General features: G+C 53.7%; 58 protein-coding genes (1 of these 58 running past the window's edge). 12 read left to right on the top strand and 46 right to left on the bottom strand.

Translation table 11 applies throughout. The features are described from left to right. On the top strand, nt 1–2,227 hold the 3' portion of the coding sequence (locus tag KIH86_RS06115) for an FAD-dependent oxidoreductase (protein ID WP_223081827.1). The gene continues 293 nt to the left of window position 1, outside the view; the window shows 2,227 of its 2,520 coding nt (coding positions 294–2,520); the start codon falls outside the window, past its left edge; it ends in the stop codon at nt 2,225–2,227. Between the two features lie 115 nt (nt 2,228–2,342). Here the strand turns inward: KIH86_RS06115 and KIH86_RS06110 are convergent, their stop codons facing one another. The 3 genes from KIH86_RS06110 to KIH86_RS06100 form a co-directional block, all read right to left on the bottom strand. Next, a complete protein-coding gene (locus KIH86_RS06110) occupies nt 2,343–3,329 on the bottom strand; it encodes an iron-hydroxamate ABC transporter substrate-binding protein (RefSeq protein ID WP_223081826.1) in 987 nt (328 codons plus the stop codon). 288 nt (nt 3,330–3,617) lie between these two features. After that, complete coding sequence (locus KIH86_RS06105; protein ID WP_223081825.1) at nt 3,618–5,081, bottom strand: sensor histidine kinase; 1,464 nt, start codon at nt 5,079–5,081, stop codon at nt 3,618–3,620. Beyond that, a complete protein-coding gene (locus tag KIH86_RS06100) occupies nt 5,059–5,745 on the bottom strand; it encodes a response regulator transcription factor (RefSeq protein WP_223081824.1) in 687 nt (228 codons plus the stop codon). The genes KIH86_RS06105 and KIH86_RS06100 overlap by 23 nt, the downstream gene beginning before the upstream one ends. A gap of 155 nt (nt 5,746–5,900) precedes the next feature. Between KIH86_RS06100 and KIH86_RS06095 the strand changes: the two genes are divergently transcribed. From KIH86_RS06095 to KIH86_RS06085, 3 genes are read left to right on the top strand one after another with little or no spacing between them, the layout of a single operon-like run. After that, on the top strand, nt 5,901–6,254 hold the full coding sequence (locus KIH86_RS06095) for a hypothetical protein (protein ID WP_223081823.1): 354 nt from the start codon (nt 5,901–5,903) through the stop codon (nt 6,252–6,254). A gap of 21 nt (nt 6,255–6,275) precedes the next feature. Next, a complete protein-coding gene (locus KIH86_RS06090; protein ID WP_223081822.1) occupies nt 6,276–7,247 on the top strand; it encodes an FAD:protein FMN transferase in 972 nt (323 codons plus the stop codon). Next, entirely contained in the window at nt 7,228–7,857 is a 630-nt protein-coding gene (locus KIH86_RS06085) for a ferric reductase-like transmembrane domain-containing protein (protein WP_223081821.1), read from the top strand. The genes KIH86_RS06090 and KIH86_RS06085 overlap by 20 nt, the downstream gene beginning before the upstream one ends. 75 nt (nt 7,858–7,932) lie before the next feature. On the opposite strand, the gene KIH86_RS06080 is transcribed toward KIH86_RS06085, so the two are convergent. The 16 genes from KIH86_RS06080 to KIH86_RS06005 form a co-directional block, all read right to left on the bottom strand. Continuing rightward, the gene (locus KIH86_RS06080; protein ID WP_223081820.1) at nt 7,933–8,406 is read right to left on the bottom strand and encodes a GNAT family N-acetyltransferase; all 474 of its coding nucleotides are present in this window, start codon (nt 8,404–8,406) and stop codon (nt 7,933–7,935) included. Between the two features lie 21 nt (nt 8,407–8,427). Beyond that, nucleotides 8,428–8,745: a GNAT family N-acetyltransferase gene (locus KIH86_RS30065; RefSeq protein WP_223081819.1), complete on the bottom strand. Its 318-nt coding sequence runs from the start codon at nt 8,743–8,745 to the stop codon at nt 8,428–8,430. Between the two features lie 48 nt (nt 8,746–8,793). After that, on the bottom strand, nt 8,794–9,228 hold the full coding sequence (locus KIH86_RS06070; protein WP_223081818.1) for a hypothetical protein: 435 nt from the start codon (nt 9,226–9,228) through the stop codon (nt 8,794–8,796). A gap of 152 nt (nt 9,229–9,380) precedes the next feature. Beyond that, nucleotides 9,381–9,938 (bottom strand): hypothetical protein, encoded by a 558-nt coding sequence (locus tag KIH86_RS06065; RefSeq protein WP_223081817.1) that lies wholly within the window; start codon nt 9,936–9,938, stop codon nt 9,381–9,383. Nucleotides 9,939–9,964: 26 nt separating this feature from the next. Further along, a complete protein-coding gene (locus KIH86_RS06060) occupies nt 9,965–10,516 on the bottom strand; it encodes a histidine phosphatase family protein (RefSeq protein WP_223081950.1) in 552 nt (183 codons plus the stop codon). A 185-nt stretch (nt 10,517–10,701) separates the two neighbouring features. Beyond that, nucleotides 10,702–11,484, bottom strand: coding sequence for an acetolactate decarboxylase (locus KIH86_RS06055; RefSeq protein ID WP_223081816.1), 783 nt, complete (start codon nt 11,482–11,484; stop codon nt 10,702–10,704). A gap of 42 nt (nt 11,485–11,526) precedes the next feature. Then, nucleotides 11,527–12,288 carry an acetolactate decarboxylase gene (locus KIH86_RS06050; protein ID WP_223081815.1) on the bottom strand — a complete coding sequence of 254 codons (762 nt, stop codon included), beginning with the start codon at nt 12,286–12,288 and terminating at the stop codon, nt 11,527–11,529. Next, nucleotides 12,281–13,504, bottom strand: coding sequence for a multidrug effflux MFS transporter (locus KIH86_RS06045; protein WP_223081814.1), 1,224 nt, complete (start codon nt 13,502–13,504; stop codon nt 12,281–12,283). Before KIH86_RS06045 ends, KIH86_RS06050 begins: the two co-directional genes overlap by 8 nt. 20 nt (nt 13,505–13,524) lie before the next feature. Further along, nucleotides 13,525–14,136, bottom strand: coding sequence for a 2-oxoacid:acceptor oxidoreductase family protein (locus KIH86_RS06040; protein WP_223081813.1), 612 nt, complete (start codon nt 14,134–14,136; stop codon nt 13,525–13,527). After that, nucleotides 14,120–15,913: an indolepyruvate ferredoxin oxidoreductase subunit alpha gene (locus KIH86_RS06035; protein WP_223081812.1), complete on the bottom strand. Its 1,794-nt coding sequence runs from the start codon at nt 15,911–15,913 to the stop codon at nt 14,120–14,122. The genes KIH86_RS06040 and KIH86_RS06035 overlap by 17 nt, the downstream gene beginning before the upstream one ends. After that, nucleotides 15,910–16,950 (bottom strand): 3-oxoacyl-ACP synthase, encoded by a 1,041-nt coding sequence (locus tag KIH86_RS06030; RefSeq protein ID WP_223081811.1) that lies wholly within the window; start codon nt 16,948–16,950, stop codon nt 15,910–15,912. The genes KIH86_RS06035 and KIH86_RS06030 overlap by 4 nt, the downstream gene beginning before the upstream one ends. Nucleotides 16,951–16,976: 26 nt before the next feature. After that, on the bottom strand, nt 16,977–17,717 hold the full coding sequence (gene phbB, locus KIH86_RS06025; protein WP_223081810.1) for an acetoacetyl-CoA reductase: 741 nt from the start codon (nt 17,715–17,717) through the stop codon (nt 16,977–16,979). 26 nt (nt 17,718–17,743) lie between these two features. Continuing rightward, nucleotides 17,744–18,919: an acetyl-CoA C-acetyltransferase gene (locus KIH86_RS06020; protein WP_223081809.1), complete on the bottom strand. Its 1,176-nt coding sequence runs from the start codon at nt 18,917–18,919 to the stop codon at nt 17,744–17,746. 105 nt (nt 18,920–19,024) lie between these two features. Beyond that, nucleotides 19,025–19,720, bottom strand: a complete 696-nt coding sequence (locus KIH86_RS06015; RefSeq protein WP_223081808.1) for a helix-turn-helix transcriptional regulator — start codon at nt 19,718–19,720, stop codon at nt 19,025–19,027. A gap of 215 nt (nt 19,721–19,935) precedes the next feature. Next, nucleotides 19,936–20,526, bottom strand: a complete 591-nt coding sequence (locus KIH86_RS06010; RefSeq protein ID WP_223081807.1) for a GNAT family N-acetyltransferase — start codon at nt 20,524–20,526, stop codon at nt 19,936–19,938. Between the two features lie 24 nt (nt 20,527–20,550). After that, nucleotides 20,551–21,696 (bottom strand): YARHG domain-containing protein, encoded by a 1,146-nt coding sequence (locus tag KIH86_RS06005; protein WP_223110347.1) that lies wholly within the window; start codon nt 21,694–21,696, stop codon nt 20,551–20,553. A gap of 336 nt (nt 21,697–22,032) precedes the next feature. On the opposite strand from KIH86_RS06005, the gene KIH86_RS06000 reads away from it, so the two are divergent. Genes KIH86_RS06000 through KIH86_RS05990 form a run of 3 tightly spaced genes read left to right on the top strand, consistent with a single transcriptional unit; the run spans nt 22,033 to nt 24,608 of the window. Next, nucleotides 22,033–23,022, top strand: a complete 990-nt coding sequence (locus KIH86_RS06000) for an ABC transporter ATP-binding protein (RefSeq protein WP_235775285.1) — start codon at nt 22,033–22,035, stop codon at nt 23,020–23,022. Then, the gene (locus KIH86_RS05995; RefSeq protein ID WP_223081805.1) at nt 23,019–23,822 is read left to right on the top strand and encodes an ABC transporter permease; all 804 of its coding nucleotides are present in this window, start codon (nt 23,019–23,021) and stop codon (nt 23,820–23,822) included. The genes KIH86_RS06000 and KIH86_RS05995 overlap by 4 nt, the downstream gene beginning before the upstream one ends. Before the next feature lie 3 nt (nt 23,823–23,825). Further along, on the top strand, nt 23,826–24,608 hold the full coding sequence (locus KIH86_RS05990) for an ABC transporter permease (protein ID WP_223081802.1): 783 nt from the start codon (nt 23,826–23,828) through the stop codon (nt 24,606–24,608). Between the two features lie 4 nt (nt 24,609–24,612). On the opposite strand, the gene KIH86_RS05985 is transcribed toward KIH86_RS05990, so the two are convergent. The 11 genes from KIH86_RS05985 to KIH86_RS05935 all read right to left on the bottom strand — a co-directional run bounded on the left by KIH86_RS05985 (nt 24,613) and on the right by KIH86_RS05935 (nt 32,405). Beyond that, complete coding sequence (locus KIH86_RS05985) at nt 24,613–24,843, bottom strand: DUF6199 family natural product biosynthesis protein (RefSeq protein WP_223081800.1); 231 nt, start codon at nt 24,841–24,843, stop codon at nt 24,613–24,615. 306 nt (nt 24,844–25,149) lie between these two features. Further along, on the bottom strand, nt 25,150–25,539 hold the full coding sequence (locus tag KIH86_RS05980) for a hypothetical protein (RefSeq protein WP_223110346.1): 390 nt from the start codon (nt 25,537–25,539) through the stop codon (nt 25,150–25,152). Nucleotides 25,540–25,809: 270 nt separating this feature from the next. After that, on the bottom strand, nt 25,810–26,493 hold the full coding sequence (locus KIH86_RS05975) for an HAD family hydrolase (RefSeq protein WP_223081795.1): 684 nt from the start codon (nt 26,491–26,493) through the stop codon (nt 25,810–25,812). Nucleotides 26,494–26,523: 30 nt separating this feature from the next. Beyond that, complete coding sequence (locus KIH86_RS05970; protein ID WP_223081793.1) at nt 26,524–26,928, bottom strand: NUDIX hydrolase; 405 nt, start codon at nt 26,926–26,928, stop codon at nt 26,524–26,526. Beyond that, nucleotides 26,925–27,377, bottom strand: a complete 453-nt coding sequence (locus KIH86_RS05965) for a DMT family transporter (RefSeq protein ID WP_223081791.1) — start codon at nt 27,375–27,377, stop codon at nt 26,925–26,927. The genes KIH86_RS05970 and KIH86_RS05965 overlap by 4 nt, the downstream gene beginning before the upstream one ends. Nucleotides 27,378–27,388: 11 nt before the next feature. Then, the gene (locus KIH86_RS05960) at nt 27,389–28,087 is read right to left on the bottom strand and encodes a Crp/Fnr family transcriptional regulator (RefSeq protein WP_223081789.1); all 699 of its coding nucleotides are present in this window, start codon (nt 28,085–28,087) and stop codon (nt 27,389–27,391) included. A 61-nt stretch (nt 28,088–28,148) separates the two neighbouring features. After that, nucleotides 28,149–28,574, bottom strand: a complete 426-nt coding sequence (locus KIH86_RS05955) for a DMT family transporter (protein WP_223081787.1) — start codon at nt 28,572–28,574, stop codon at nt 28,149–28,151. Nucleotides 28,575–28,728: 154 nt separating this feature from the next. Continuing rightward, complete coding sequence (locus tag KIH86_RS05950; RefSeq protein WP_235775284.1) at nt 28,729–29,130, bottom strand: NusG domain II-containing protein; 402 nt, start codon at nt 29,128–29,130, stop codon at nt 28,729–28,731. A 72-nt stretch (nt 29,131–29,202) separates the two neighbouring features. Then, the gene (ahbB, locus tag KIH86_RS05945) at nt 29,203–30,186 is read right to left on the bottom strand and encodes a siroheme decarboxylase subunit beta (protein WP_223081783.1); all 984 of its coding nucleotides are present in this window, start codon (nt 30,184–30,186) and stop codon (nt 29,203–29,205) included. A gap of 15 nt (nt 30,187–30,201) precedes the next feature. Next, on the bottom strand, nt 30,202–31,203 hold the full coding sequence (locus KIH86_RS05940) for a radical SAM/SPASM domain-containing protein (RefSeq protein WP_223081782.1): 1,002 nt from the start codon (nt 31,201–31,203) through the stop codon (nt 30,202–30,204). Nucleotides 31,204–31,232: 29 nt separating this feature from the next. Further along, nucleotides 31,233–32,405, bottom strand: coding sequence for a radical SAM/SPASM domain-containing protein (locus KIH86_RS05935; RefSeq protein ID WP_223081780.1), 1,173 nt, complete (start codon nt 32,403–32,405; stop codon nt 31,233–31,235). 182 nt (nt 32,406–32,587) lie between these two features. Here KIH86_RS05935 and KIH86_RS05930 point away from each other — a divergent pair, with 182 nt between their 5' ends. Next, nucleotides 32,588–33,568, top strand: coding sequence for an aldo/keto reductase (locus KIH86_RS05930; RefSeq protein WP_223081778.1), 981 nt, complete (start codon nt 32,588–32,590; stop codon nt 33,566–33,568). Between the two features lie 13 nt (nt 33,569–33,581). Here KIH86_RS05930 and KIH86_RS05925 read toward each other — a convergent pair whose 3' ends face one another. Continuing rightward, nucleotides 33,582–34,466, bottom strand: a complete 885-nt coding sequence (locus tag KIH86_RS05925) for a LysR family transcriptional regulator (protein ID WP_223081776.1) — start codon at nt 34,464–34,466, stop codon at nt 33,582–33,584. 156 nt (nt 34,467–34,622) lie between these two features. On the opposite strand from KIH86_RS05925, the gene KIH86_RS05920 reads away from it, so the two are divergent. Continuing rightward, nucleotides 34,623–35,360: an SDR family NAD(P)-dependent oxidoreductase gene (locus KIH86_RS05920; RefSeq protein WP_223081773.1), complete on the top strand. Its 738-nt coding sequence runs from the start codon at nt 34,623–34,625 to the stop codon at nt 35,358–35,360. On the opposite strand, the gene KIH86_RS05915 is transcribed toward KIH86_RS05920, so the two are convergent. The 7 genes from KIH86_RS05915 to hutH form a co-directional block, all read right to left on the bottom strand. Then, nucleotides 35,282–35,536: a P-loop NTPase family protein gene (locus KIH86_RS05915; protein ID WP_223081770.1), complete on the bottom strand. Its 255-nt coding sequence runs from the start codon at nt 35,534–35,536 to the stop codon at nt 35,282–35,284. The genes KIH86_RS05920 and KIH86_RS05915 overlap by 79 nt on opposite strands. A gap of 269 nt (nt 35,537–35,805) precedes the next feature. After that, nucleotides 35,806–37,614, bottom strand: a complete 1,809-nt coding sequence (locus KIH86_RS05910) for an LTA synthase family protein (RefSeq protein WP_223081767.1) — start codon at nt 37,612–37,614, stop codon at nt 35,806–35,808. A gap of 154 nt (nt 37,615–37,768) precedes the next feature. Next, complete coding sequence (locus KIH86_RS05905) at nt 37,769–39,118, bottom strand: amidohydrolase family protein (RefSeq protein ID WP_407672242.1); 1,350 nt, start codon at nt 39,116–39,118, stop codon at nt 37,769–37,771. Beyond that, entirely contained in the window at nt 39,096–40,373 is a 1,278-nt protein-coding gene (locus KIH86_RS05900; RefSeq protein WP_223081762.1) for a Zn-dependent hydrolase, read from the bottom strand. The genes KIH86_RS05905 and KIH86_RS05900 overlap by 23 nt, the downstream gene beginning before the upstream one ends. Then, a complete protein-coding gene (gene hutI, locus KIH86_RS05895; protein WP_223081760.1) occupies nt 40,366–41,655 on the bottom strand; it encodes an imidazolonepropionase in 1,290 nt (429 codons plus the stop codon). The genes KIH86_RS05900 and hutI overlap by 8 nt, the downstream gene beginning before the upstream one ends. Nucleotides 41,656–41,677: 22 nt before the next feature. After that, a complete protein-coding gene (hutU, locus tag KIH86_RS05890; protein WP_223081758.1) occupies nt 41,678–43,339 on the bottom strand; it encodes a urocanate hydratase in 1,662 nt (553 codons plus the stop codon). 4 nt (nt 43,340–43,343) lie between these two features. After that, nucleotides 43,344–44,879, bottom strand: a complete 1,536-nt coding sequence (hutH, locus tag KIH86_RS05885) for a histidine ammonia-lyase (protein ID WP_223081755.1) — start codon at nt 44,877–44,879, stop codon at nt 43,344–43,346. A 246-nt stretch (nt 44,880–45,125) separates the two neighbouring features. Here hutH and KIH86_RS05880 point away from each other — a divergent pair, with 246 nt between their 5' ends. Next, a complete protein-coding gene (locus tag KIH86_RS05880; protein WP_235775283.1) occupies nt 45,126–45,845 on the top strand; it encodes a cupin domain-containing protein in 720 nt (239 codons plus the stop codon). A gap of 130 nt (nt 45,846–45,975) precedes the next feature. Here KIH86_RS05880 and hisC read toward each other — a convergent pair whose 3' ends face one another. Then, nucleotides 45,976–47,034 (bottom strand): histidinol-phosphate transaminase, encoded by a 1,059-nt coding sequence (gene hisC / locus KIH86_RS05875; RefSeq protein WP_223081751.1) that lies wholly within the window; start codon nt 47,032–47,034, stop codon nt 45,976–45,978. A gap of 1 nt (nt 47,035) precedes the next feature. Then, nucleotides 47,036–47,668 (bottom strand): HAD family hydrolase, encoded by a 633-nt coding sequence (locus tag KIH86_RS05870; RefSeq protein WP_223081748.1) that lies wholly within the window; start codon nt 47,666–47,668, stop codon nt 47,036–47,038. Nucleotides 47,669–47,819: 151 nt separating this feature from the next. Between KIH86_RS05870 and KIH86_RS05865 the strand changes: the two genes are divergently transcribed. Then, the gene (locus KIH86_RS05865) at nt 47,820–48,377 is read left to right on the top strand and encodes a GNAT family N-acetyltransferase (protein ID WP_223081745.1); all 558 of its coding nucleotides are present in this window, start codon (nt 47,820–47,822) and stop codon (nt 48,375–48,377) included. Between the two features lie 321 nt (nt 48,378–48,698). Here KIH86_RS05865 and KIH86_RS05860 read toward each other — a convergent pair whose 3' ends face one another. The 4 genes from KIH86_RS05860 to KIH86_RS05845 all read right to left on the bottom strand — a co-directional run bounded on the left by KIH86_RS05860 (nt 48,699) and on the right by KIH86_RS05845 (nt 53,525). After that, a complete protein-coding gene (locus KIH86_RS05860; protein ID WP_223081741.1) occupies nt 48,699–49,304 on the bottom strand; it encodes a GNAT family N-acetyltransferase in 606 nt (201 codons plus the stop codon). A 53-nt stretch (nt 49,305–49,357) separates the two neighbouring features. After that, entirely contained in the window at nt 49,358–49,777 is a 420-nt protein-coding gene (locus KIH86_RS05855) for a GNAT family N-acetyltransferase (RefSeq protein ID WP_223081738.1), read from the bottom strand. A 155-nt stretch (nt 49,778–49,932) separates the two neighbouring features. Then, a complete protein-coding gene (cysI, locus tag KIH86_RS05850; RefSeq protein ID WP_223081734.1) occupies nt 49,933–51,654 on the bottom strand; it encodes an assimilatory sulfite reductase (NADPH) hemoprotein subunit in 1,722 nt (573 codons plus the stop codon). Between the two features lie 35 nt (nt 51,655–51,689). Further along, nucleotides 51,690–53,525, bottom strand: a complete 1,836-nt coding sequence (locus tag KIH86_RS05845; RefSeq protein ID WP_223081732.1) for an assimilatory sulfite reductase (NADPH) flavoprotein subunit — start codon at nt 53,523–53,525, stop codon at nt 51,690–51,692. Nucleotides 53,526–53,688: 163 nt separating this feature from the next. Here KIH86_RS05845 and KIH86_RS05840 point away from each other — a divergent pair, with 163 nt between their 5' ends. After that, a complete protein-coding gene (locus KIH86_RS05840; RefSeq protein ID WP_223081730.1) occupies nt 53,689–55,194 on the top strand; it encodes a hypothetical protein in 1,506 nt (501 codons plus the stop codon). A gap of 224 nt (nt 55,195–55,418) precedes the next feature. Here KIH86_RS05840 and KIH86_RS05835 read toward each other — a convergent pair whose 3' ends face one another. Together KIH86_RS05835 and KIH86_RS05830 are read right to left on the bottom strand one after the other, a co-directional pair. Further along, nucleotides 55,419–56,822: a HAMP domain-containing sensor histidine kinase gene (locus KIH86_RS05835; protein WP_223081727.1), complete on the bottom strand. Its 1,404-nt coding sequence runs from the start codon at nt 56,820–56,822 to the stop codon at nt 55,419–55,421. After that, on the bottom strand, nt 56,819–57,490 hold the full coding sequence (locus KIH86_RS05830) for a response regulator transcription factor (RefSeq protein WP_223081725.1): 672 nt from the start codon (nt 57,488–57,490) through the stop codon (nt 56,819–56,821). Before KIH86_RS05830 ends, KIH86_RS05835 begins: the two co-directional genes overlap by 4 nt. Nucleotides 57,491–57,671: the final 181 nt, after the last annotated feature.

The following is a 57,671-nucleotide window of genomic DNA, read 5'->3' as shown; positions in this document are numbered from 1 at the left end:
GCGCGGCACTTATGAAGAAAGCTATGACGCGCTGATCCTGTCACCCGGCGCCAAGCCGATCCGTCCCGCTCTTCCGGGCATCGAAAGTTCCCGCATCTACACACTGCGGAACATTCCCGATACCGACCGGATCAAGTCCATCGTCTCCGAAGAAGGGACACGCTCGGCCGTTGTGATCGGGGGCGGCTTTATCGGAGTTGAGATGGCGGAGAATCTGAGAGAAGCAGGGCTTGAGGTCACGCTGATTGAAGCGGGCGACCAGCTGCTGGCCCCTTTTGACCCGGAAATGTCTTCCGTACTCTCGCGTGAGCTTGAGGATCATGGCGTCCAGCTGATTTTCTCCGACCGGGTACAGGGCTTCAAGGAAGATGAATCGCAGATCGAAGTATCGCTGTCCAGCGGCAAGACACTCCGCAGCGAGATGGTGCTGCTGGCCATCGGCGTCACACCGGATACCGCATTTCTCAAGGACAGCGGACTGGAACTCGGACCGAGGGGACATATTGTCGTCGATACGCATATGATGACCAATCTCGAGAACGTCTACGCCGTCGGCGACGCTGTAGAAGTGGTTGACTTCGTGAACGGACAAAAGACGGCTGTGCCGCTTGCGGGACCGGCCAATAAGCAGGGGCGGATTGCGGCAGACAATGTCGCTGGACTATGCACCGAATATAAAGGCACTCAAGGGACTTCTATCCTGAAGGTATTCGATTTGACGGGTGCGGCTACAGGTAACAACGAGAAAACATTGAAGCGTCTGGGACTCTCCTATCAAACCGTGTACATTCATCCCGGCTCCCATGCTTCGTATTATCCCGGGGCCATGCCGCTGTCGATGAAGCTGATCTTTGACGCCAAGGGCAAGGTGCTCGGCGCGCAGGCTGTCGGCAACGACGGTGTGGACAAGCGAATTGACGACATCGCCGCGGTGATCCGCTTCGGTGGAACGGTTCAGGATCTTGCCGAACTGGAGCTCGCTTACGCTCCTCCTTATTCTTCGGCCAAGGACCCCGTTAATATGGCAGGCTACACAGCGGAGAATGTCGTGCTCGGACTGACCGAGGTTGTGGTCCCTGCTGACCTGAAGGACCTTGATCCGAAATCCGTACAGCTGGTTGATGTCCGTACGGAAATGGAGCATGCGAACGGTCATATCGAAGGCTCTATTAACATCCCGGTGGACGAACTGCGGAACCGGTTGAATGAACTGGACCCAAGCAAGGAAATCTGGGTTTACTGTCAGGTTGGCTTAAGAGGCTATACCGCTTCCCGTATCCTGAAACAGAAAGGCTATCGTGTCAAAAATCTTACGGGCGGCTATAAGACGTATCAGATGTTCCGTTACACCCCAAAGCCGACTTCTCCTACCGATCCGAATGGCGGGAAGTCTGGAACGGGAGATAAGGAAGTCAAACCGGATACGGGCAGCAATGTCATTAAGGCCGACTTCGGCTCTAAACCGGTGCCCGTTGGTACGGAGCTTGAAGCCGATGCCGAGCTGGACGCCTGCGGTCTCTGCTGTCCCGGTCCGCTTATTCAAGTGAAGATGAACATCGACAAGCTGGAGACGGGACAGATCCTGAAGGCGACCGCCACCGATCCGGGCTTCTATGAGGACATTCAGGCATGGGCCCGCATGTCGCGTCACCCGCTTGAACGGCTGACGAAGCTGCCCGGCGGCGCCATCGAAGCCTATCTGCGCAAAGACGGCACCGTTCAAGAGAGCGCATCTGCTCCGCAGCAGGACGCTGCGCGCAATGGAAGCACGATGGTCGTCTTCAGCGGCGATCTGGACAAAGCCATCGCTTCATTCATTATTGCGAATGGAGCCGCGTCAAGCGGCAAGAAGGTCACCATGTTCTTTACCTTCTGGGGTCTCAACATCATTCGCAAATCCAGCAAGGTCCCGGTCCGCAAGGATTTCATCGGCCGGATGTTCGGCGCCATGATGCCGCGCGGCAGCCGGAAGCTGAAGCTGTCGCAGATGAATATGCTAGGAGCCGGTCCTAAGATGATCCGATCCCTGATGAAGAGCAAGAATGTCTCTTCTCTCGAAGAGCTGATCCAGAGCGCACTCGACCAGGGCGTCGAAATTGTCGCCTGCCAAATGTCGATGGATCTGATGGGGATCAAACGGGAAGAGCTGATCGACAATATCGGATTCGGCGGCGTCGGTTATTATCTGGGCCAGGCAGACCAGGCCGGACATAATCTGTTCATCTAATTATAAGCAGCAGCAAAAAAAGCCGGCCAGTCAAGGAGTCATTCCTTGACTGGCCGGCTTGCCTGTTGTGCGCCCGTTTCCTAGCCCTGTTAGCTCTGTTACATCAGTATCTGCATTACTTAGCCAGGAATCCGTCTGTAAAGACCTTCAGCAAATACTCGAGCGTAGTCGGATCGCTGTAGCTGGATTTCTCCGACTCAATCTCGATCACATGCCCGTTCTTCACAGCCGGAATGTTCTTCCAGGTGTCACTCGAGAAGAAGGCATTCTCACTGTTCGACGCCGGCTTGCTTAGCACGATATAATCGCCTGCATATTGCGGTACCGTCTCATTTGACAGCGTGTAATAGCCCGGACCGAGAGCGTCTTTCTTCACCGCTTCCGGCATTTTCAGACCCATAGCCTGGTACAGCACTTCCGTGCCGCGTGCCCAGTTGTTCCCGAATACATAAATGCTCTTGGCATCATACTCAAACACGGACACCGTGGCATTCTCACCGATCTTCGCCTTAATCTCTTTGCCTGCGGCTTCAGCGCGCGTCTTGAAGTCATCAACCCAGGCCTGCGCTTCAGTCTGTTTGTTCAGCAGCTTGCCGATCTCAATCTGCTGGTTCAGATAATCCAGCTTGCCCCATGTATACACGACCGTCGGCGCAATTTGCGCCAGCTTGTCCAGGTTCTTCATGTAGTCGCCGGCGATGATCAGGTCAGGCTTCAGCTCGATAATATCCTCGAGGCTATCTTCCGACACTACCTTAACGCCGCTGAGCTTATCCGTGAACAGCGGATTTTTGCCAGTCCATTCATCGACTCCAACCAAAGTGCCGCCAAGCGAAATCACATTGGGCGCATTGGTGAGAGCGACGATTCGCTGCGGGTTCGCCGGAACTACAATCGGTCCCGTCTGGGATTCGTATGTAATTGTTCCGCCATCAGCCGGAGCGGACGCCGCCGGAGCGCTGCTGCTTGCAGCCGCCGATGCCTTGGCAGCCTCGCTTGGCGCTGCTGTTCCGGCTGCGGTGTTATTGTTCGCCGCCTGGTTTCCGCACGCCGTAAGTATTATCAATGTCAGCAGCAGCACAGGTGTCAGCCATTTTCTCATGATGATTTTCCCCCTTCTAGTCCGGAACTATATTTATGTGATAATGATTCTCACTCTCACTAAAATATAACTATAGGGGCATCTCCACTGCTTGTCAATACGAAATCGGCGGCCTTGCTCATTGAAGCTGCAGGTTTACTGGCCGGATGTCCCGGCTTTTGGCTGATCCAAAAATGAAGCCGGAGCCAAGGCAATGCCTTGAACTGCCGGCCGGTTTTTGTACCCTACGGGTACTTTCTGAGCAGATCATTCCGCAAACAAGCGATACATCACAAGGTTTAGTAGCACTTAGCCGTTCGGAAGCTCCGCCCTGAAGATGCTGCCCTCTCCGGGTGATCCGGTCACTTCTATGGTTCCTCCGTGGGCTTCGACGATCCACTTGGCGATCGAAAGTCCGAGCCCATGACCGCCGAGCTCCCGGGCTCTTGATTTCTCCTCCCGATAGAACCGTTCAAAGACCCGCTCCCGATCCTCCGGCTTGATGCCGATCCCGTTATCCCGCACTTCGATGACAAGCTTCTGAACCTTGGCCTCCATCGCGAAGACCGAGAGTTCAACCAAGCCTCCATCCGGCGTATACTTAATGGCATTGTCCAGCAGGATGACAAGCAGCTGGGACAACCGCTCTGAATCGCCGCGGAATGGAATCGGCCCCTTCCGTTCATTACGGAGCGTTATGGCTTTGGAGAGCGCCATTGGCTTGAAGGAGTCCGCAATCCGTTCAGCGACCGCCCCAAGATCAAAGTTCTCCATCCGGAGCGCCGCCGCACCCGAATCCGACCGGGCGAGCGTCAGCAGACTATCCGACAGCCGGATCATGCGCTTGGCTTCGTCTCTCATATTGTCCAGCACCCTTCGGACAAAAGGCTCCCCTTCGCCCACCCCCTCCATTTCGAGCGCATCGACCGAGGACATCAGCACGCTTAAAGGGGTTCGAAGCTCGTGGGAAGCATCTGCGACAAATTCCCTCTGTCTTGCAAAAGAACGCTTAACCGGAATCATGGCCTTGGAAGACATCTTATGGCTCAGAAACACAGCAAATCCCGCAAAGAGAACCGATACGGCTGCAAGGACTGCCAGAAGCCATTGGAACAAGCGATGCTGTGCCGTAATATCCTTGGCTCCATAGATCACGCCCAGCACATGCCCTCCATCCACAATCGCCCGTCCGGCTACAAGGAGCTTGCTTTTGCCTGTCACCCCTGGGACTTCTGCGGTTAAATCGCCTTCGCTGCCCTGTTCTGAAACAGCCGTTGTCTCATTGTCATTCAGCCAAAGAGACCAATATCCGGTTATTTCGCCCTCGGGTGTATAGGTATCTGCCCAACCGTCACTTAGGGTGTTTGCAAGCTGACTCACCAGAGTCACACTGTCGGGATTCAATGGAAGCAAATTTCCCGATGTGTCCGCGACAAATCCAGCGATCTCATTGACGCCGGCGCGAGATCCTCCTCCCTGCTTGCTACCGTCGCCGAGATAGCTTTTCCTCCCCTGGCCATGTTCCCAGTTCTCATGCAGAGCGTATAGTTGTTGTTCGAGCCAGCTGTTCAATTGCTGCTTCTGCTGATTCATAAGAAGGTAATGCAGCAGCAAGTACACCGTTACAATGAACAGCAGCAGGAACCCGACCAGAACGGCACTATAGCGTATCGTCAATCTGCGCTGCGTAAGCCGGATGACATCATTGTCCTGCGGTTTGCCTTCCGAAAATCTCCATTTTGGAAGCCGCTTAGTGAACCATCTCTTTCTCAATTTTATAGCCAACCCCCCGAACGCTCTGAATCCAGTCCTCATTCGTAATTTCGCCGAGCTTTTTGCGCAGCAGCTTTATTGTAGCATCTATCGTCTTGGGGCCGACATCGCTATCCAGCCCCCAAATCCGGTCCAGAATGACCTCCCTCGTCAAGACAATACCCAGGTTCTGAACCAGTAAATCGAGAAGCTGGAATTCCCGAGGGGTAAGCTGGACGGACTCGCTGCCGCGCTTCACCACCTGAGCGGTCCGGTTGAGCACCAAATCTCCCAGCTTCATTTCCTGCTCCAGAATCGGAGCGAAGTTGCGGCGGGTGAGCGCCCGGATTCGGGCAAGCAGCTCGTCAATTTCAAACGGCTTCACAAGATAATCATCGGCTCCGGCATCAAGTCCTTCGATTTTGTCCTGAAGGCTGTCCTTTGCTGTGAGCATCAGAACCGCCCCGCTGTATCCTTCCAGCCGCAGCCTCCGGCATACACCCACGCCGTCACCTTCCGGCATCATCCAATCCAGTATCAGCACGTCGTATTGGGAATCGGCCGCATAGTGGTAAGCATCTTCGCCGGTTGTCACCCAATCAATATCGCACTCGGCTTTCTTCTTCAGCATATGAGCAATCAGCTCACCCAGCCGCCGGTCATCTTCAGCCAGCAGGATCTTCATTAACGTTCTCACCTTCTTTATAAGAAAATTCTGAATTCAGGATATCACGCCATGATGAAATTCATATGAAAAAGCATCCAGCGCAATATTTCACTATTTTTTCACCAATAGCGATTAATCTTTGAAGTATCACTAAAGACGAGGGTGTGATCACGATGAAAAAACAGCAATGGATAAAATGGCTGACCGGCGTGTCTGGAGCTCTTCTGTTTACCGGCTTCGTTGGATATGTTGGCAACCGCGACCAGGCCGATGCAGGCAGCGCAACCGCCTATACCCAAAGTCAGCAGGACAGCAGCATCTTCGACAATAGTCAGAATCAGCCGCAGTGGGATTTCGATTCGGAATCCGGAACGGACAGCGGTTCTAGCCCGGATCAAGGCTTCGGCCCAGGCCGGGACCGTTCGTATTCCTCCGGCGATTCCGGATCTTCATCCGGATCGGGCTTCTCGGATAATTCATCTTCTGATAGCCAGAACAGCGGCAGAATGCGCACACGCGCTTCGTAAGCCGAAAGGAGGACTTGAGGAATGAGACATTTTAAAGCGATGAACACGGACTTTTACCTATACGAGCTGCCGCCTGAAACCGAGATTAGAGCGGAGAAGTGGTTCCGTTCCGTCGAGTCCCAGCTCAGCAGGTTCCGTCCGGCCAGCGAGCTCTCCCGTCTCAATCAGGCTTCTGGCAGAGCCTTTGCCGCTTCTCCGCTGCTCTTTGAGGCGGTCTCGGAGGCTGTGAGGCATTATTGCGAGACGGACGGCATTTTTAACCCGTTCATGGGCAGAGTGCTGGAAAATGCCGGCTATCGGGAGAGCTTCGAACTCTTGCACAAGCCAGATCCCGGCGATTCGGCTGCTGCCACAACGGCAACCCATATTCAAGCATTGGAACCGCTCCCCCCCATTTCTCCAGATGATTATCTGGAGCTGGATTTAGAGCTGCGCAATATCTCGCTTCAGCCCGGTTACTCGCTGGATTTGGGCGGCTTCGCCAAAGGCTGGAGCGCCGAGAAAATGGCGCAGAAGCTGTGCAGCCAAGGGATACGACAGGGAGCCATCGATGCCGGTGGCGACATTATCGTCTGGGGAGAGGCTCAGCGCTTGATCGATATAGCCGATCCCTATCAGCTGGAGGCGAATATCGCAACACTCTCGATCAGTACGAGAGCGGGTATCGCGACAAGCAGCCGGGTCAAGCGGAGATGGTCGGGACCTGACGGGGAAGAGATGCATCATCTTTTGGACCCCCGTACACGAAAGCCCTGCAGCTCGGATTTGATCCAGGTGACGGCGATTTGCCCTACACTTGGGCAGGCGGAGGTGCTGGCGAAGACCTTTCTGATTCTTGGCGGGACGCAAGGAGACGCATGGGTGAAGGAGAAGCATCCTGACTGCGCGGTAATCGCTGTACGAGAGGACGGCTCGATAATGCTGAGCGGCATGGCGGAATTTTACCTGGCGGACAAGAAAGGAGATGAACGATATGTACAATTGGTTCAGTAATATCGCGGACACGTTAAGCGTCTGGACGACCGTACGGGCGGCCGGGTTAACCTCATATATGCTGCTCTTCGCGGCGATATTCGCCGGATTGCTTCAGGGAGAGACCTGGGCCAAAGGCGCCCGCAAAGTTCAGCTCAATCTGATTCATCAATGGGCCGGCTGGTTCGGCATGCTCTTCGGCCTTGTTCATGGGCTGGTTCTTCTCTTTGACAAATATATCGGATACTCGTTCTTTGAAATCGTCATTCCGTTTGCATCCAAGCATGAGCCATTCTGGACGGGGCTCGGAACCATTGCCTTCTATCTCATGTTCGCCCTGATTCTCAGCTCCGATATGATGAAGTCAATTGGAAAAAGAACATGGCGCATCATTCACTTTATGGCGCTGCCAACCTTCATTCTGGCGTTGTTACATGCTGCCATGATAGGTACTGACAGCGGCACAGCGGCCATGAAGCTGATGTATTCGGCGACCGGAGTGCTGGTGGTTGTGATGCTCATTCGGCGGATTTATCTGGCCACACGAAAACCGGCAGGCCGTCGCCCGGCTCATCCTGAAGTTATCGTTCCCATCTCCCGACCCGACAAGAAGATCAGCTCTTTCCGATAAAATAATCCGCTGGCGTTCGGCTAATTCCACCCAACAACGGCACCTGGTTTACCAAGACCCCGAGGTGCCGCTGTTTTATTCCTTTTTATCCGAACCGTTCTTCAATAAATAGGCCCTTGGATAAAATCCATATTTCGCATAAAATCTCAATACTTGCTCATTCCCATATAGCACGGATATGCCAATATCGCGGATTCCATTGTCCTGAAACCAATCAAGCGTTTCTCGCATTAAGGTATCACCAATACCCTCACCCCGATAAGCATCCAGGAGGTAAATCGAATCGATCTCTCCCTGTCTGGCCTCATTAATCGAACTAATACAATATCCGACTGCCATCTTCGTATCTGTATCATGGGCAATAATGATCTTTAACTGTCCTTGTTTCGATTTGTCGAGCAGGTCTCGCGACCGTGCTTCGAATGTATTTCTTGATAGCTGCTCCGAAAAGTGGTCCGACAATGAAGCATGATGATCCCTAAGCCGCTCCCATAAGGGTTGGATTAATGCGAGTGAGGTTAGGTCTGTCACCACATACTCAATCTTCAAAAGAAATCACCTTCGATCAAGTTAGATTTCAAATGCTGTACATTGGTATCGATAAATCTGCTGAAATCCTAAACGCGTTGCCAGCTTTCGCGATCCTTCATTATCGAGCGAGCAATCCCAATAGGGGATAAATCCATGATTCCGTATCTCTTCCACTAACAAGGTCGCTAAATACGTTCCCACTCCCCTGTTCTGATAACGATCGACCGTTTCAATCCCGATTGCATGAGTATCTGCTGTCACAAAACTGGAGTAACAGACTCCAATGATTTCCGATCCATCAACTGCTGCGAAGCCAAAGCCTTTGTTCCGAAAAGCCTCTGATGAAGACCAGAACAAATGAATGTGATCTTGAATGAAATCTTTATTATTGAAATCCCCGTTCTCTCAATCCGGTTGTTTGAGATTGATGGTATTGAACACCCTTTTAGTGATTTCACCAGGTTTATTAAATGATTTGAAGACCAACTGTTCAAACGGGTACAGCTTTCTTGAAGGGAACAGAGCTTCATAATCCCAGTCATTGTGATGACCCGACACCTCAAAATGGTGTAAGGACTGCTCCCTCATCTTCAATTCAATATCCGTCGAAATAAATTTGTCCAGCGAACTGATAAATGTATGATTGCTGTGATCCCCAATGAGATAAAATCCTTGCATGCCCTTACTCCATACCAATGCACTTCTGGGTTCAGGCGCTTGATCAATATAAATCCAACCGGGATTAGTATGCTCGATGATTGAGATAATCTCCGGATATGGATGTCCGCCTTCAAGTAAGGGTTTGACTTTATAATAGTCTTCTGGCGCTAACTCTAGCATGTAAACCTCCCAAGAACATCGTCAAAACTCTCTACGGGAAAGAAAGCGCTCCCGATCTATTACCATTTCAATATTGTTCCACAATAATCCTTCATTTGACCCAATGTTAGCGGGCAGCTATTATGTGAATCCGGACTCCTAGCGATTATGATTCAGTAAATTACATACTTTTTCAGAAAATAGGACAAAGCGCCTGCAAGTACTGCAAATAGGGAGTATACCGTCACCAGTGTTTTCAATAGGGTAGCAACATTTGTTATGACAGCAAGTACTTCCAACCTTCTTGGATATGAAACTAACATTGCTAATACCCCTATGTTCTCCACATATTCAAACACAATGATCAATAACGGCAGGAGACATATCGTCTGCGTAAACGTATTAAGGGGGAACATGTGCCGAAGGATCAGGGTAACAGTCAAGCTGAAAAACAAACTGTAAATAAGCGGAAAGATGAAATCAACGACTTCCAGTGCGATATGGATTTTTCTCCCTTGGGGTCCGTAGGCTTCGATCATTGTGTAGACTTTGTCCGCGGAATAATTAAAGGTCGAATCTATGACTCCGATTCCGCCGGATAACTGTTTGAGTTGGGGGACACCCAGGATAAAATTCAGCAAGATGTAGAGAGAAATAAATGCTAAACACAACAATATAGCCAGCCTGGGCGTTGCCAATTTTGAAATCATGGTGTACACATCATTGATCACCTAGAATCCCCCTTTTTTCAGATTCTCTACAAGCATATTCTGTAACTGTTAACTAATCTGTCCTCATCGAATTCCATCCTGTAAATATCCGGTTTGGAAGTGTTCATTAAGAACTCGTATCCATACTGGTTATCGAAGTGGTTCATCATTAAAGTCATAACAAGACCATGAGTTCCGATAGCTACTCTTTGTCCTTTGTACAGGGTTAGTATTTCTTTCAATGCGGCCACCGATCGTTGCTGACACTCTGTCATGGACTCACCCAGTGGAGGTACATAGTCAGGAGTTTCAAACATTGATCTTACAATGGCGTATACTTCTTGATCTCCAACTATTTTGTCTTCGGTTGAGAACATGAACTCTTTCAAATCCTCGATTACAGATACTTCTTGCCCGCAAAATTGGGCTAATCCCTCTATCGTCATAACAGCTCTCTTATAGGGACTTGATACGAAGCCAGTGATTCTCTCGTCCTTCAAAAGTTCTATTATTCTCTCCGAATCAAGTCTACCTTTCTCACTTAAGCCACGGGTTCTTTCATTTCCTTCGGTTTTTGGCGATTCTCCATGTCTGATCATGTATATGTAAGTATTTTCGATATTCAACTTCGATCCCGCTCCTTAATCATTGTTCTTACCTGAAATTGTCATCTCAATATGTAAAAAAATAGACCGCCCTGGCCAGGATCACGGTCTATTTCCGCCCCATCAATAGATGGAAAAAAGCACCAAGTAAAAAACTAACCTCAGTATAGCTTATCTTATCACGCTTTTATAGTGGCCCCAGGTAGGATTTCTTTGCCTCCAATGCCTTCCTTGATCCATTCCGACACCCGTCTGGACATGGCCTCATTTCCATTCAGGTCCACTTCATAGTAAGCGGGATCAGCTTTCGGAAGCTGAAGATTCAGCTGATGCTTGGCATCGATCCACAGTACGCCTTCTGTCATTTTGCAATCGATCACATGGCCCATAAATTTCCGGTCATCGCTGATGAAATGCGCGTGCAGCCCTCCCGCTCCACCGTTGATCCCTGACAAAAATGACGGGAGCCAGAAGGCAATGATGGTGCCGCTGATATTTTCCACTTCAACATTGATGGACTGGTCTGTCATCTCGGGAACGACACGCGGATACGGCTTCTGAAACGATAAGGGAATAGACGTTTGAATGGATTCGAACTTGCCTTTGCATTTCACGGCGTACATGATATTGGGAGTCGGCAATGCCGAATCAATATAAGCTCTCAAATCATTCAGGTCCATCGTCTGTTGAAGTCTTACAGGATTGGTCTCCTCGAAGAAGGCCAGCAGAAACAACCCGATCTTCTGATCGTCTTTGACCACTTTATTGACATAGGTCTGATTATCCAGCAGCAGAACCGACTCCTGCATCCCCTTCGTGCAGCCCAGCCCGAAATCTCCCCACTCACTCAGATCGCGAATTGTAAACTCTGTCTCCATTACGCCCGCAACTAACGCCGCTGTTGTATTGATTTGCGTATACACATCCGTATTGCGAAACTCCACATTATGACCGTTCTTCATCTAAACCCCTCCTCCATCGGATTCTTCGCCTTACACTGGCATTTATTGCAGAGAGATGTCCACGACCTGTTGAAGGATGTTCATCGTCTCGGATAAATCGGCTTGGTAGTACTCCTCATCGCTGGGAAGAATGAGCCGCAACGTATGCTTGTAATCCAGATAGGCAGTTCCGTCAATCAGTGTAAAATCAATCATATGACCTCCGTATTTGCCATCCTGTGTAATGAAGTGAAAATGATAGCTTAGTCCGGAAATCTCGCCAAGATGCTCCGGCATAAGATAGCCAACCAGCGTTCCGCGCTCGTTATGATACGTTCTGACATGCTTGGATAAAGCGGTGTTGATCCCTTTGGGATACGGCTTCGGCTGGGCAGGATAACATTTGGTCCGCAATACTTCGAAAAGACCCTCGATCTTGATCGCATACATGATGTTGGCTGTGGGCAGCGCCTGCTCGATCGCAGACTTCGTCTCCTCGTAGGTGGCCGCTGTGTGCAAAGGAACAATCTGATCACTTTTGAAAAAGGAAACGAGCATTTTGGGCGTTTGGTCCTCTCGGTCGATGGAACGGGTCTGCCCATATTCATCAAAATGATGGAGGATACCGTCCAGAATGGCGATTTCGCCATGGAGTCCCGTAATGCTGCCAATGCCGAAGTCTCCCCATTTGCTCAATTCCTTCAAAGGCACAAACCCGTCCAATACGCCCGCGAACACGGCGCCATAGGTCGACACTTGATAAACGGTATCCAGATCCCCCAGCACCAGACTTAATTCCCGGTTCGCGGCTTTCGGCTCATACATGCAATTTCTCCCCCTTTTTTTTGCCGGCCGGCAGCTTATCAACATAATGGCAGACACCAAACATCAGGATCGAAATGAGCATCAGTCCGCTGTACGTGAACGACATCGGAAGCTGGGAATCAACCTTCAAATGGCTGGCGAATGTTGTGACGAGCGATACGATGACACCCGACAGAGAGCCGAACAAGGAACTTGCCGTACCCGCCAGATGGGCAAACAGTTCCATTGATCGCGCTAACGTATTGGGGACGATAAAACCGCAGACAAAGACGATCAGCAGCACCGGAATCACCGTTCCGGGAAGACTCACGCCTCCCGCGAACTCAATCAATACCATGATCAGGCTGAAAATCAACGCACTGGACAATCCAAAGATCAATAAAGTCATGATGGGATAACGGCCCACGCTGAACCGATTGCCAATCGACCCCAAGAAATAAGAAGCTCCCAGCACCAGCGCAATATAGCCGTAAATCACGGATGAATAGCCAAGAACATTCTGGATGAGAAAAGGCCCCATCGTGTTGAACAGCACTACCGACGCGTAACCGAATCCGCCGATGATCGTCATTCCCATGAATACCGGGTCACGAATAATCTTTCCGATGTTCGCGAGCGTGACTTTCACATTCAGCTTAACCAGATTTTGGTTAGTTTCCGGCAGCCGGGCCAGGGCCAAACCAAAAATAATCAGGCCGTACAAGCCAAAGAAATAGAAGTCGGCTTTCCAGCTTAAATATTCTTCAAAATAGCCGCCGATAAATGGGCCGATGATCGGGCCAAGCGACCAGCTTAACCCGAAGTAATTCGTTGCTTTGGCCAACTCTTTGCCTTTGTAGCAATCCACGACCATCGCCCGGCCCACAACCGCCATGCCGCCTACGCTTAAGCCCTGAATGAGCCGGCACAGATTAAGCACCTGAATTGTCGGCGAGCTGATACAGATCAAACTGATGATCCCGTAGCTCAATGAGCTTCCGAGCAATATTTTTCTACGCCCATAACGATCCGAGAGAATTCCAAGCACCATCTGCCCCACACCATATCCCAGCATATACAGGCTGATGCTCCGCTGAACGGTTCCGGTATCGCTATGATAAAAAGATACGAGCGAGGGCAGAGAAGGCACATATAAATCGACCCCAAGTCCCATTAGAAAAGGAACCAAAAAAACCAATAACGAAATAATCCGCATCTCTGAAGCTGAATGCTTCACTTCATCACCTCATCTGGCAGTTAGTATGCTGTCGTTCTTTCAAATAACTGTCTCCCATATTCAAAAGCTCTCAGATTCAATTGAAGATACGAGGGAGAAATATTGTTCTTAAGCAATTCAATCAAGCTCTGGATATCCAGCTCCATCTGTTCCGCGAGCACAGCCAAAGCGATCATATTGCGCACACGGTTGAACTCCGGATCGGCCCGGTCGATTTCCGCATCGTCAATAAACCGGACCGGGAAACCTAATCGTTGAATGGATTCGCGTGCGCTGCCCTGAACATCAGCCTGAAGCCTCGTATTGACCGTTGGCGGACTCAATTCATACGTGCTGCTGATAATCCGTCCCTCCTTCTTCAGATAATGCGCATTGCGCAGCGTCTCGATCTGTTCAAAAGAAATGAGCGCCTCTGCTGTACCGAATGGAATAAGCGGAGAGTAGATGCGTTCTGTCGAGTACCTGAAATGGCATTCAACGCTCCCTCCCCGTTGTCCAAGTCCCATTACATCCGAGATTTTGATCTCGTATCCATGATGGGTGTAGTATTCGCCGAGTATTTTGCCGAACAGGCCGATTCCCTGACCTCCCAATCCGCAAATGAGGTAACTTCCTTTATCCGGAGCGCTCATAGCTTATCGCCTCGCTTTTGCAGGCTGCGGCGCATAATTTGCAGCCAACGCACAGATTTTCGTTGATTTGAATCTCTTCGCCCTGATCCGTTGCTTTAATTTCCAATGCGAGACAACCGAGCTGCAGACAGCTTTTGCAATGAACGCATTTGCTCTGCTCAATATGCCCGGATACGGACCGATCCGGCTTGATTTTCAACAGACAAGGCTTCTGCACGATGACGACCGCGCTTCCTTGTGAGTTGACGGCGCCAAGCACCGCAGCTTCCAATTCCTCAAGATCATAGGCATCAACTGTATGGATATCACGAATTCCGATCGCCCGGCACATCTCGGCAATATTCAGACGATTCTCCGGATTATAATGGGCTCCGAAATCGCCGGAAGGAAGGCTCTGGCCTCCCGTCATCGCAATGCATTGATTATCTACAATAATGACCGTGGAGTTAGCCGAGTTGTAGACCATGTTGATCATCCCGTTAATTCCGGTCGCCCAGAATCCGCCATCCCCTATGACCGCAACATACTTCCGCTCTCCATGTCCCTGATTCATCACGTTAACACCGTGGGCCATCCCGATGGAGGAACCCATATGCTTCGCGTTATTGAATGCGCCAATATGCGGGAAGACGCCGATCCCGCCGCAGGTCACATCGGTTGAAGCCTCGATTCGATGCTTCTTCAGAATGTGATAGACGAATAAATGGGAGCAGCCGGCACAATTCATCGGCAGACGGAAGGGAACATCCTGGATCGGGTGTACGCTGACTTCGGTTGAACCCAGCTTCTCGGATATCAGTTCGGGGCTGAAGCATGTGGATTCCGGAAATTTGGGGAACAGGCTCTCCCCGATGACATCGAAGCCAAGGCTTTTGATCTCCTTCTCGAGGAATACATGACCGTCTTCAATGACATACAGCCGGTTAACATGATCCGCAAGCCTGCGAATCAGTCGCTCCGGAAGCGGATAGACCAAGCCGAGCTTCAAGACCGAAGCCTCCGGCAGCATTTCCTTGACATAGCCATATGGCACACCTGCGGTAATGATTCCGATATCACTGCCGTTTAGTTCAAGCACATTCACCGGAAGGTCTGCGGCTTCTTCCTTGAGGCTTCGCAGCGCCTGGGCAAAATCATGATCAAACCGGCGAACCTTGGCATTCGAGGAGTTTGCCATGCCGATCATCATCGTGCTTGCCAGGACGCCATAATAGCTGAACTTGTATTTCTTGCGGAATGCCTTCTGGTATTGGTAAGCATCGTCGATGTCCACCGTGCTGCGTGTCTTGCATGTGATGGAAGTCAGACGGATAATGACCGGCAGACTGAGCCGTTCACTGAGCTCAAATGCAAGCTTCATATATTCCAGAGCTTCCTGGCTGTCTGACGGTTCAAGCACAGGAACCCCGGCGCTGTCCCCGTAATGACGGCAGTCATTGCAGTCATCGCTGATCCGTCCGGCATCATCCGATACCACGAGCACCAGCCCCCCGTTCGTCTGGGCCTGGGCCGCGGACATCAGCGCGTCATGAGCGACATTAAGCCCGACGGTCTTCATGACGGCATAGCTTCGATAGCCGGCAAAAGAAGCTCCCATCGCAACCTCCAGAGCCACCTTTTCGTTCGTTGACCACTCTGAGTAGATTTCAGTGTATTTCCTCATCGTCTCTTCAATCACTACCGTCGAAGGGGTTCCCGGATAACCCGTCGCCATACCGGCTCCCGCTTCATACGCGCCCCGTGCTATCGCTTCATTCCCGGTCAGAATGGCCTTCATCCCGTTTCACTCCCCTTCCTTACGCTTGAAGCGCTGCCCCATCGGATAACCGAAGCAGCCCATATAAACCCGACTCCTGCCGCCGTCATGACAACGGTGCTTCCATCCTTGACTCTTCCCTCAGCAATCCCGAGCTGTAGAGACAGAATGGGATCATTTTGCCCGAGGTGGCCGTACTCATCGAGATAAGTGGATTGATCTTCGGTCAAATTGAACTCGGACAGATAGTGATGATGTGAAGATTTAGGAAGATGCAGAATAGCCAAATAGTCGATATCCCGGTCACTCTTCCCGGACTTGAACAGCGCCTCGCGGATAACCGAGATAAAATTAGGCACGGTTTTCGCTTTTAGCCGCTCCTTGAAATTGACCGGATCTTTTACGGTGAAGTGCAAGCCTTGCAGCTCATGCTCCTTCGGCGGCCAGTGCTTGGCACCGCCATATTCCACCACACAATCGTCGGCGAAGCTCCCGTCGCTCTTAAACGCGGTTGCCAAAATCACGTTGACCGGCGCATTCTTCTGTATAATTAGCGCCGAAGCTCCTGCCGCTACATCGACAAGAAAAGAAGTTTCCTTGCACTTCAGATCAATCAGATCACTGTCCCGGTACCCGCTTACGAGCAAAATTTTGGTGTATTCTTCGTTGGCCGCCAGCAATGAGCGCGCAATTTCCATAGCACAGATCATGGAGCCGCAAAGCGCCGACATGTCGAATGACCAGGCGTTGAAGGCATTCAGCTCGCTGGCGATTTTGGTGCCGGCAAGCCAGGACATATAGTCTTTGTGCTGGCCCCCTGCCCAAATCACCACATCAAGTTCCGAGGGTGACAGTCCGGAATCGGCCAGAGCCGTTTGTGCCGCCCTGACACCCATATATAGCGGCGTTTCCTCTGAGACGGCCATCCGTTTTTGCTTAAGACCGTATTTCTCCACAATGACCGATTCCGGGATGCCCGACTGGTCAGCCAGCTCCTTGGCCGTAACGATCAACTCCGGCACATATGTTCCGAGACCGACAATGCCGCAATGACTCATACAACTCACCCGCCTTATCGATTTAATCAATACATGTGCAATCCTCCATTCACGGAGATGATCGAGCCGGTGATGTAATCCGCTCCGCCAGTTGTGAGAAAATAGACGACTTCCGCGATCTCTTCCGGTCTGCCCAGCCGTCCGACCGGAATCTGTCCAATAATATCGTCGAGAATATTCTTCGGAATGCTCGCCATCATGTCCGTCTGGATATAGCCGGGTGATACGGTATTGACCGTAATATTTTTATTCGAAACCTCCCTTGCCAATGATTTGGTAAAACCGTGCGCACCCGCCTTTGCAGCCGCATAGTTGGTTTGTCCGAACTGTCCTTTCTCGCCATTGACCGATGAAATATTGATGATGCGGCCGTAATTCCGATTGAGCATCAGGGGCAGCACATGACTGGTGATGTTGAACAAGCTGTCCAAATTCGTTCTCAGTACGGCATCCCAGTATTCCTTCGTCATCTTCTTCAGGCTTGCATCTCTCGTTATCCCCGCGTTATTAACCAGAATGTCGATTTGCCCGTATTTCCGTTCAATATCCGCAACAGTTGATCGGCACTCTTCGTAATCCCCCACATCGCACACATAGCAATCCACGTTGGAATATCCTTCAGAAATCCGCGTATCCAGCCACCTAGCATTTCGCTCGGCATTTGTAGCGCATGTAATGACCCGGAACGAATTCGCAAGAAAGTTTTTGCAGATGGCCTCTCCGATCCCGCGCGTTCCTCCCGTAACCAAGGCAACTTTTTCGCTCATATAGGCACCCCTTTCAAGAGCATATTCTATCTTTCGAGCAGCATCGCAGCTCCCATCCCGCCGCCGATGCATAAGGTCGCCAGACCTTTTCGGGCATCGCGCCGCAGCATCTCATGCAGCAGCGTGACAACGATCCGTGCCCCGGAAGCGCCAATCGGATGACCAAGCGCAATGGCACCGCCGTTAACATTTACTTTTTCGGTATCCCATTGCATCTCCCGGTTGACCGCGATGGCTTGAGCCGCAAAGGCTTCATTCGATTCGATCAGATCCAGCTCCTGAACGTCCCACCCCGCCCGGGACAGTGCCTTCTTGCTGGCCATAATGGGACCCGTGCCCATTAATGAAGGGTCCACACCGACATTGGCGTATCCCGCGATTCTCGCCAAAGGTTTAAGCCCCAGTTCATGAGCCTTCGTCTCACTCATTAACAGGACGGCAGCCGCTCCGTTGTTAATGCCTGATGAATTACCGGCAGTAACCGTACCGTTCTCTTTGAATGCCGGCTTCAACCTGGATAGTACCTCCAAATTTGTGCCCGGCCGTGGAAATTCATCTTTATCAAAGAAATGAACCGTGCCTCTTTTTTCAATCTGAATCGGAATAATCTCTCTGGCAAACCGTTCATTTTGAATCGCTTCATTCGCTTTGGCCTGTGAATGGACGGCAAATTCGTCCTGCTCTGTGCGGGAGATCCGAAACTTCTCCGCGATATTCTCCGCAGTAATTCCCATATGGTAGTTGCCAAACGCATCGCATAAGCCATCCTGAATCAGACTGTCCACTAGCTCCCAGTTGCCCATTCGCTGTCCCTTCCGGGACTTATTCAGAATGTGCGCGGCCATATCCATATTCTCCTGTCCTCCTGCGATTACAATGTCCGCATCCTGGCAGCTTATGGCTTGTACACCCAATTGAATTGCCTTAAGCCCCGAACCGCACACTTTGTTGATCGTATAGGCGCGTGATTGATACGGAAGACCGGCTTCATAGGACGATTGCCTGGCCGGATTTTGCCCACATCCCGCTGTCAGCACATTGCCTAAAATAACTTCGTCAATTTCACCAGCCTTAAGGCCGCTTCTCTCCAAGAGTCCTCTGATAATTGCACTTCCAAGGGTGGTCGCTGAAGCTTCAGAGATTACCCCGCCAAATGCTCCAATCGCTGATCGCACCGCCGCAACGATAACAACATTCTCCATGCACCTCAGTCTCCTATCCATATAAAATTTTTTTCTAAGCCCTATTTTACCTTTCATTTCCAGTCGCCGAATCACCCTGTACAAACAAAAAAAGGGTGAAATTTCTCACCCTTTGTCACTGCTTTCGATATTAATTTGTGTGGCTTTCTCAATCATGCTGTCGATCACGGACAGGCAATGCTCCAGTGAATTCACATCCAGCTTTCGGTATATGCTCTTGAGATGACTCTTCACGGTGTTCGGCGATACCCGTAAATGGTCCGGAAGCCGGTTAATCGATTCTCCGGATTTCAGATGGTATAAGACCTCAATCTCTCTGGGTGTCAGCCCTTTTTGATTGTCGAGAATAAGCGCTCCGAAAAAGGTAAGCCTATCCGGCTTTAGCTTTCGGTCCATCCTGAGCAAAGCCGCAACATAATCGCTCACCAATTGGACTACAATTTTACAATGGTTGATCTTTTCATCTATTTTGAGTGAGATACTGACGACCCCTTTGAACTCTTCCATAAAATAGACCGGAGCCGCAATACAGGTCCACGATTGCAAGGCTTCCCAGGAATGTTCCGGACCGTTGACCACTTCCATTTGTTTGGATTTCAATACTTTTCCGACGGCGGTAACACCGCCATGTCCCACATTGGTTCCAAGCTTCAATCCATTCTCGAATAAGAACTGAACGGTCTCGATATCGGCGGTCAGATCAATCATGCAGCCGTTCTTGTCCGTCAAGCAGATGAATTTCTCCTTGGCCAGCAATTGCTCGAACACTTTCTTCAGAACGGGTCTGCTGCCCTGAATCAAGGAATGATTCTGCTTCAACAGCTTAGCTAACTGTGCTTCCGTTAATGTTAGTCTCGGTGGAGCGAAAATCCTTTTTCCTTCCATTAAGTACACAATAATCACTCCTCTACCCATGATTAATTGGGAGCCCCAGTATGAAACATATCGTCTATTTTTTGTATTCATTGTACTCCAATTGGAATTCAATGAATATGAAAAATAAGCTATCCGGATTATTATTTATGCGGGAAGCTTGGATGATTGAAAGCCTGAGACTCTGACTCGTCTTGTACAATCCCGTAGTAGACCCGATCGTCATACTCATCCAGATCCTCATAGTAAAAGCTCTGCCGAAGCGTCCCCTCATAACTCATGCCTGCTTGTTGCAGAACTCTGGCGGATTGCTGGTTTCTGCCCCGGTGGAATGCCTGAAGCCTGTTGAGACTGGTGTGGGAAAATGTATAGGCAATGACCGCGCGGAGCGCTTCGCTGGCATAGCCATTCCCCTGATAGCTTCGTCCGACGCAGTATTCGATATCGGCAAAATGATGCCGCGTGTCCACACTGCAAAAGGCAATCTGGCCTATACATTCCCGGTCTATTGTCCGGATCATCGCCCATCGGTAAAAGTCAGGCTCTGCATAAGCAGCCGTCCACTTCAGCAGCAGCTCCATGACCGCTTCCCTACTTTCATATGCCGGCTCGCCGTATTCGTGCTGCACCTTGGGATCGCCGATCCAATTGCGAAGCATGCTGTCGGCATCTCCGGTCTCAAAGGGCCTCAGCAGCAGTCTGCCCGTTTCGATTATAGATGTTGCTAAATGCATCGTTACTCCTCCTTAAGCCTTCCATTATCCATACAACAGCCGGCCATCCAGACAATCATCCAGGTAGCGATTCGTTCCGGACAGTTTGTCATCCTTTACGCGAATCCAGCCTATTGTTCCATCCTGTGTCCTAACCTTCCCAATCTCCTTGCCGTCGCCGCCCAGGAAATACACTTTCTCTCCGGGCTTGATCCAGCGTAAGATTTGCTGTGACCGGCTTCCGCTGTAAATCGGGAAGCGAAGCTTCGCGGTCCAGGGCGTGGGCGGTTCCATCGGGTAATAGTCGTTCGGAACCTCTTTCCAGACATGATTGCTGTTCAGCAGGTAATCCATCAGGATAAAGCGGCTTTGAAAATCATAAATCAGTTTGGAAGCAGTGACGTGGCCATGTCCATTCATGGAATCCGAGTTGGCGGTTAAGCCATCCAGTGTTCCCATAGGAAGCAGCCTGGCCCCGTCATAGTAATAATAGGTTGTGCTGCGATCAGCATCAGGGCCATAATTCTCAAAGGCAATTTCAAAATAAGAGTCGGAGGTGTCGGCATCTACGATTGTAAAATAGGTGGTGGCATACATTTTGGAGATACCGACTTCTAGCTTCAGATTATTTACATTAAGAGTCCACTCATCGCCAACTTCACCGTGTTTGTTGAATGCCAAGCGAATGTTCTCTTCTTTGCCGTCTCCATTGAGGTCAACTGCTGCTTGCAGGCGCCGGTATGTATCTTTATTATCGGGGTACCCCAGAACGTGGCTGTCTACATCCCACTCTTGATAGAGCTTGTTCTCCCTGTTGAACTGCTCATACTTCTGAATGAGCTGAATATTCTTCTTCTCCACATCCGTCAACTCGCCGTTGTGTGCAGAGTCGGGATGATACCAGGTCTTACTTCCGAAATAGGCCTTCAAATCCGCTCTAGTAAAAACATTACCATGTCTCGCCAGGATTTCGTTACGCGCCAGCTCCAAAATTCTGGCATCCACATTGGCCAGATTATCTGGCGTCAGAGGCTTCTGACTGCTGTCCGGGAACAGATAGGCTCTGCCTGGATTGGCTGCTACCGAGGTCTTGCCGCTCGCCGCAAGAGTTGGAATTGTTGCAGAAGCTGATGGCTTCGCGGCAACGGGGATGCCGCCTATATGCGACAGAAGCAGGATGGCTGCTGCCATCATCAATTTATGATGCCGAAATATCACGGAGTAGGATTCATTCCTTTCATATGTAAACAAGCATTACTATTTATTCAACGTTCCCCGGTCGCATCCTTCCACCATTTGGAGCCTCACATTCTTCAACGACATATGACACAGCTGATGAAAAAGTGAAAATAACACAAAAAAACGACATTTTCATGTCGTTTGGGTGTTTTAGATAGATTTTAAGCAAGGGGTCGTATCCCCGACCTTTATGATATTAGTATAAACGGCCGGAAAACATAAGTCTAGTCTTTTTTTGGGAATTCCGTTATATTCGTTCATGCCAAACAATGAAACGGAGGTATTCCATTGAGCACACCCCTTATAGAATTAAATGGCATCCGCAAAACCTTCAAGGTTGCCGAACGCTCCGCCGGCACTCTTGCAGCAGCCAAAGCGCTGCTCCACCGGAAGCATCGGCTCGTAGAAGCGCTGAACGACATCAGCTTCACGATTCAGGAAGGCGAAATCGTCGGCTACATCGGCCCGAACGGCGCGGGTAAATCAACAACCATCAAGATTATGTGCGGCATTCTGGTTCCAGATGGCGGCAGCTGCAAGATTCTGAACCGCACCCCATGGAAGGAACGAACCGCCTATGTCGGACAGATCGGCGTTGTGTTCGGACAGCGCTCCCAATTGTGGTGGGATGTGCCTGTCCTGGACTCCTTCGAGCTGCTGCGGGATATTTACCGCATACCGGAAGCCCGATACCGCAGCAACCTGTCCATGCTGACGGAGACGCTGTCACTCGAAGAGCTGCTGCGGGTGCCGGTCCGGCAGCTCAGTCTCGGCCAGCGGATGCGCTGCGAGATCGCCGCGTCGCTGCTGCATGATCCGAAGATTCTGTTTCTGGATGAGCCGACAATCGGCCTGGATGCCGCCAGCAAAATTGCAGTCCGGCAGTTTATCAAGACGATCAACCGCGACAAAGGCGTGACCGTCATTCTCACCACCCATGATATGAATGACATCGAAGCGCTCGCGGACCGGATTCTGATGATCGGCAAGGGGTCTCTGCTGTATGACGGCTCCCTTCAGGAGCTGAGGCGAAGATATGGCAGCAGGCGGACGGTTACTGTGGATTTTCTGGAGAGCAGGCAGCAGCCGCAGATTCCACTGGCCTCCCTTCATTCCTGGACTCCGGAACAGGCGGTGTTCAGTTACGACAGCGGACAGCTAAGCCTTGCGGAGCTGATCGCAGCCGTATCGGAAACGGCGGAAGTCCGGGATGTGTCGGTGGAGTCGGCCTCCGTGGATGAACTGATCCTTCAGCTATACCGGGAGCACCGGATATGAGAGCTTATTTAGCAGTAGGGAAACTGCGATTTGTCATGGGGATGCAATATAGGGCCGCCGCAATCGCCGGGCTGCTGACCCAGTTCTTCTTCGGTTTCGTCTTTATTATGGTATATGAGGCGTTCTACCGCTTCAGCGGCGGGACGCAGCCGATGAGCCTGCAGGATGTCATCACTTATGTGTGGCTTCAGCAGATGTTCCTGAACCTGATTGCGCTTTATTTTCGCGATACGGATATTTTTCAACTCATTACCGGGGGAAATATTGCTTACGAGCTGTGCAGACCATGCGATTTGTACGGCTTCTGGTACGCCAAGCTGCTCGGAACCCGCATATCCGCCGCCCTGCTCCGAACTCTGCCGATCCTGGTCATTGTTCTCCTGCTGCCCGCGCCCTATGCGCTGCATCTTCCGCCTTCAGGCCCGGCCTGGCTGCTGTTCGGAGTGTCGCTGACGCTCAGTGTGCTGCTCGTCTGCTCCATTTCCATGCTGATCTACATTTCGATCTTCTGGACGATGTCGCCTACCGGCTCGCTTCTAATGATCGCCACAGCAGGTGAATTTTTCGCCGGTATGATCATTCCGATACCGCTGATGCCGGACTGGATGTCGGTGGTTGCCTATGCTCTGCCATTCAGATGGACGGTCGACTTTCCGTTTCGGGTCTATACGGCGAACATCCGGGCAGACCAAGCCCTGATCGGGATTGGCATTCAAGTGATTTGGCTGGCGGCTCTGGTCGGTCTTGGCTTGTTTCTTCTCAAGCGGGCTCTACGGCAGGTCGTCGTGCAAGGAGGGTAAATCATGAGGTTGTATTTCAAATATATGTCCATTCTGCTGCGTTCCCAGTTGGATTACAGGGCTTCCTTCTGGATGCTCTCGCTGGGGCAGTTCTTTATTCCGTTCTCAGTATTCGCCGGTCTCTATTTCATGTTCTCGCGCTTTGGCGGGATTCCGGGCTGGAGCTTCTATGAAACGGCCCTGATCTTCGGCGTCATTCATATGTCCTTCTCGCTGGCCGAGTGCCTGGTTCGCGGTTTCGACAGCTTCTCCACGCTTGTGTCGAGCGGAGAATTCGACCGGCTGCTGGTCAGGCCGAGGGGAACGGTCATACAGGTGCTTGGCAGCAAATTCGAATTCACACGCATCGGTAGAATGGCCCAAAGCGCTGTTGTGCTGGTCTGGGCCATTTTGAGTCTGCAAATTGCCTGGACACCGCTGAAAATCCTGACTCTCGTGATGATGGTCGCGGGAGGCGCATTGATCTTTGCGGGCATTTTTATTCTGAACGCTACGCTATGCTTCTGGACGGTTCAGGCTCTGGAAGTCGCGAACATCTTCACGGACGGCGGCAGGGAGATGGCACAGTACCCGCTGGACATTTATCGGAAGCCGGTAAAGCTCTTCTTCACCTTCATTATTCCGTTTGGCTGTGTCAGCTATTTGCCACTGCTCTCGCTGCTCGGACGGGCAAGCGGACATGCTCTTCTGTATGCCCTGCTGCCGCTGGCCTCCCTGCTGTTTATGCTGCCCTGTCTGGCAGCCTGGCGCTTCGGTGTCCGGCATTACCGGGGGACAGGGTCCTAAAGACTTAAGGGTGAAAATACGGCAGAAGCAGCAGAGTAAGTCCGATCAATGAAAAAATGCCGGTTCCGATGGCAGACAGAACAAAATAGGCGCGGGAGGGCTCCCGCGTCGCCTTCCAGCCTTGGGTGATCTTCCAAAAAAGGCGGGGCTTAATGGTAGCAAAAATGGCAGTGAACGTCCAGAGGACAATAAAGGCGGTGAAGGCAATCGACACCCAGTTTGTTTGTGACGACATGATGAGTATCCCCTTTTCTAATCGATGAATGGATTTTCAATAATTAGGCTCAAGGTAATTTGGATGAACACGCTGAAAAAAAACGCCAATAATATATAATTTTTCACATCTTAAATTTTCCCGTCCTGTATCCTTTCAGCGGAGAGGATCATGGTTACAACATTTACACAAATCATTAAGGTACAACTAAACATTTGACCAAGCCCTGTCATGACACCCTTTGAATATAGTTGCTTTCCTCTAAGCATTTGCTTGCTTCCTCCAATAGAACAAAGTAGTACTTGAGTATTTCCCTAATCGGATCAGTTAAGGATACATGTATCTTAAATACTCAGGATCAAAGAAATCGATGACAACCGCCTGCGACCCCGGATCATTAATCAAAGTGATGCCTTGCTCTGTCCACACATAACCCGGCAAATTGGAATTCGTGCTCGGCTTGCCTTTCCCATGCAGACGGTTAAGTCTTCGATGAAAATATTCCGTAAGCCGCTCCCGGGCATCCGGTTGTTCCAGTTCATAAAGATAGCTGGCTACGCTTAGCCGATTTTTCCGGTTCTGAGGAAAGAGGTAATACACTTCGGCATTTGGAGAGTACCGGGAATCCATCCTGTAAACAAGCTCTGCCATAACACCTTTCGAATCCTCATAATCGAGCGGCAGCGATTCTCGCGCCTTTACTTCCGCTTGGCTCATCCCCCACTCTACTTCCCGGAATGTGGGTAGGTCCGATTTGAAAGTGGTAAGCAGCAGCAAGGAAAGAAGTGCAATCGCCAAGTTAAATACACGCATGAATGACTAACCCTCTCCAGTTGAGTAGTAAAAAAAACCCATTACCATTAGCTAGTTTCGACACTACCCACATGTGTTCCTTCCAGCGGACAGATCATAAGAGAGCAAATAAAGAAAACCGCTATCCCATTGTATTCAGGATAACGGTTATGCAGCGTGCGCGGCTGATCAGCCCTATGTATGCGTAAGCAGTATGTTTAGTTCATCTAGCGATTTGACGGTATAGTCAGGCTGTACGTCATGACTCCATGTCCTCCCCAGCCGGTTGAGCCAGCAGGCGGACATCCCTTCCCGCTTGGCGCCGAGCACATCGGAAGGCGAATCTCCGATATGTAGAACCTCACAAGGGTCGACCTGGAAAGTTTGGAGTACTTTTTTGAACATGACATTGTCGGCATCATTCTTGTAGGAACGGTGATGCTCCGACATAAACACAGGAATCCCGAAGCTTGTGCAGAACCCCGGCATCATCGCTTCATCCGCATCGCTCACGACGCACATCCGGTATTTGCGGCCCATATCCTCCAGGAAAGAGGCCGTTTCCGGGTACTGCTCGGACAACGTATGTTCTCTGAACAAAATATCCACCGCAGACGAAACGTCAAAATCGATCCCAAGCTTCCCGAACAAGGAAGCGAAGCTGCGTCCGTACACGTCGCTCATCAGGTTGAAGACGCCCGGGGTTGTCGTTGCATTCCAGTGGATGTGTAAGTGCTCCTGCAGCATTTCGGCGTATTGACGCGCGGTTTCCGCCTTGAATCGATCCAGCAGAATCGGTCTCCAGATATGCTCGGTCCGGCTGTTAACATTGACAAGCGTCTGGAACATGTCCAGACTGATAACTTTGAAATCGGCCACGAGGTTCCTCCTCCCTCTTACGATTCCATTTTATGACAAGAGACCTTCTTCATGCAACCGGTCGAAGATCAACTGGCTGGCAGTTGATACTTGATCCCGATTACCATAAGTCAGCCAAGCCAGCTCTTCGATCTCGGAAGCCTCTTCCAAACTTCCTTCATAATCTGCGGTATAGCACGCAATAGACACGACGGTTCCTGCCGCCTTGCCGTGAGCCTCCGCCGTAAACGTTCCGTAATGCGCGATGCTGCCCGGCACGATCTGTACCGACAGCTCCTCTCTAACCTCGCGAATTAGCGCCTCTTGGTCGCTTTCGCCGGGCTCTCTTTTGCCCCCAGGGAGATAATACAAATCCTTCCCCTTGGAGCGGGCGCATAGCAGCCGTCCTTGATCCAGGCGAATCCAGGCGATTTTATCAATTACATTCAAGCTCATGCCGTCTGTTTCTCCCTTCCTCCCAATTTGAATACGAGAATTCCGCCGATAATGACTAGCACTCCGATCAGCTGCTGAAATGTAAACGGCACCTTCTCCAGCCCCATCAAGCCAAGCGAGTCCCAGAGCAGCGCACAGCCGAGCTGGGCGGTAAGCACGACGGAAACAGCGTAGGTTGGGCCTAACATACGGATGGACAAGGTCAGGCAGATCACAACGCCAACGCCGATCGCTCCGCTGATCCAATACCAGGGTTTCATATGACTGATCGAGAACAGTCCACCCCCCTCGAAGATAATACCGAACAAGAACGAAGCCGCGAACCCCATGAAGAGGACAAGTGTCGTCGTGGACCAGGAGCCTGTATGTTCATTAACTTTACTGTTAAAAATCGTCTGCAGACTGACCAGCGATCCCGCCAGTATGGCGAGCAGCAATCCCTGAATCATGTTGATTTCTCCTATTCGTAAATATTGTTGTCGGCAATCCGGCTGAGCCCCTCCCTGTCCTTCACCAGAAGGAACCCTTTGCTGCGGATAATCAGACCGTCCTGACACATCTTGCGGATGGTCCGGTTCAGATGACGGTAACTGGTGCCGATCAAATTGGCTACATCGGTTAAGACGAGCGTGCTCAGCTTGCCCTGGTACCCCGGGTCCGATTCGTCGTATGTGACGGACAGCAGATAGCTGGCCAGACGAACTTCCACCGGATACAGCAGGTTAAAGCGAAGCGTGTTGTTCTTCTGATAGAATTTGCGGGTGATAACATCCAGCAGAAAATTAAGCAGCGCCGGGGAATCCTGCCCGTATCTATGCATCAGCCGGTAAGGAACGCCGATCATTTGAACGGGGGTCACCGCTTCAACCGTGTTCATGATTTTGATGTTCTGAACGTACTCGATGTCCCCGATCACTTCAACCGGCGTGGTGAAATTCAGTATAAGCGACCGGCCTTCCGGCGAGGTGGTGAACACCTTGATCTTTCCCTTGACCAGTATATACAGCGTCTCCGCATCATCGCCCTGGGAGCAGATCATCTCTCCCCGTTCAAAATCGTACAAAGTCATGGAGGACTTCAGCTGCTCGTTAAAAATATCCTGAAATCCGTATTGGCTCATATAGGCCTGAAGCTGCGCGGAATCTTGTATTTCCTTCATTTGTCGCCTTCAACTCCAAATGTGAGTAGTCTTCCGCCTGTATGGCGTTCTTCCCATCGTATCAGAATTTCAGGATGATGACACCCGCGACCATCATGCCGAGTCCGATGAACTGCGGCAGCTTCATTTTGCGCTTCAGGACGCCGAACCATCCTTTTGTATCGATCAAAAATGTCAGCAGCAGCTGAGCGATCAGCAGGGCGGATACCGTCAACGTTACGCCGACGCCCTTAATCGCCGTTACCTCGCTGAAAATAATAATCGCTGCGTAAGCCCCTCCCGTGATGTACAGCGGCTTGACGCGTTTGGCCCACCCTTTTTTGCGGTCGCGGACAAACAGCAGAATCAGCAGTGACAGGAGAAAGCCGGTCAGCTGCGTAATCGTCGCCGCCTGCCAGGTCCCGATATCCCGGCTGATTTGAGCGTTCGCCACCCCCTGCAGCGTTATGCAGGCGCCACCCAGCAGAGCCAATAATAATCCCCTCATGGTTGTCTCTCCTTTATTTATCCTCTGCTCTTATTAAAATCGATCTTAAACCTGACGTGAAGGACATATGTCCTCAATATGCAAGAAAACGGCCTTCCGCATCATTCGCAGTCAGCTAACAGCTGCGTATGATGCAAAAGGCCGAATATGCGTCTTATCCAGGATGGACGACAGCGTCGATATCATCCTCCGAAGGCTGCCGATGAGGGTTGTATACTTCCACATATACCCGATTCGGGATGCAAATGATCTGCTGATACGGCTTTGATTTGAAGCCCATGTCCAGAGCAATCGGCTTCGGGGCGTCCGATTGCACCATCTGAATCCCGTAATTATACACTTTAAGCGTATTATGACCAAATTTCGTATCAATATGAATGTACTGCGTATCCTTCGTAAGCGGAACGTCCCGATACAGCTTGCCGTCAACCATTATTTTGGCTGAAAGCTCACCGGGGCGGTACTCGCTGTGATCCATTGTCACCCATCGAATTCCATAAATCGATCCGGCTATCAGCAGCCCGATCATTATGATCAACAAGTCTCCGCGTTTCATGATGTTCACGCCTCATTCCCATTCTTAACAACTCCGCCGACGTGTCAATTTCAATCATGCTCCACAGCCGCGTCAGATTGTAAAGCTAGTCTTCTTCAATTCTGCCGTACTGAACAGAAGCTCGTACCTCCCGATGCCTTCCTTCAAGGCAAACCGTTCGGCAACAGACCTGACAAGCGTCTCACCTGTGCCGTGAATCATGGCGTACAGATTGTACGGCCATTCGGGATAGGCCTGGCGCTCATAGCAATGGCTCACTTCCGCATAACTGGCCAGCCGGCTTCCCGCCTCCTCCAGCAGCGCTTCGGGAACCGCGGCAACGAACAGCCCGTTCGCCGTGTAACCGGCCTGCCGGTGCATCAGAACCGCAGCGATCCGTTTCAGAGCGCCGGCGGATTGAAGCCGATGCAGCCTTTGGAGGACTTCCTCCGAACCGCATCCGATGCGGGCCGAGATTTCGTCAAAGGGATGTTCCGAGAGCGGGAGACTTCCTTGAAGCTCACGGATAAGTTCCCAATCTCTATGCTCCCAGTGTACATCATCTGACGGATGAAGCAACGGTTTACTGGCTGAACCGCACCTCTCGGCGTCCGCAGCATGTTCCTCCATATTCAGAAATACCCGCAGCTTGAACACCCGCTTGGTAGGGAAAGCATAGATCCGGGTGTGTCCGGCGGCTTCCCCAATCTCGCGCAGAATGTCTATCCGTTCTGCCTCATAACGTGAAGACAACGTGAACCACATATTCAGCCGGTTTCGGCGGCGGTAGTTATGCGTGACACCCTTAAACTGGTTCACCACAGCCGTCGTGTGGGCGAAGCAGGATTCGTCCACCTCCATCGCATACAGACAACCCCGGTAACCGAGCGCGGACGGATTGAACACGCCGCCGATCCGGCGGATGAATCCTTCCTGCTTAAGCCGCTCCAATCGATCCCGAATGTCTTCAAATGGAAGCTGAAGCTCGTCCTCAATACAGTTCCAGGGCCGCTTCACTAGCGGAAGCCCGATCTGAAGACGGTTCAGCAGCTTTTTATCAGCCAAATCCAAAGGCATCGTCCGCCCTCCCTTCTATAGCGCCAGGGCTCTTTTGTAGCACCAGGGTTCTTCGGCCATCAGATTGCCGCCGCTATAGTAGAAGGAACGGGCCCGACAGCCTCCGCAGATGCCGACATCCGGGCAGGAGCCGCAGGCTCCTTCGTACTCTTCGAAGTTCCGGAGGCGATGAAAGACAGGGCTTTCTTTCCAGATCGTATCGAAAGACTGCTCCCGGACATTCCCCGCTTTGACGGGCAGATAAGGGCAGACATGAACGTCCCCGTCAGGCAGGATGGAGCAATAGGCAACACCGGCGAGACAGCCTCGCGTGTAACGCATCTCAAGCCCCATCGATTTCGCGAGCGGCATGAATTGGGGAGCACAGGTCGGTTTGATCTCAAGCGGCGACGATTTCTGCAAGGACAGGACATTCCGTAGAACCGAGTAGTACCGATCCCGCTTCAGACTTTCCTCTTCAATCTGTATGCCCCTGCCTGTAGGCACCAGGAAGAACGGATGCAGCGACGCAACCTTAAGCTCTTCCGCCAGCTTGGCTACCTGCTCGAAATGATCCGTGTTCTCTTCGGTCAGCGTCATATTAATCTGCACGCGAAGCCCGGCCTCTTGGGCATACTTAATGCCCTGCACCGCCTGCTGCCACCCTTCGGAAGCATTGCGGAACCGGTTGTGATGCTCCGGATCGGCGCTGTCGAGACTGATGGCAATGCCGCCGAGTCCCGCTCTCTTAAGCTCGGCAGCCAGGCCCGCCGTCAGCAGCGTGCCGTTGCTGCCAAGCGCCGGGCGAAGCCCCGACGATGAGGCATAAGCAACTAGTTCGGTGAGATCCTCGCGGATCAGGGGCTCCCCGCCGCTCAGGATGAGCAGCCGGAATCCGGCATCGCGAACCTGCGTGATCAGCAGCTTGCCCTCCTCCGTGCTCAGTTGGGAATCAACCGGCGAATCGGGACCCGAATCGCGGTAACAGTGTTCACAATACAGATTGCAGCGTTTGGTGACATTCCACGATACAAGCATCTTGGATCAGCCTTTCTGTCGAAGATTGGTTAACCAATTCCGATTTCCCGGTCGCTTAAATAGCAGGAAGGATCTTCTCCCCACAGATCGCCGGTGGCAGTTGCCCGCGCCCGGAAGTTGCCGTTGCAGACGTCCAGCCAATTGCATTCCCGGCATCTGCCTTGCAGCAGCGGTTTCCGGTCCCGGAGACCCGCCAGGAGAGGGTGAGAGGCTTCCCGCCAGATTTCGCTGAATGCGCGCTCTCGAATGTTTCCTACCGCTTCATCTCTTGTGAACTGATCGGCATATACGTTGCCGTTCCAATCGACGCAGCCGATCGCGATACCGGAACGGTTGCCTCCGTTGCGGCGAAGCAGGTCCAGCGCCTCGGCTGCGCGATCCGGGTCTTGCTCCATCATCCTCTGATAAATATAGATTCCGTCGGCATGATTGTCCACCGTTAGCAGTTCAGTCTTGCGCCCCTTCGCATGCAGCTCTCTCGCCTTCGCCATAATGCGGTCCAGCGCGCTGCGCGACTGTTCATGGGACACGTCTTCCCGCTGGAGTCCGCTGCCTCTGCCGGAATAGACCAGATGATAGAAGCAGGCGCGTGGAATATTCTCCTGCTCGATCAGGTCAAGAATGCCATCCAAATCGTCATACGTATGCCTGCTTATGGTGAACCGGACTCCCACCTTCTGTCCGATGTCCAGACAGTTGCGGATGCCGGAGAGCGACCGCTCGAAGGCGCCTCTCCGCCCTCTGAATTCGTCATGCCGCTCCGCCAGGCCATCCAGGCTGACACCGACGTATCCGGTCCCGGCATTTTTCAGCTTGTTGGCGATCTCCGGAGTAATCAGCGTTCCGTTCGTGGAAATCACCGGTCGCAGCCCCTTATCGGAGGCATAAGCGATCAGCTCCAGCACATCTTTTCGCATAAGCGGCTCTCCGCCCGAGAACAGCAGTACAGGCGCACGAAAAGTCGCCAAATCCTCAATAAACGCTTTCGCTTCTTCTGTCGTCATCTCATTCGGTCCGGATGCGGGACAAGCCTCGGCATAACAGTGCTTGCAGCTCAGATTGCAGGCTTGCGTCGCGTTCCATACGACAACAGGCCCTCTGCCCGCCGAAACGCCGTGGGGTCTTGCGTCCCGCCTAGTGGCGTACCGCAGATCGTCTCCTTCACCCTTCATACCGGTAAGCAGCTTCGTTACATTGATCATGGAAGGTCCTCGCTTCGTTGGAGTATAAACAATCCTGAACATTATACATGAATTGTAAATTAAAGGGTATGCGTTTTCTATCAGGCACGTCCTGAACTTGCACCTCATCCGCAAAACTTGCACCTCATTGCTAGCGGAGCTACACTGTGTTCGAAACCATTTAGCAGCAGAGGAGGATGAATATGCAATATGCGAGACTCGGCAGCACCGGTTTGGAGGTATCCAGAATCGTCCTGGGGTGCATGAGCTACGGGGAACCGGGAAGAGGCAACCACGAATGGACACTGAGCGAGGAACAGAGCCGGCCCTTTATCAAAAAAGCGCTCGATCTCGGCATCAACTTCTTCGACACGGCGAATGTCTACTCGGACGGCACCAGCGAGGAAATCGTCGGCAGAGCCTTGAAGGATATGACAAGCCGGGACGAGGTTGTTATCGCCACCAAGGTCCACGGGCAAATGCGCAAAGGGCCGAACGGCGGCGGCTTGTCCCGCAAGGCGATTCTGTCGGAAATCGACCACAGCCTCCGGCGGCTCGGGACAGATTACGTGGATCTATACCAGATTCATCGCTGGGACTACGATACCCCGATCGAGGAAACGATGGAAGCCCTGCATGATGTGGTCAAGGCAGGCAAGGCCCGCTATATAGGAGCCTCCTCTATGTATGCCTGGCAGTTCCAGAAGGCGCTGTTCACCGCAGAACGCCACGGCTGGACCCGGTTCGTCAGCATGCAGAACTACCTCAACCTCCTCTATCGGGAAGAGGAACGCGAGATGTTGCCGCTGTGCGAAGCCGAGAACATCGGCGTCATCCCCTGGAGCCCGCTAGCTCGCGGCAAGCTGACCCGCGACTGGGAGGAGACAAGCTTCCGTTCGGAAACCGATCTGTTCGGGAAGACGCTGTATACGGCAACGGAAGAAGCTGACCGCAAGGTCGCCGGAGTTGTGAAGGACATCGCGGAGAGTCGGGGTCTTCCCCGCGCGCAGATCGCATTGGCCTGGGTACTCCAGAAGAAGCCGGTAACCGCACCGATTGTCGGTGCGACCAAGCCGCATCATCTGGAGGATGCCGTGGCGGCACTTGACATCCAGCTCACGGACGATGAAGTCCGCCGCCTGGAAGAGCCATACGTGCCGCACCCGGTAATGGGCTTTAAATAAGACCGTTCAACGTTCACCAGGCTGCAAGCTTCTCCTTAAGGACATGAATGAAACGGTAGCCGACCGGCTTGAGCTGATCCAAGGAGATGCTGCTTAATATGCCGAAGGTCATCTCAACCAGCCCCCCGGCGACCTCTCTTATCACGGTTCCAGCCGGAACAGGATCGACGGTAATCCTCGGAACGAGTGCCATTCCCAGACCCTCGGCAACGTACGCCTTTAGAGCCGTCATGCTCCCGATCTCCATCGTATCGGGAGCAATGCCGCCGGCTTCCCGCAGAATAAGCTCCAGCTTGCGGCGGTAAGGACATGTATCGGACGTAATCAGCAGACGGTGTCCCTCGAAATCCTCGGGCGACAGCGTTTGGCGTTCCTCCAGCGGATGCCCTTCAGGGAGCAGCATGACGAACTCCTCGCGGAATAGGGGTTCGAAGTGGAGCGTCTTCCCGGTATCAGGGGCTGAGCAGAGCGCCAAATCGAGGTCGCCCCGCTGCAGCAGCTCGCTGAGATGGGGCGTATTGCCGAACAGCAGAGAGAATTTCACGTCCGGATATTGGTGCGTAAATGCGCGGATAACGGATGGCAGGCGATAGCTTGCCGTCGGTTCCGTTACGCCAAGCCGGAGATGGCCGGAGCTGCCTTGCGCAAGCCCGGCCATCTCTTCTTCAAGCCGCACCATGTTCTGCAGAAGATGTCTGCTCCGTTCCGCCAGCAGCCTGCCTGCTTCGGTCAGCCGGATGCTCTTCCCCCGTTCGAAGAGCTGCATCCCCAGCTCCGACTCCAGCTTCTGCATCTGCATGGTAACGGTAGATTGGGCGTAGCTCAATTCTTCGGCAGCCCGAATGAAGCTGCCATGCTTCACAATCTGATGAAAGGTATGCAGCGCGCGTAGATCCATAATAGCTCCTTTTTAGATCAGTAATGGTGTTTAGTTCACTTTTTTTGAACCATTACTTTAGATAATTCAATTATACACAATGACGCTTCAGCGCTACAATTATTGTTGCAAGCAGCAGGCATCACCTAATCATGAAGACTAAAGGAGAGATGAAGAATGGAATTACGGGGCCTTACAGTTCTGGTCACTGGCGGGGGGACAGGAATCGGCAGAGCCGTCTCGCTTGAGCTTGCCCGGCGCGGAGCGTCGGTCGGGGTTAATTATTCCAGATCGGAAGCCGATGCGATCGAGACGGTAAGTCTGATCCGGTCAGCCGGAGGAACGGCAGAGACGTTCAAGGGAGATGTGTCACAGGACGAGGAAGTGCGGAGCATGACGGCAGCCGTCATCCGGCGCTTCGGAACCGTCCATGCGCTGGTGAACAATGCAGGAATTACCCGGCATATCCCGATGAATGATCTGGAGGCGGCGACGGAGGAAATCTGGGATGAGCTGCTGGATGTCAATGTCAAAGGCATGTTCTACTGCGCGAGGGCCGCTGCGCCCTACCTGAAGACAAACGGCGGCGCAATCGTCAATGTAGGCAGCATCGCGGGAACGACCGGTCTTGGTTCTTCCCTGCCTTATGCGGTTTCGAAGGCTGCGGTGCACGGCTTGAGCAAATCGCTGGCCCGCGCGCTGGCTCCAAGGGTACGCGTCAACTGCATCGTGCCCGGCGCCGTAGCGACCAGATGGTGGTCCGGCCGGGAGGAACAGATGAACCGGCTGGCGCCGCAGCTGCTGCTGGAGCGAATATCGGCTCCCGAAGACATTGCTCAGCTGATCTGCGCCACATTGGAGCAGGAAGCGATGACGGGCCAGATCATAACGGCGGACAGCGGCCAGACGCTGTGAGGCGCCCGCCATGCTTCCGCTTGCTCCAGCCAGCCCATCTTCTCTGCGCCATTCGGTCCGAGCAGCACCATAAGACTGCCCTCTCTTATGCAAAATGTCAGATCATCCACAGCCTTCTTGCCCTTGTATTCTTTATCTACATGTTCCAGCTCGAATACCGGCTTCAATCCGCTCACCCGTTTGATTTCTTGAATTAAGCATTATGATTTCGGGGTTTTTCCTGAATTCATGTTTGTCATGACATGGGGATGACAATTGTCAGGTATGCTAAAAAAAATAACCCCACAGAAGTGAGATCTTGAGTGGGGCATTGAGTGAGGTCCTGAGCGGGGTTTTGAATGAGGCATTGAATGATGTCTTTTGAGTAGGGTCTTGCCATGAGCCATGACGTACAAAAGGCCGCCCGCCAATTTCTGGCGGACAGCCTCATAACAACCGGAACAGCTCAGAACAACAAATCCTTCGCGTAATCCTCGCCCTCAAGTATATCGTACTCGACAAGACGGTAATCGTTCAGCAGTTCCTGCTGCTCGGACGATAATCCGGATACAATTTCATTGGCCGATCCGATCAGCACGTTCTTGCTGAGTCCCGGAAGCTGGCTGCGAACTTGATCCAGCAGCTTGTAGTAGGCGGGCATTTCCTGACCGGTCATGCGGAACACCTCCGGACCGATGAAGGCCGGACTCATTGTGCCGACAGGCTGCTTGCCGATATCGAAGTTGGCCAGATAGAGCAGCTTCGTTTCATGCTTCTCTCTCGGACTCTTATCCCAGCCCGCCTGGGTGTATATATCGGAGGATAAGGCAGGGAGATGATCGCCCCAGAATACAACAACGGTGGGCCGCTCGATGCTCTTTAATTGCTCCGCCAAATAGGCGAGCGCCTGATCGGTCAGCTTCGTATCCTGTACGTATGTCTCCAGTTCATCCTTCCGCTCTGCCGCAACTCCGTCCACGGTGACGGTTGTTGGGCCGTTCAATCCCTTGGTGAACGGAAAATGATTCTGCATGGTCACCAGGTGCAGGAAGGTAGGCTGATCGCTGCTCTTCAACTCCTGTACAGCTTCTTTGACAGCGGCCATATCGGAGATATATCCGCCGGGCGTCAGCCGCTGGGCATCGGACAGATCCTTGTCGCTGGTGAATTGGTCAAATCCGAGTACAGGGTATACCTTGTTGCGGTTATAGAACGTTTCGTCGAACGGATGAAGCGCCAGCGTCCGGTAGCCCTTGTCCTTCAGAATGCTGACAACGGAAGGCATCGAGGACATTTTGACAATGCGCTGCTGATAGGGAATCGAACCGTCGTTCAAAAAATACATGGACAGCCCGGTCAGCGCCTCAAACTCCACATTGGCGGTATTGCCGCCGAACTCGGGTGACAGCAGAAAGCCTGCCGGTGTCTTCTTCTGCTCCGCATGAATGAATTGCAGCGGGTCCTCGCTGAATGTATAAGTTTTGAGCCGTGTCGGATCAAAGAATGCCTCGTCCATCATGAACATGATGTTGGGACTCTCCGCGACTGCTGACTTGCCGGCAGTTGCGCTTACGCTGCTGTATTTTTTCGCAATAGCCTCGATTGCCTCCCGGCTGTACCCATCTGGCTTCTCCATCAGATTCTGCCGCAAATTCCCCGCAAAAGCATACAGAAAGCCGTTCTGTGTATAATTAACCTTCTGGTTCCAGTAAATATTCTGGTAGTTCAAAGAGGTCGCAAATGTGGACTGGCCCCCGACCATTGCCATGAATCCCGCGATCACAGCAACCGAAGACACCGTGAGAACTGCCCTGACAGCCAGCCCCGCCTTGATTCTCGGCAGCTTGCGCAAGACATAGACGACGACCGCCACCACCGCAACCGCGGCGATAATCATCAGCGGAGATATCATTCCTTTGGTAATCTTGGCCATCTCGCCCGCGTTCTTCAGCAGCATCAGATCCCACGGAAACAATGGCTCTCCGGTAGTATCCAGCTTTTTATAATCGGCGACGCCCAGCACGAATATGATAATGAAAGCAATGAACGGCCCCGCATACATGTTCGGCATTACCGAAGCAAAAGCCAGAAGAATAAAGAAAAAGAAGAAACTCCCCGTAATATAGAGCAGCGGATACTCCGTAATCCAGTTCAGGACCCGGACGAAATCCAGATCGAAGGATGCCGTCTGCATGATGAAATTCAGCAGGAACCCTCCAACCAGACAGATCAGCAGCATCATTCCAAGCCGTCTGCCAGGTAAAAAACGACGCATATGAATCCTCTCCCAAGAATTGTTGGCTAAAGGTCCAGTATACGCCGCTTATCTTAAAAAAATATGAAAAAAGTTATGGCTGATTGTGCCTTTCCTGCCAATAAGTCTAATAGGATCGCTTGTTAGCAAAATCCCAAACGAATCGGAATCAGGCTCAACCCGAGGAAGCCTTGCGGCTCAAATCCCTGCACAGTTCGTTCACTTTGCGGGCGATTTCGGCTTCCCTCACGGTCTGAAGCCTGCCTTCTTGAACAATCGTTCTGCCGCCAATTACAACATCCCGGATCGCCGTTGGCTGCATGGAGTAGACGACATGAGGCAGAAGATCACCACCGGGAAGAAGCGACAGATCCCCGAGATCGACCGAGACGAAGTCGGCCGCCATTCCCGGCGCCATATCGCCGACCGGCAGTCGCAGCAGCTCGCCTCCGGCTCTCGTTCCCATATGAAACACCTGCTCCGCCTGGATGCAGGTTCCATCAAGCCGGTTCACCTTCTGCAGCAGCGAGCACATTCGCATCTCCTCGAATACGCTGATCCGGTTATTGCTGCACGCTCCATCAGTCCCCAACGAGACGGTTACGCCCGCTTTCAGAAGGTCCGGGATATTCGTGACACCGTCTGCGAGAAACATATTGCTCGAAGGACAATAAGCGAGTCCCGCTCCCTTGGCCCCGAGCAGCGCGATTTCTTCGGGCTCAAGCCAGACGAGATGGACCGCGATCATCCGATCGAAGGCGACGCCGAGCCGGTCCAGATAAGGGACGGTTCTAATGCCGTACTTCGCCAGCGTCTCTTCCACTTCGAAGGTTTCCTCAGCTACATGGATGTGAAACGGAGTATCCAGCTCCTCCGCAAGCCTGGAACCGGCCTTGATCATCTCCGGCGACGCCGCATGGGGGCTGTGGGGTGCGGGATGAATCGTTACCTTCCCGTTCCCCTGATATTTGGCGGCGAGGTAACGGGTTCGGGAGACCGCCTCCTCCACCGTCTCCCGGTATGCGGCGGGTGCGCCGTTCCAGTCGTATAACGTGCGCGCCAGCACAAGCCGGATTCCGAGAGCCTGCGCCGCGCGGATAACGGCTTCATCGCAGGCTGTCCCTCCGTTATGGACATAGAAGAAATCGCAGACCGTCGTGACTCCGTATTTCAGCATTTCGGCAAACGCGAACAGGGCGCCGGTGTAAATCGCTTCTTCGTCGAGAAAAGGCGTATACCTGTATAGTGCACGGTCTCTCCACTCCAGGAAGGGACGGTCCACAGCGATGCCGCGCAGCAGACTTTGAAAGGAATGATTATGGGCATTGACCGTTCCCGGAAGGAGGGCTTTTCCGTTCCAATTATAGACCGCCGCATCCGGGAATTTGGCCTCAAGCAAAAGCTGCTCGCCGGCTTCAACTATGAAGCCATCTTCCGCGCAGACAGCCCAATCCGGCTGAAATTGCCCTCCGCTGTAGACAAGATCCGCCTTATACAGCGCCTTAATGGGCTTCATCCCTTCCATTCGAAGACTGGTCCAGTGCAAGCAGCGTATGCAGCAGCACATTCCCGGCGCATAAAATATCCGCCATGCGACTTTCCTCTTCGGGGCAGTGGCTTTTGCCGTCTATGCTGGGAACGAACAGCATTCCGCTGCGGGTGACGGAAGCCATATGTGCGGCGTCATGCCCCGCCATGCTGCCCAGAGTCATCACCGGAATCTGCAGCCGTTCCGCCTGCCGTTCGGAGATGATCATAATCCCCCGGTCCATTGGCACGGGAGACTGGCTCAATATCAGCGTTCGGTTAATCTTCACCTTCCGCGCCTCGGAGACGCCTATGAGCGCCTCATCCCACGCTTCCAGGAGATGCTCCATCTGGGCTTCCGTCGCGGCCCGGAACTCCGCGGTAATCATCGCTTCTCCCGGTATAATATTGGGGGCTCCGGGCGCAACGCCAATCATGCCTACGGTTCCGACTACTTCGGGAGCGGGGGCATGACGGCAAATCCTCTCGGCGGCCAGAATAACTTCGGCTGCCGCCGCCAGCGCGTCATGACGGTCTCCCATCAGCGTTGTGCCGGCATGGTTGGCCTCGCCTGTAAAGCGTATTTGCTCCCGGTGGATGCCGGTGATCGAGCTGACAATCCCGAGCGGAATACCCTGCCGGAGCAGCCGCTTGCCCTGTTCGATATGCACCTCCAGATAGGCGGCCAGCCCGCCCGGCGGGATCGCCGCCCGCTCCAGATTCCCGGGATCGCCTCCCGCAGATTTAAGCGCATCGCTCAGCAGCCTGCCTTCATCGTTACGAACATCCCGGATATGGCGGGAAGTCAGCTTGCCGGAAGCTACCCTGCTGCCGAACGTCGAGAAGCCGAAGGAATTCGGCTCCTCCGCACTGAAAGAGACCAGCTCAAAGGGATGCCGGTTCTTATACCCGGCATCCTTCAGCGTTCGCAGCACCTCCAGCGCCAGCAGCACGCCGAGAGCGCCGTCATACCTGCCGCCATTCGGAACCGTATCCAGATGGGAGCCGCAGACTAGCGGAGGAAGATCCGGAGCGCTCCCCGGCATGCTGCCCCAAATATTGGCCGCCTCATCACTCCGGGTCTCGATGCCCTCGGCATGAAGAACGGCCTTCAGCCAATCTCTTCCCTCCAGATCGGCTGAGGAGAACGCAGTACGGTGTAGTCCTCCGCCTGCATGCAGTCCGATATCTCCAAGCTCGCGGATCGAGGACTCGAGCCGCGAACCGTTAAGACGCAGTTTGCCGTTATCCAACGAGTATTCCTCCCCTAACCACAACCTCCCCGTTCTTGATCACGGTATCCACGAGATTCATGCCGTAATAATATTGGAGCTGCTTGAAATTATCCGCCTGGAACAGGACGACATCTCCCTTCTTCCCAGCTTCGAGACTCCCGACGGAAGAGGCTCTTCCGACGGCATATGCCGCATTGATTGTACACGCCGTCAGCACCTCCGCAGGCGTCATTCCCATCGTAAGGCAGGCGGTATTCATAACGAATGGCAGCGAGCAGGTCGGGGAAGTTCCCGGGTTGCAGTCGGTCGCCAGCGCAACCGGGACGCCCGCTTCGATCAGCGCCCTGGCTGGAGCGGGCGGCTCCATCAGGAAGAAGGCCGTACCGGGCAGCAGAACGGCAACTGTTCCGCTATGGGATAGAGCGTCGATCCCCGTCTGCGACACCTTAAGCAGGTGATCGGCCGACACGGCCCGCAGCGACGCGGCCAGCTCCGCTCCGCCGAAGCCACCCGCTATCTCATCGGCATGAAGCTTCAGCTTAAGGCCAAGGGCTGCGGCGGCTTCCAGGATTCGGGCGGTCTGTGAGATGCTGAATACCCCTTGTTCGCAGAATACGTCGCAGAATTCAGCCAGCCCTCCTTCAGCGACCGCCGGCAGCATTTCCTCGATGACCAGCCTTACGTAGTCATCTGGACGTCCCGCATATTCCGCAGGAATGGCATGTGCGCCCATGAAGGTAGGAATTACATCGACCGGATGAATACGGTCAAGACTCCGGATGACCTGGAGCTGCTTAAGCTCATCTTGCACAGTCAGGCCATAGCCGCTTTTCACCTCGACCGTGGTCACGCCGTGCAGCAGGAAACGGTCAAGACGCGACTTGGCTTCCAAGACCAGAGCATCTGCGGAAGCCTCTCTCGTCTGCCGCGCCGTGCTTAGAATCCCTCCGCCCTGCTTCAGAATATCGAGATATTTGGCACCATGCAGCCTCATTTCGAGCTCGTTCTCCCGGCTTCCCGCATAGACGGCATGCGTGTGGGGATCAATCAGCCCGGGCGCGGCAACCATGCCGCGGGCGTCGATGACCTCCACCTTCTCCAGAGCCTCCTTCGAGAACGAACTCATGAACAGCTCCGCCAGCGTGTCGGAGCCGCAGAAGACAATAACCCCGTTCTCAATAATGACACTCCCGTCTGCGATAACGCCAAGCCGCGACAGCTCCCTGCCCTTTCTGGGGCCGCGGCCGCCGTCCATGCAGAGCAGCTGGGAGGCCTGCTTGATATAGGTCAGCTTCGCCATATTGCTTCCTCCTTCCTCTCTTTTATGAAGTAAGCCCCGGAATCTTCAGCCCTTTCTCGGCTGCCGTCCGCACAGCCTCTTCATACCCGGCGTCGGCATGCCGGACCACGCCCATGCCCGGATCGGTCGTCAGCACGCGCAGGAGACGCTCTGCCGCTTCCTCGGTTCCATCCGCCACAACGACCATCCCTGCATGGATGGAGTACCCCATGCCAACGCCGCCTCCATGATGCAGCGATACCCAGCTTGCTCCGGCTGCCGTATTAAGCAGCGCGTTCAGGATCGGCCAATCCGCCACTGCGTCGCTGCCGTCCCGCATATTCTCCGTCTCCCGGTTGGGCGACGCCACCGATCCGGCGTCCAGATGATCTCGCCCGATCACAATCGGAGCCTTCAGCTCGCCCGCAGCGACCATCTTGTTGATAATCTGGCCGAACCTGGCCCGTTCGCCGTACCCGAGCCAGCAAATACGTGAAGGCAGCCCCTGAAAATGTACTTTCTCTCCCGCAAGCCGTATCCACCGGCACAGCCGTTCGTTATCTCCGAACTCGCGGAGAATTGCCTCATCCGTCCGCCGGATGTCTTCCGGATCGCCGGAAAGAGCAGCCCATCTGAACGGACCCTTACCTTCGCAGAACTGGGGCCGGATGTACTCCGGAACAAAGCCGGGAACGGAAAAAGCATCCTTGACGCCGGCTTCAAGCGCGTGCTGACGCAGATTATTGCCGTAGTCAAAGGCGATCGAACCAAGACCCTTCATATCCAGAATCGCCTGCATATGCAAGGCCATGGTCGCTTTGGACAGTCTGACATATTCACCGGGATCGCGGCTTCTCAGTGTGATCGCCTCTGCAAGCGTCATCCCTGCGGGCACATAACCGTTCAGCGGGTCATGAGCCGACGTCTGATCGGTCACCAGGTCGGGAATACAGCCGCGCCGGATCATTTCCGGCAGCACATCGGCAGCGTTGCCCTCCAGAGCGATCGAGAGCGGCCGGCCTTCCTTTTTGGCCTCAACGGCGAGCTTCAATGCATCGTCCAGACCGGATGCGAAAACCTCGCAATACCCGGTGGCAATCCGCTTCCGAATCCGGTCCGGGTCGACATCGACAGCGATCACCACGCCTCCGTTCATCGTTACCGCGAGTGGCTGGGCGCCTCCCATGCCTCCCATCCCGGCGGTGACAACCAGGCGCCCTTTCAGGGAGCCATCACAATGCCGCCGCGCAGCCTCTGCGAACGTCTCGAAGGTTCCCTGGAGGATTCCCTGCGTACCAATGTATATCCAGCTGCCGGCTGTCATCTGGCCGTACATCATCAGACCTTTGCGGTCCAGCTCATGGAAGGTCTCCCAGTTCGCCCAGGCCGGAACGAGATTGGAGTTGGCCAGCAGTACCCTCGGCGCATCCCGGGTCGTGCGGAATACAGCAACCGGCTTGCCCGACTGGATCAACAGCGTTTCGTCGTCCTCCAGCTCCTTGAGCGCCGAGATGATCCGGTCATACGCTTCCCAGTTCCGCGCAGCGCGTCCGGTCCCTCCGTACACAATAAGCTCATCCGGACGCTCGGCAACCTCCGGGTCCAGATTATTCATCAGCATGCGCAGCGCAGCTTCCTGTATCCAGCCCTTCGTACACAGCGCGCTGCCCCTCGGAGCGCGGATCACCCGCTTCTGTTCCGCCATCCTCCTACACTCCTTTCGTTGGCGGGATTTGGCTCTTGCCAACGCCGCTCTCGGCGGCCCAGCCGCTGGACTTCATGGCTCTGGCGAGCCGTTCGATATCGCCGCTCATCGCCCGGTCTTCCGTAAGCGGCGGTACTACGGCCCGGATCGCCGTCAACAGGCGGCGGGTTGCCGGTGCGAGCTTATCCGCACCGCGAATTTCAGCCGCCTGCGCTGCGCAGATAGCTTCGATCGCCAGAACCTTATAGGCGTTGCCGACAATCTGCGCCGCATGGCGGGCGGCTGTCGTCCCCATGCTCACATGGTCCTCCTGATTGCCGGAGGACGGTATGGAATCCACGCTTGCCGGGTGGGCGAGCGTCTTGTTCTCGGACACGAGCGAAGCCGCCGTGTATTGAAGAATCATCAAGCCGGACTGCGTCCCGGGGTCCGGACTCAGGAATGCCGGCAGATCATTCAGCAGCGGATTGACCAGCCGCTCGGTCCGCCGCTCCGAAATGCCGGCCAGCTCCGCCATGCCGATCCCCAGGAAGTCCATGGCAAAGGCGATCGGCTGGCCGTGAAAATTGCCGCCCGAGACGATGTCTCCCGTGTCGGGGAACACGAGCGGGTTGTCGGTGGCGGAATTGATCTCGATCAGCAGCTTCTCTTTCACATAGCCGAGCACCTGACGCACGGCGCCATGAACCTGCGGGATGCACCGCAGCGAATACGCGTCCTGTGTCCGAAGCTCTCCCGGGGCCGTCGTAAGCGAGCTTCCGCGGAGCAGCGCCAGCAGTCTTGCGGCCACCAGGCGCTGTTCCGGATACGGCCTCGCCAGATGGGAATCCGGCGTGAAGGCCGCCGGAATTCCCCGCAGCGCTTCAAAGGACAGCGCCGCAATACCGTCCGCGAGTCCCGCGAGCGACTCGGCAGCCAGACAGGCCAGCGAGCCAATGGCCGTCATGGCCTGGGTGCCGTTGATGAGGGCCAGCCCCTCCTTGGCCTCCAGCACGGCCGGCTTAAGCCCCGCCCGCCGCAGAGCTTCACCGCCCGGCAGCCGCTGATCGCCATACCAGGCCTCCCCCTCACCGACGAGGACCAGCGCCAGATGAGCCAGCGGCGCAAGATCGCCGCTGGCTCCCAACGAGCCCTGGGAAGGGACCACCGGCACAATTCCCCGGTTCAGAATATCCAGGAGCAGATTGAGCGTTCCGGCTGTGATTCCCGAGCAGCCCTTCGCCAGCGCGTTGGCCCGGAGCAGCAGCATCGCCTTCACCGTGGAAGGCGGAAGCGGCCTTCCTACGGCACAGGCATGGCTGCGAAGCAGATGAAGCTGAAGCCTGCGCGCAGCCTCCGGCGGGATCAGCGTGTCGCTGAACTTGCCGAATCCCGTCGTGACCCCGTATACTCTCGTACCGGCTTTGACTTTTGCCTCGATAACCCTCCTCGAACGGACGACCCTCTCAATCGCTTCCGGAGCTGCGGCCGCCCGTTCGCCGGTCCGGACAACGGCTTCCAGTTGCTCCAGGGTCAGGCTGTCGCCATCAAGCTGTATCACCTGTCATGGCCTCCTCTCCTATCATTAGGTCCCCGGTTATTTGTCAGAGAAAAAGGCGGCTTCCGGGCTTAATCTCCCGGTTAACCGCCCCCAACTCGGCCGCTTTCACTTGTATATTCTCAACTTATGACAGAGCCGTCTGCAATATAACCGCTGTGATTGGTACATCTGCCCAGACCGCTGCATATGATGCTCCCAGCGATTCAAAGTCTACAACCGAAAGGCAGGCTTCCTATGAATTCATACATGGATTTCACATCCCCGGACGTGCGTTTTTTCTACGATTTGCGCCAAAACCCGTTCTTCATCAAGGACGAACGGAATTTTATCAATTCGCTCTCCGTCAATGAGCTGAACACCCTTGGCAACGCGTCGATGCTGGATATTTTCTTAAGCAAGCAAAATGTCGTCGAGCCTCATATTCACCAAAATGCAACCGAGCTCGTCTACTGTGTCTCCGGCTGCGCCGTCGTTTCGCTCATCAATCCGTTCACCAAGAAGCTGATCAACTGCACCGTCGCACCCTGCCAGGTGGCCTGCATTCCGCAGGGATGGTGGCATTACGAAATCGCGACCACCGACAACACGCATCTGATCGCCATCTTTGACGCTCCGATTCCGGAATTAATCACCGGCTCCGATATTCTTCGGTTAACCCCGGCAGAGGTTCTGTCCCATACTTACTGTCTCAATGAAGAACAGATCAGGGCGGCACTGGCTCCGATCAAGGATACCGTCATCATCGGTCCGCCGAAGGGCTGCGTGGAAGGCTGTCCGCCTCCCATGCATGCGCAGCAGTCCGTGCAGCCAATCCCGACTCCCTTCCCTTACGCCGCTCCCGCCGGCGCTGTCATGCCAGCCGCTGTTCAACCATACGGATGTCCGGGCGGCTATGGGATGAGCGGATATGCTCCCGGCGTCTCTTCTATCCCTTCCCAGACGGGCGGGATGTACCCGGGGATTTAGAGATATAGGGTCCCTACCTTGAGCCTACTTGTGAAAAAAGAAAGCGGGACAGCCGCATCCTGAAGACCGGCTGCCCCGCGAGGCATCAGATATAAACTTTACGGCAATGATCATTACGGCAACGATCCATTCAGCCCAAAATCACTTCCAGCGCTCCACAGAGCGCCTCCATTTCATCATCCGTGCCGATGCTGATCCGCAGGTAATTGTCGATGCGTGGCTTGGCAAAATAGCGGACGATAATGTCCCGTTCCCGCAGCGCATGGAAGATGTCCGACGCGCGGACCGAAGAGTGGCTGGCGAAGACGAAATTCGCCCGAGAATCCAGAACTTCAAAGCCCAGCTCCTTCAACCGCTTGACAGACGCTTCGCGTGTCCGGACAACCCGTCCGACACTTTCAGCAAAAGCCCCGGTGTCCCGCAGCGATGCTTCACCGCCGGCTTGGGCGACGGCATCCAGGGTGTAGGAGTTGAAGCTGTTCTTGATCCGGTTCAGGCCTTCGATCAGATCAGGCTGACCCAAGGCAAGACCGAGCCGGAGCCCGGCAAGTGATCTGGACTTCGAGAAGGTCTGAATAACGAGCAGATTCGGATAATCCGGGATCAGCTTCACAGAGGATTCGCCGCCGAAATCGACATAGGCTTCATCGATAACGACGACCTTGTCGGGATTGAGTTCAAGAATTTCACGAATGACGTCAAGTGGCGTGCATTTCGCTGTCGGCGCGTTGGGATTGGCGATCAGGATGCCGCCGTTCGGTTCAAAATAGGCTTCCGTCTGCAGATCGAAGCTGTCCGTAAGCGGGATTTTGCGATAAGGAATGTCGAACAGGCCCGCGTATACTTCGTAGAAGCTGTATGTAATATCCGCGAAGAGAATCGGCTCCTCGGGATTGAAGAATGCCTTGAAGCAGAAGGCCAGAATTTCATCTGAGCCGTTCCCGGCAAAAATATGGTCGGCAGGCAGGCCGAACACTTCGGAAGCCGCCGCTCTAAGACCCGTGCACTCCGGGTCGGGATAGAGCTTCAGGCGGTCCGACACGGCAGACCTCATGGCGTCCAGCACCTTGTCCGAAGGCGGATAAGGGTTCTCGTTGGTGTTGAGCTTGATGACCTTCTTCGCTCCCGGCTGCTCTCCCGGAACGTAAGGGGTAATGCTTCTCGCGGTATTGCTCCAGAATTTGCTCATTTTATTCTCCTCCTGCGCCTACGAGCTCCAAAATATCCTCCGGGCGCTTGAATTCATAGGTAGCTTCAATTCCGTCCTTGTTGGTGCAGCCCCATACCGCCAGTCCGAAATCGACACCGGCATCTCTAGCGCAGCGGTAATCGTAGACGGTGTCTCCGATATAGATCGATTTCTGTGGATCGGCACCCGTCCGTTCGATGAACTTCAACAGCGGCTCCGGATTCGGCTTATGCTTCTCCGTATCGCTGGCACAGATGAGACAATCCATGTACCCTGTCAGTCCGAACGGAGTGAAGTCATCCTTAAGCTCCTGTGCATTCTTCGAAGTGACGACTCCTGCCTTCCCGCCCTTGACCTGGATACCCTCCAGCAGTGGAACAATCCCGTCAAAGATCTTCGCCAAATTCCAATATTTATGAATCCACTCATTCCAGCTGTCCTGAGCGCGTTCCGGGTCCTTGATTCCCAGCATAGGAAGAGATACCGATCCCGGAATCCCGAAGACAAAAATCAGCTCATCCCGGGTCATTTCACGGCCGTAATCGGTGATCAGCATCATCTGAAGAGCCTTCATAATCGCCTTCTCCGTATCGATCAGCGTTCCATCCACATCGAATATTACAGTATTGTACAAGGGCTTTCTCCTCCATCCACGCTTTCTTATCTGTAGAATAATAGCAGTATCAGCATTAGCTTGAAATCGCTCATTCGATTTATGCATAATGCTTGTATACTAAGATCATATTTTATGAGGTACATAAGGTCAATGTTGTGGAGGCATACAGATGGATATTCAGCTGGTGACAACGGGAGAATGGCAGCAGGACATGTGGAGACGGGCGGAGCCTGTCTACCGGGAGGCGTTCCCGCACGGCGCCAAGCCTGAGGGGATTTTGAAGCAGATGCTGGACCGGGGCATCGGGAGCCTGCATCTGCTTGTACTAGGAAAGGACACGCTCGGAATAGCGGTAACGGGACTTGCCGCAGGCGGGACAGACAGGCTGCTGATCATCGACTATTTGGCGGTTCGAACAGACCTGCGGGGGCAAGGCATCGGCAGACGGTTCCTGAACATGATCGTAAAATGGGCCGTCAGGGAGCATCGGGTATCAGGCATTTTGATCGAGGTGGAAGCCGGAGATACGCCTGAGCATGAAGAACGTTTTCATTTTTGGGAAAAATGCGGGTTCATCCGGACCTCCTACGTGCATCCCTATATCTGGGTTCCGGAGCCGTATTCGGCCATGCTGCTTCCGCTCAACCCCTCTTTAAAAATCACAGACGACGGCCGCTCCCTTTTCCGATATATCGAGAATTTTCACAAACGTTCCTTTCGCCCTTAGAAATCTTGCCGGGTAGATCTGTGTGCATAACCGTCATGGCATAAAAAAAGGAACCGCCGTTCGCCGGCAGTCCCGTTATCAGTTAAGGTGAGAAGTGAATGTTTTATGCCAATACCCTCTTGCTAGGGTAATTTTCCTGAAATCCAACGCCGAAGGATCGATCTCCTGCGAGATCTTCTTCTGCCTTTGAGATAGTACATGGATGAATCAACTACCTTTCGGAATTACATCACGCCTCAATGTTTTTCCAGCCGACAATTGATATACTCCACTTCCCACCTACTCTTATTTACCCCATATCGGCGCATTCCAAACCCGAAATCACAAAGGACTGGCGTTAAACTTCTCTCCGCCGCCTTCAAGAGTGTTAGATTCTAAGCCATTGTCGCGGAACCGGCTCATGATGATCGTATTATAGAACCGTCCGTCTGATAGACGCTTGTCCTTCTTCAGAACGGCTTCCGTCTCAAATCCGAATTTCCGGTACAAGCCGATCGCCTTGATGTTGCTCTCAAGCACGTTCAGGCTCATCTTCAAAATGCCGGCGCTATCGGCCCACCCAAGAGAACGCTCCAGTAATTGTCCGCCGATGCCGTATCCCCAATAGGCCTTCAAGATGCCAACGCCGAATTCCGCTTTGTGGGCAAACCGCTTCAGCTCATTGCCTTGTACTCTGGAGAAGCCCGCGATCCCCTGCTCCGTCTCCGCCACCAGGAACAAATTCCGGCTGCTGCCTGCATCTGTCCGAATCAATTGGGCGAAGCCATCCGCATCGATATAGCCCTCGCCCGGCTCTCTGTCCATGTTCTGTGTCTCGCCGTCAATTAGCAGCCGGACCGCTGATAGTTCAGAAGCATCTTCCAGTCTTGCGGAGCGGATTACATAGGTTATTCCATTTCTGCTGCAAGTCTGTCCGCCAACGATCATGACAATCTCCTCTCTCCCGTGTTGCCTTTTGCTGCCTATATATTACTCTCCTATTATACACCAGCGCTCTGCGTTCTCCTCATCAAATGAAGATTCCCCAGGTCTGCTGTAAAGCCCCATTGCTCATAAAAAGGCAGCATTTCTTCTGTGCAGTACAATTCCAGATGCTTGATTTCTTTCATATCTGGATCAGACATGACCGCTTCCAGCAGGATATTTCCAAGTCCCATTCCCCTATGCTCCCGGTCCACAACAACATCCAGCAGCAGCGCCTTATAGACGCCATCGGTCAGAACACGCATGAAGCCGATCAGATTGTCCTCAGAATCCAGTAGGCCGAAAGGGCGGGAATGGCGGAGCATCACTTTAACATCTGCCAGATTCCGGTCCTGTGCCCACCAGCACTGCCGGTACAGTTCCATCAGCTGCGTCAGATGGTTCTCCTTCAGCTCTGTAATTATCATAACGTCCATAGAGCCTCACCCTTCATCAAAATCTAATGATCAAACTCCAGTGATCAAACTTCAATGATCAAATAATAGAAAAGAAGGATCTCCCTTGGGAAATCCTTCAAGTCTGGTTGCGGTACACTCCCCGCTGTGCAGGAACCGCCTTAGTCCCTTGCAGTTTAGGCGTGGAAGCTGCGGCCGTCGGTCACTTCCGGCACATAGCCTGTGCGAACGACGAAATCGCCGAAATGCTCGCCGTCTTCCCGTTCCTTCGCATAGCGGGAGAAGATCGGCTCAAGGGTGCCAAGGATTTCGGCTTCACCGATATTCTCCTTGTACAGCTTGTTCAGCCGGCTGCCGCTGAAGCTGCCGCCCAGGTACATATTGTACTTGCCCGGTGCCTTGCCGATGAACGACAGCTCGGCCAATGCAGGCCGGGCGCAGCCGTTCGGGCATCCGGTCATGCGGATGACGATTTCTTCCTCACGCAGGCCGGCGGAGTCAAGGATGACGTCCAGCTTATCGATAAGGCTTGGCAGATAGCGTTCGGATTCCGCCATGGCCAGTCCGCAGGTCGGAAGCGACACACAAGCCATGGAGTTCCGGCGCAGAGCCGAATAATGCAGGCCGTCGGTGAGGCCGTACTGCTTGATCAGAGCGTCGATTTTCTTCTTCTTCTGGCTGCTGACACCGCCGATAATCAGGTTCTGATTAGCCGTCAGGCGGAAGTCGCCGGTGTGAATCTTCGCGATCTCGCGAAGTCCCGTCATGAGCGGATAGCCTTCGATGTCCTTGATTCGTCCGTTCTGGATGAACAGCGTGAAATGCCATTTGCCGTCGCTGCCTTTGACCCAGCCGTAACGGTCGCCGTTGTGGTCGAACTGGAACGGACGGGCCTCCTGAAGCTCCCAGCCGAGACGTTCGGTCAGTTCGCCCTTGAACCAATCCAGACCGCGGTCGTCAAGTGTATACTTGAACCGGGCGTGCTTGCGCACGGCGCGGTCGCCGTAATCGCGCTGAATCGTGACCGTCTTCTCGGCCACGTCAATCAACTGATCCGGCGTGATGAAGCCAATAACCTTGGAAATCTGCGGATACGTCTTCGGATCGCCATGGGTCATTCCCATGCCGCCGCCAACGGCGACATTGAAGCCGGCAAGCTTGCCGTTCTCCACGATAGCGATGAAGCCGAGGTCCTGGGAGAACACATCCACATCATTGGACGGCGGAACCGCAATGCCGATCTTGAACTTGCGGGGCAGATAGACGGCTCCGTAGATCGGCTCCTGTTCCTCAGCGTCACGGCTGTCCACGATCTTCTCCTCGTCCAGCCAAATCTCGTGATAGGCGCGGGTCCGCGGGTCCAGATGGTCGCTTACCTTGCGCGCCCATTCGTACACTTCGGAGTGAATCTCCGACTGGTTCGGGTTCGGATTGCACATGACATTCCGGTTGACGTCGCCGCAGGCGGCGAGCGTGCTCAGCAGAGCATCGTTGACTTCCTTGATTGTGTTCTTCAGATTCCATTTGATGACGCCGTGCAGCTGGAATGACTGACGGGTTGTCAGGCGGATTGTACCATTGCCGTATTTATGCGATATCCGGTCCATCATGAGCCACTGGTTCGGCGTTACGATGCCGCCCGCGGCGCGGACGCGGAGCATGAACTGGTATGATGGCTCAAGCTTGGACTTCGCACGCTCGGCGCGAAGATCGCGGTCGTCCTGCATATAGCTGCCATGATGCTTCATCAGACGGTTATCGTCTTCGGGGATCGAAGCCGTGATCGGATTCTTCAGCGTCTCCTCCAGGCTGCCCCGCAAATAATTGCTTCGCCGCTTGATGTCCTCCACATCGCTGTGGGGAGCGTCGGTCGGCGGATATTTATCGTAAAGTCCCATTGCTGCTGTACTCCTCTCGGCGATAATCTTGCGGCTTAATAGACATCCCGCTGATAACGTTTCTGCTGCTGCATGTTAAGCAGGTATTCGGAAGCTTCTTCCGTACTCAATCCGCCTTCCTGCTCCAGTATGGCCGCAAGTGCGTTGTGCACATCATGCGCCATTCTCTTCTCGTCGCCGCAGACGTAGACGGCGGCGCCTCCTTGAATCCACTGGTACAGCTCGCGCGCTTGCTCCAGCATGCGGTGCTGGACGTACACCTTCTTGTCGGTGTCGCGGGAGAAGGCGACATCCATCCGGGTCAGAACGCCCTTCTCCAGCCAGCGCTGCCACTCGACCTGGTACAGGAAGTCGGTGAAGAAATGCTGGTCGCCGTAGAACAGCCATGTCTTGCCCGCAGCTTCCGTCTCTTCCCGTTCGCCCAGGAAGGCGCGGAACGGTGCGACACCGGTGCCGGGTCCGATCATGATCACCGGCGTATCCGGATTTTCCGGAAGCTTGAAGTTGGAGTTGCTCTGGATGAACACCGGAAGCTTGTCTCCCGGCTGGGTCCGCTCGGCGAGCTGCACGGAGCAGACGCCGTAGCGCTGTCTGCCTCTATTCTCATAGCGGACGGTCCGGACCGTGAGATGCACTTCGTCCGGATATGCCTTCGGACTGCTCGCGATCGAGTACAGACGCGCCGGAATCTTGCGGAGCGCCTTGACGAACTCGCCCGCCGGTGCGCCCTTCAGGCTATGGTCCTGAACCAGGTCCAGGAGATCATGTTCCTGCAGATAGGAACGCAGCTCCTGCTGCCGTTCCGGTGCAAGCAGATCCTTCAGTCCGCTGCCCTGCGCAAGCTTGGCAGCCTGCTCCAGAAGCGGCTTCGTCAGCACCGTGATCTCGTAATAGCGCAGAAGCGCTTCACGAAGCGGCAGCGCTCCGTTCTTGCCCGCTTCCACCTCTTCTCCCGGATTCCAGCCCATATACGTGATCAGCTCATCCACCAGCTGCGGATGATTCTCCGGGATGACACCGAGGCTGTCACCCGGCTCATAGCTCAGGTTCGAGCCTTCCAGCGACAGCTCGAGATGGCGCGTCTCGCGGTCCGAGCCGCGGCCGTTGAGGTTCAGATTCTCCAGAACCTCGGCCTGGAACGGATTGCTGCGCGAATATTCCGTCTCGCCCGATACAGGCTCGGACACGGCGGCAATCGCAGCGGCTCCGGCAGCCGGCGCGGATTCGCCCAGTGCTGTCAGCACAGCCTTCATCCATTCCGCCGCCGGCTCGCCGAAATCAACATCGCAATCCTGACGGGGAACGATCCGGTTCGCGCCGAGCTCTTCCAGGCGCTTGTCGAAATCCTTGCCTGTCTGGCAGTAGAATTCGTAAGACAAATCGCCGAGCGCCAGCACGGAGTAGTTCAGCGATGGCAGCTCAGGCGCGCGCTTGCTGTGCAGAAACTCGTGGAATGCGATCGCATTGTCCGGCGGTTCACCTTCACCATGCGTGCTGACGAGGATGAGCAGGTTGCTGGCTTTCTTCAAATTGTTGGTCTTATAATCGCTCATGGCAGAGAGGGTGGTGATAAATCCGTCCTCTTCGAGCCGCTTCGCAAATTTCTTCGCCAGTCCCTTGGCATTATCCGTCTGGGAACCGAACAGAACGGTCACATCTTTGGGGGCCATATTCACCGGCACGGAAGCCGCCTGCACGGCAACGGCCGCAGGAACGGCTGCCGGAGCAGCGGAAGCAGCGCTGCCAGCGCCTGCCGCAGCCAGGTATCCGCTAAGCCATACCCGCTGGCCTTCGGTTAATGTCGGAAGAAGACGGTTCAGCAGCTCCGCCTGCTCCTGACTAAACGGACTATTTGTTACATGAAATTCCAACCCAATCCACCCGCCTCATCTTCGTCGTAGTAATACCAAGTAATTTGGTCTCCATTTGGTTATCCTCATTAGAACCTATCATACACCGTCAGACAGGTCAATTATTATCATTTTATAGCTTTTATCAGTTATAGTTATAAAGGACATTATTCTGGAAAAACGAATGTCGCATAATGAATCGGGGGGATTTCCAATTCGCAGTCTATCTCTAACCAAAAGCATCAAAGCCGTTTACGCCCTACTGGTGGCGGTTGTCCTGCTGGCTCTGTTCCCGTGGGCATCCTACAATGATCCGGATACATTCTGGCATGTCGAGCTTGGCCGATATATGCTGGAACACCGGACTGTGCTTCACCATGCCATACATACGTTCTACGGCGACAAACTGCCGTACATTCCGCATGAATTCGGATTTCAAATCGTCGCGGGCGCTCTCTATAATGCACTCGGCTGGCCGGGACTTTATCTGCTGACCGCAGCCTGCTTCTTTCTGCTGATCCTGGGCCTTCTGCAATTGGCCAAGGTGTCGCGCCGCGAGCTGGGCTTCAAGGAGGATCATCCTTTAATCCTGCCGTTCGTAATGTTAATCTCGGTCTGGATTTACTACAACTATTTCAAGGGCAGACCCCAGATGGTGTCCTCCTGGATGATCGTCTGGTACTTCGTATACCTGCGCAGATTCCAGCTGATGCCAAGCAAGCGAAGCGCCGCCGTCATGATCCTGTTGTCGCTCGGTATCGCGAATTTTCATGCAGGAGTATGGCTCGTCATTATCGTCTTCACAGGCATGGCTTTTCTCGAAGCCTGGATCGACGGCAGGCTGAACAAGAACCGAATCATCGTGTTCGCGGCGGTAACGCTGATCGGACTCGCCAACCCCGGCGGCTACAAGAGCCTGCTCTATATCCTGACGGTCAGCCAGAATAGCTACAATATGCTAATCAACGAATGGCAGCCGATATCTTTCGGCAAATGGGATACATCGGCGATGACGCTTCTGCTGTTGTTCTTCGCCGTGACGCTGCCCTTCTCGCTGTTCCGGAAGCCGTTTCGCTTCTTCGTCATGCTGGGCGTTCTGTATCTCGGCGTGTCCAACTTCAAGCAGAATTTGTTCATGTGGCTCTTTATCCCTTATTTCGCCGGCGCTTTCTTCGAGGCTTTTCCTTGGATGCGAAAGGTGGATCTCCGCCTCTCTCCGGGCGTTATCAAAGGGGCGCTTGCTGCCGGCCTTCTGGCCAACTGCGTGGTGAACTTCATCCACCCGCCAAAAGTCGATGTCCACGGCTACCCGGTCGATGAGATGAACTACGTTCTTTCGCAGCAGAAAGGAAGCGAACGCCCCCGGGTGCTAGCACCTTATGGGTCATCCGGTTATGTGATGTACCGGGGAGGCGACGTTCTGTGCGACGGCAGGCAGGACCCGTTCACCACCAAAGCCTCTCTCGGCCCTTACGGCTGGACCGCTTTTGAACGCTCCATGTACGGCTTCTCCGACATTTTGCCGGACATCGCCGCTTATGACAAGCCGGACTACATTATCGTCCGCAGCAGCGCCGCTACCCGCCTGTTCGAAGGCTGGAGAAAAGCCTTCGGCGAGCCGGTATACCGGGGACAGTATGGCAGCGTCTTTAAGTATACCGGCAGCACAGGGGCGCATACCGGGTCGTAACCTGCACGCTTCCTTTGATCCCGACCTTTCTCGTCTGCCAGTCTGATGGGCTTTCTCCACAGTGCTCTCATAGGAACACTCCAAAAAAATGACCTCAAAATCCGCACTGAAGTGGAGGCTGAGGTCATTTTTTAATTACCGGATTTCTATAACAAAGTGGGGATGAGGAATTCCAAAATGCTTCTGAGACACTCCCTATTCGAATACCTGGAGGGATGCCAGGTTCAGCTCCCGCTCAGAGGGAAGAGCAGCGTCGCTTTCGTTCCTCCTCCCGGTCGATTCTGGATTTCCACGGAGCCGCCATGCCCCTTCATCAGACGCTCCGCGATGGCAAGCCCCAGTCCGGTGCCGCCTTGCTCGCGGCTGCGCGACTTCTCGGCGCGGTAGAAGCGCCGGAACACATGTGGCAGGTCTTCACCGGGAATTCCGATTCCCCGGTCCATGACCGAAACGGCGACGTGATCCCCCACAATATCCATCTGGACCGAAATTTCCTTGCGGTCTGCCGAGTATTTCACCGCATTGTCCATAAGGATCAGCAGAACCTGCTCCAACGTCTGAGGCTTGATACTAGCGCTGGCAGACTCTGCGTTCCGGGTATCGAGCGCAAAATCGAAATCCGGATGCAGCAGGGTGAAATTTTTGACCGTATAGCGCACCGTTTCGGATATCTGTGTTGCATGTATCTCCTTGCGGTCCCTTACCGCCTCTGCCCTGGTTAGCTCCAGCAGGTCGTTCACAATGCCTTTCAGTCTGGACAGCTCCTGCGCAGAAACTTGCAGCGATTCTTCCAGGATGGCCGGATCATGCTTCCCCCAGCGGTTAAGTAGGGAAATATGGCCTTCGATAATCGAAATGGGCGTTCGAAGCTCATGGGAAGCATCCGCCACGAATTGCTGCTGCGCCTGAAAAGCCTCTTCGAGCTGATCCATGAGCTCGTTAAAGACTGCGGCCAGATGGCCGAGTTCGTCCCCGCCGTTCGGAACGGTAACCCTCTCCTGCAGACCCTTCCGCTTCATATTGTTCATGGTGTCGGTCAGTTCCCGGACCGGCCCCAGCAGCTTGCGGGACAGGATGACGCCGCCTAAGCCGCTAAGCACAAAAGCGCCCAGCAGACCGGCGAGCATAACCGCCAGAATCATGCTGCTCAGCTTATCTGAATTCTCCAGATTGTTGACGATTTCCACCGTTCCGGTGAAGGTGGCGGTCCGGATCGGGCTCCGGACGACCAGCAGATGATCGTCTCCATACCATACCGTGGAGGCAGAAGTGTGAACGGCGTTCTCGGGAGCCACCCAATCGAGCGGCAAATGATCGGCAACCGTAATCAACGGAGTCCCTTCACTGTTCAGAATCCGGATCAGCTGGTCATAGGAATTCAGGCTCTCCACATAGGGCCGCATGCTCTCAGCCGACTGCTCCGTAACCTTCCCGATCTCGAAATAGCTGCGGATCTCGCCTGCGCTCTTCAGCGCGGCGGACTGGGCCTGACCGAACATCCAGTGATTGATCACCACATATTGAATCCCGTTATAGGTCAGAAACAGGATGCACATAAGCGCAGCCGCCCAGAGCGTCAGCTTCCAGCGAATCGACATCCGGGCCAGCGCACTGCGGACCCGGCTCATTTCCGCATCACATAGCCAAGGCCGCGCAGCGTATGGATGAGGCTGGGTTTGCCCGGCTCGTCGATTTTATTGCGGATGTAGCTAATATAGACATCGACCGCCTTGATCTCCACCTCGGAATCATAGCCCCAGATCGTCTCCATCAGCATTTCACGGGTCATGGCTCGCCCCATGTTCTCCATCAGCGCCTGCAGAATTTCGAACTCGCGCTTCGTCACCTCGATAGCCATTCCGCCCCGGGTCACCGTTCGGCCGTCCACATCCAGCTCCAGGTCTCCGCAGCGCAGCACACGGGTGCTCTGCACCGACCCTGATCTTCGGAGCAGAGAACGCATCCGGGCCAGCAGCTCTTCGATGTCGAAGGGCTTCGGGATGTAATCATCCGCTCCGCTGTCGAGCCCCGCGATCTTCTCCGGCAGGCCGTCTCTTGCCGTGATCATAATGACCGGCGTGCTGCCAGCCGCCCGGATTTGAGCGCATACCGCAAGCCCGTTCATCCCCGGCAGCATCAGATCCAGCAGCACCATATCCCACGCCGACCCCAGTGCCAGCTCCAGGCCTTTCTTTCCGTCATAAGCGACGGTTACCGCGTATCCGGCATGCTGAAGCTCCAGTTCAACGAAGCGCGCCAAATTTTTCTCATCTTCAATCAACAGTATTTGCTTCACAGGCTCACCCTCGTTTGTTGTCTTCTACACAATATTCTTGCTTCCACTCCTTATTGTACTCCGACCACCTTAAATATCGGTAAAGAAAAAATCGGCTGCACTCCCAATGTCATTAAGTTTAGCTCAAAGACAAGAACGACAATAGAAATTGGAACCAAAACGGCATGGGAATGAGTCCTGT

This window comes from Paenibacillus sinensis (genome assembly GCF_019904155.1).
In the GTDB taxonomy this organism is placed as follows: domain Bacteria; phylum Bacillota; class Bacilli; order Paenibacillales; family Paenibacillaceae; genus Paenibacillus_AQ; species Paenibacillus_AQ sinensis.
The sequence above is the reverse complement of the archived record's forward strand: the minus strand, read 5'-3'. Positions and strand labels throughout refer to the sequence as shown.

Coding starts and splice junctions, on each gene's coding strand:
- KIH86_RS06110 (WP_223081826.1), bottom strand. CDS start 3,329: ATGAGAAAATGGCTGACACCTGTGCTGCTGCTGACATTGATAATACTT.
- KIH86_RS06100 (WP_223081824.1), bottom strand. CDS start 5,745: ATGAAGATCCTGCTGGCTGAAGATGACCGGCGGCTGGGTGAGCTGATT.
- KIH86_RS06095 (WP_223081823.1), top strand. CDS start 5,901: ATGAAAAAACAGCAATGGATAAAATGGCTGACCGGCGTGTCTGGAGCT.
- KIH86_RS06090 (WP_223081822.1), top strand. CDS start 6,276: ATGAGACATTTTAAAGCGATGAACACGGACTTTTACCTATACGAGCTG.
- KIH86_RS06085 (WP_223081821.1), top strand. CDS start 7,228: ATGTACAATTGGTTCAGTAATATCGCGGACACGTTAAGCGTCTGGACG.
- KIH86_RS06070 (WP_223081818.1), bottom strand. CDS start 9,228: ATGCTAGAGTTAGCGCCAGAAGACTATTATAAAGTCAAACCCTTACTT.
- KIH86_RS06060 (WP_223081950.1), bottom strand. CDS start 10,516: ATGATCAGACATGGAGAATCGCCAAAAACCGAAGGAAATGAAAGAACC.
- KIH86_RS06055 (WP_223081816.1), bottom strand. CDS start 11,484: ATGAAGAACGGTCATAATGTGGAGTTTCGCAATACGGATGTGTATACG.
- KIH86_RS06050 (WP_223081815.1), bottom strand. CDS start 12,288: ATGTATGAGCCGAAAGCCGCGAACCGGGAATTAAGTCTGGTGCTGGGG.
- KIH86_RS06040 (WP_223081813.1), bottom strand. CDS start 14,136: ATGAGCGCTCCGGATAAAGGAAGTTACCTCATTTGCGGATTGGGAGGT.
- KIH86_RS06035 (WP_223081812.1), bottom strand. CDS start 15,913: ATGAAGGCCATTCTGACCGGGAATGAAGCGATAGCACGGGGCGCGTAT.
- KIH86_RS06030 (WP_223081811.1), bottom strand. CDS start 16,950: ATGAGTCATTGCGGCATTGTCGGTCTCGGAACATATGTGCCGGAGTTG.
- phbB (WP_223081810.1), bottom strand. CDS start 17,717: ATGAGCGAAAAAGTTGCCTTGGTTACGGGAGGAACGCGCGGGATCGGA.
- KIH86_RS06020 (WP_223081809.1), bottom strand. CDS start 18,919: ATGGAGAATGTTGTTATCGTTGCGGCGGTGCGATCAGCGATTGGAGCA.
- KIH86_RS06010 (WP_223081807.1), bottom strand. CDS start 20,526: ATGCATTTAGCAACATCTATAATCGAAACGGGCAGACTGCTGCTGAGG.
- KIH86_RS06005 (WP_223110347.1), bottom strand. CDS start 21,696: ATGGCAGCAGCCATCCTGCTTCTGTCGCATATAGGCGGCATCCCCGTT.
- KIH86_RS05995 (WP_223081805.1), top strand. CDS start 23,019: ATGAGAGCTTATTTAGCAGTAGGGAAACTGCGATTTGTCATGGGGATG.
- KIH86_RS05990 (WP_223081802.1), top strand. CDS start 23,826: ATGAGGTTGTATTTCAAATATATGTCCATTCTGCTGCGTTCCCAGTTG.
- KIH86_RS05985 (WP_223081800.1), bottom strand. CDS start 24,843: ATGTCGTCACAAACAAACTGGGTGTCGATTGCCTTCACCGCCTTTATT.
- KIH86_RS05980 (WP_223110346.1), bottom strand. CDS start 25,539: ATGAGCCAAGCGGAAGTAAAGGCGCGAGAATCGCTGCCGCTCGATTAT.
- KIH86_RS05970 (WP_223081793.1), bottom strand. CDS start 26,928: ATGAGCTTGAATGTAATTGATAAAATCGCCTGGATTCGCCTGGATCAA.
- KIH86_RS05965 (WP_223081791.1), bottom strand. CDS start 27,377: ATGATTCAGGGATTGCTGCTCGCCATACTGGCGGGATCGCTGGTCAGT.
- KIH86_RS05960 (WP_223081789.1), bottom strand. CDS start 28,087: ATGAAGGAAATACAAGATTCCGCGCAGCTTCAGGCCTATATGAGCCAA.
- KIH86_RS05955 (WP_223081787.1), bottom strand. CDS start 28,574: ATGAGGGGATTATTATTGGCTCTGCTGGGTGGCGCCTGCATAACGCTG.
- KIH86_RS05950 (WP_235775284.1), bottom strand. CDS start 29,130: ATGAAACGCGGAGACTTGTTGATCATAATGATCGGGCTGCTGATAGCC.
- ahbB (WP_223081783.1), bottom strand. CDS start 30,186: ATGCCTTTGGATTTGGCTGATAAAAAGCTGCTGAACCGTCTTCAGATC.
- KIH86_RS05940 (WP_223081782.1), bottom strand. CDS start 31,203: ATGCTTGTATCGTGGAATGTCACCAAACGCTGCAATCTGTATTGTGAA.
- KIH86_RS05935 (WP_223081780.1), bottom strand. CDS start 32,405: ATGATCAATGTAACGAAGCTGCTTACCGGTATGAAGGGTGAAGGAGAC.
- KIH86_RS05930 (WP_223081778.1), top strand. CDS start 32,588: ATGCAATATGCGAGACTCGGCAGCACCGGTTTGGAGGTATCCAGAATC.
- KIH86_RS05925 (WP_223081776.1), bottom strand. CDS start 34,466: ATGGATCTACGCGCGCTGCATACCTTTCATCAGATTGTGAAGCATGGC.
- KIH86_RS05920 (WP_223081773.1), top strand. CDS start 34,623: ATGGAATTACGGGGCCTTACAGTTCTGGTCACTGGCGGGGGGACAGGA.
- KIH86_RS05910 (WP_223081767.1), bottom strand. CDS start 37,614: ATGCGTCGTTTTTTACCTGGCAGACGGCTTGGAATGATGCTGCTGATC.
- KIH86_RS05905 (WP_407672242.1), bottom strand. CDS start 39,118: ATGGAAGGGATGAAGCCCATTAAGGCGCTGTATAAGGCGGATCTTGTC.
- hutI (WP_223081760.1), bottom strand. CDS start 41,655: ATGGCGAAGCTGACCTATATCAAGCAGGCCTCCCAGCTGCTCTGCATG.
- hutU (WP_223081758.1), bottom strand. CDS start 43,339: ATGGCGGAACAGAAGCGGGTGATCCGCGCTCCGAGGGGCAGCGCGCTG.
- KIH86_RS05880 (WP_235775283.1), top strand. CDS start 45,126: ATGGATTTCACATCCCCGGACGTGCGTTTTTTCTACGATTTGCGCCAA.
- hisC (WP_223081751.1), bottom strand. CDS start 47,034: ATGAGCAAATTCTGGAGCAATACCGCGAGAAGCATTACCCCTTACGTT.
- KIH86_RS05865 (WP_223081745.1), top strand. CDS start 47,820: ATGGATATTCAGCTGGTGACAACGGGAGAATGGCAGCAGGACATGTGG.
- KIH86_RS05860 (WP_223081741.1), bottom strand. CDS start 49,304: ATGATCGTTGGCGGACAGACTTGCAGCAGAAATGGAATAACCTATGTA.
- KIH86_RS05855 (WP_223081738.1), bottom strand. CDS start 49,777: ATGGACGTTATGATAATTACAGAGCTGAAGGAGAACCATCTGACGCAG.
- cysI (WP_223081734.1), bottom strand. CDS start 51,654: ATGGGACTTTACGATAAATATCCGCCGACCGACGCTCCCCACAGCGAT.
- KIH86_RS05840 (WP_223081730.1), top strand. CDS start 53,689: ATGTCGCATAATGAATCGGGGGGATTTCCAATTCGCAGTCTATCTCTA.
- KIH86_RS05835 (WP_223081727.1), bottom strand. CDS start 56,822: ATGAGCCGGGTCCGCAGTGCGCTGGCCCGGATGTCGATTCGCTGGAAG.